Genomic DNA, 56137 nt, shown 5'->3' on the forward strand with positions numbered 1-56137 from the left:
TCTTCCTCGGCGTCATCAGCGAGATCTACAACAGCCGCTGGCAGGGCGCGCCCTTCCAGGCGGTGCTCGGCACCATGGCGGTCGCGGGCGCGACCCTGCTGGTCTACAAGGCCGGCTGGATCCGCGTCACCGCCCGCTACGCCCGCATCGGCCTCGCCATCGGCACGGCCTTCGTGGTGGTCATGGCCGTCAACCTGCTCCTGGTCGCCACCGGCGTCGCCGAGCACGGCGGGCTGCGCAGCATGGGCCCCCTGGGCGCGCTCGTCGGCATCGTCGCGATCCTGCTCGGCGCCTTCTACCTGACGCTCGACTTCAAGCAGATCGAGGACGGCATCGCCTACGGCGCCCCGCGCAACGAGTCCTGGCTGGCCGCCTTCGGCCTCACCATGGCCCTGGTGTGGATCTACGTGGAGATGCTCCGGCTGGTGGCGATCTTCACCAACAACGACTAGCGCGAGCGGCGCATGCGCCGGTCGTGAGCAAGGGCCCCGGGGTTTCCGCCCCGGGGCCCTCTGCCGTCTAGAGCAGCTTGCGCGCTGCCCTCCTCAGGTCGTACTCGTGGACGATCGCCTTCGCGTGGCCGTACGCGAGGTCGTACTCGTGCCGGAGCCAGCTGACCTTCTCCTCGAAGCGGAACAGGGCGGGGCCTTCTTCTACGGCGCGCAGCCAGTCGGAGACTTCACGACCGGTGCAGTGGGGGATGCGGGCGAGCAGATTGCGGTGGGTCTCCTCGGAGAAGAGTTGGGACATCGGCGCCTCCGAACGCAAAGGGGATGTAAGCCGGTCCTTCACGTCACCGTGCCTGAGCGTTCGCGTATTGGCAACAGTGCGGCACGTTACGCTCGGCGGGTGGTTGATACGACGCCCTTGACCCGAGCAGTGGATCATTTCGCCGACCGGTTGCGGGCCGCTCCGCAGAGCCGGCTGCAACGCGGCGCCGCCGGTGAGGCCTTGGCCGTGGCGAGGGAGCTCTCCCGGCGGGCTCAGTTGCTGGAAGAGCCTGCTGCGGAGCCTCGGGAGATGCCGGACGCGGGGATGTTCGCGGCGGCTGACCAGCTTCTCGTCGCCGCGCATGACTTGGCGCTGGTGCTGCGGAGCGACGACGAAGTCGCGGAAGCGGTGCGGGTGGTCGAGGAGGCGCGGGAGAGGGCGGGGGTCTGAGGAGCGCCGGCGGGCGCGGGCCGTTGGTGGTTGCTCGCGCCCACGCGGCGGAGCCCTATACCGGCGCGGCCCCGCCGTCCAGGGGCGCGCTGCCCTCGGCGGTGTCTCAAAGTGAGGCGATGACCCTGTCGGCCAGGATGTAGACCATGTCCTCGCCGCAGGCGAAGGTGAGGGTGTAGGCGCCGGAGACGCCCGAGCCGCCCAGCAGATAGGGGGCCTCGCCCGCGTTCACCGCCGCCGCCAGGCGTGCGGCGGTCTCGCGGTGGCCCGGGGTCATGCACAGTGTGGTGCCGTCGGCGAAGACGTAGACGTCGAGGGTGCCGAGCGGACCCGGGCGGACGTCGGAGAGCTCGACGCGGTCCGCGGCCAGCTGCTCCAGCGTGGCCGCCGTGCGCTCGTGGTCGTTCACCGCCGGCGACTGCACCGGGACGAAGTCGGGGTGCGAGGGGTGGCGTCGGCGGGCCGCGGCCAGCTCCGGGGACTCCCCGGCGAACTCGTCGGTCTCGGTGGTCGGCTCGGAGACCGGCTCCAGGCCCACGAAGTCGGTCTGCCGGGGCAGGAACAGGTCGGCGTCGGGCAGGCCGAGCAGCGGCGGGGTGTCGGCGGCGTCCCGGGCCTCCTGCGCGGCCCAGAAGGCGCGCGCCTCGGCCAGCTCCCGCTCCCGCTCCTCGGCGAGCGCCTCGGCCACGGCAGCGCGTATCTGGTCGGCGTCGGAGCCGCTGCGGGCGTGCGGCAGCAGCGCGCGCATGGCGGCTGACTGGTTCTCCGCGAGCTGGGCCTGCAGCTCACCGAGCTGGCGGCGCAGCTTCAGAACGGTCCGCAGGACGGCGACGCCCACGGCGCCCGTGGCGGCCGTGGTGAGCAGCAGGGCGATCGGCATGGCGCTCACTGACAGACTCCCGGTTCAAAGTCGACCCCCGACTTCCTACATCAGCTTGAAGGGCGGACTATCCAGCTGTCAGTGCGTAACGTCACGAAACGGACAGGACTTTGGATTCACGCCGGGGCTGCACACCGTGCTGACCCGCTCTGACCTGCACCGATGTGTCCGGCGAGCGAGATAGGTCACATCCTGGGGGAGATTGGATCACGGAAAGGCCCAGAACCTTGGAGTCTCCTCGGTTCCGGGCCGGTTCCTGACGCGGGGTGTCCGCTCCGCTGCGGACGGTGCGTCAGCTGAGGCGCTCGATGACCATCGCCATGCCCTGGCCGCCGCCGACGCACATGGTCTCCAGGCCGAACTGCTTGTCGTGCCACTGCAGCGAGTTGATGAGCGTGCCGGTGATCCGGGCGCCCGTCATGCCGAAGGGGTGGCCGACGGCGATGGCGCCGCCGTTGACGTTCAGCCGGTCGAGGTCGATGCCGAGCTCGCGGTACGAGGGGATCACCTGGGCGGCGAAGGCCTCGTTGATCTCGACCAGGTCGATGTCGTCGATGGTCAGGCCGGCGCGGCGCAGCGCCTGCTTGCTCGCCTCGACCGGGCCGAGGCCCATGATCTCGGGGGAGAGGCCGGAGACACCGGTGGACACGATCCGGGCCAGCGGGGTCAGGCCCAGCTCCCGGGCCTTGGTGTCGGACATGATGACGACGGCCGCGGCGCCGTCGTTGAGCGGGCAGCAGTTGCCGGCGGTGACGAGCCCGTCCGGGCGGAAGACCGGCTTCAGGCCGGCGACGCCCTCCAGGGTGACGCCGGGGCGGGGGCCGTCGTCCTTGCTGACGACCGTGCCGTCGGGAAGCGTGACCGGGGTGATCTCGCGCTCCCAGAAGCCGTTCTTGATGGCCTGCTCGGCGAGATTCTGCGAGCGGACGCCGAACTCGTCCATCTCCTGGCGGGTGATGCCCTTGGCGCGGGCCAGGTTCTCGGCGGTCTGGCCCATCGCGATGTACGGGTCGGGCAGCAGGCCGTCCTCGCGCGGGTCGTGCCAGGTCGTGCCCTCCTGCTGGGCGACGGCCTCGGTACGGGCCTCGGCCTCGGCGAACAGCGGGTTGTGCGTGTCCGGCAGGCCGTCGGAGCTGCCCTTGACGTAACGGGAGACCGTCTCGACACCGGCCGAGATGAAGACGTCGCCCTCGCCGGCCTTGATGGCGTGCAGGGCCATGCGGGAGGTCTGCAGGGAGGAGGAGCAGTAGCGGGTGATCGTGCAGCCCGGCAGGTGGTCCATGCCCATCTGCACGGCGACGATCCGGCCGAGGTTGTGGCCCTGCTCGCCGCCGGGGAGGCCGCAGCCGAGCATCAGGTCGTCGATGTCCCTGGGGTCCAGCTCGGGGATCTTGGCGAGCGCGGCCTGGATGATCGTGGCGGTCAGGTCGTCGGGACGCAGGTCCTTCAGGGAGCCCTTGCCTGCGCGGCCGATGGGGGAGCGGGCGGTCGAGACGATGACGGCTTCGGGCATCACGGGCTCCAGGTGAACGAGGTAGGTCGAGCGAGGGCCGGTTGGGAAGTTACCGCTCCGTATGGTCCAGGTCACCGGTATCGCGGTGTGACACTGACCGCAATTTACTAAGCGCTTGCTTGCCTGTGCCCGGCCGTCACACCGACGGCCTTGCCGGCTCCGCCTCGGGTACCCGCCGGCGGCGGCGGCGTTTCAGCAGCGCCCACGGTCCGCGCGGGCCCGTGGGCATGGCGGCGGTCACCTCGGTGCCCGCCTCCGACGCCGCCTCGGCGGCAGCGCGGGCGACCGGCAGGAACCCCTCGCGCCGCGACACGTCCGGCCGTTCCTCCTCCGCCGGCCACAGACCCAGCGCCGCGCACACCGTGGGCAGCACGGCCATGGCGGCGGTCGCGTACCCCTCGGCCGACGGGTGGTAGTTGTCGGGGCCGAACAGCTCCCGCGGATTCGCCTCGAACTCGGGGCCGAGCAGGTCGCCCAGGGACACCGTCCGGCCCCCCTGCTCCACCACCCCGATCGTCTGCGCCGCCGCCAGCTGCCGGGAGGCCCGCCGGGCCAGCCAGCGCAGCGGCTGCTGCACCGGCTCGATGGTGCCGAGGTCGGGACACGTGCCGACCACCACCTCCGCACCGGCCGTCCGCAGCCGTCGTACCGCCGTCGACAGGTGCCGTACCGAACGGGTCGGCGGCATCCGGTGCGTCACGTCGTTCGCGCCGATCATGATCACGCAGATGTCCGGGACGGGGGACGAGGAGGACAGGACCAGGGCGACCTGGCGGTCCAGGTCGTCGGACTGGGCGCCCGGCAGGGCCACGTTGCGGAGCTCGACCGGGCGTTCCGCCACCGCCGCGAGCCCCGAGGCCAGCAGCGCGCCCGGTGTCTGGCCCGACCGGTGCACGCCCTGCCCGGCCGCCGTGGAGTCACCGAGCATGGTCAGGCGGAGAGGCGGTTCTCCGGGGACGTCGTACGCGTGGCCGTACACACCGTCGGCCACCGGGACCCGGCCGCCGCCGCCGTTGCCCACATGGCGCCGCGCCAGACGGACCTCCGCCAGCAGCAGACCGACGGCGGCCGCGCCGATCAGCCCGGCCCCGCCACCGCCGTACGCCGCTCCGGCCGCGATGCGGCGGGCCACTCTCGCCCTCGACATGCTCGTCATGCGTCGCCGCCACCTCCTCATAGCCGTACATCCACTCCTTGCCCCGTACTGACCGTGTGTCAATCTCAACGGGGAGTGAACGACCGCCACGGCCACACAGCTGGCCTTAGGCTGGCGACACCACTACGAACACTTCTTTTGCAGCGACCGGAGACAACGGTGCGATTCCACGACTCGATGATCAGCCTCGTCGGCGATACCCCGCTGGTGCGGCTCAACAACGTGACCAAGGGCATCCAGGCCACCGTCCTGGCCAAGGTGGAGTACTTCAACCCGGGCGGCTCCGTGAAGGACCGCATCGCCCTGCGCATGATCGAGGCCGCCGAGGAGAGCGGGGAACTGAAGCCGGGCGGCACGATCGTCGAGCCGACCAGTGGCAACACCGGTGTGGGGCTGGCGATCGTCGCCCAGCAGAAGGGCTACAAGTGCATCTTCGTCTGCCCTGACAAGGTCTCCACCGACAAGATCAACGTGCTGCGCGCGTACGGCGCCGAAGTGGTCGTCTGCCCGACCGCCGTGGCGCCCGAGCACCCGGACTCCTACTACAACGTCTCCGACCGGCTCGTCCGGGAGACCCCGGGTGCCTGGAAGCCGGACCAGTACTCCAACCCCAACAACCCGCTCTCGCACTACCACTCGACCGGCCCCGAGCTGTGGGAGCAGACCGAGGGGAAGATCACCCACTTCGTGGCGGGCGTCGGCACCGGCGGCACCATCTCCGGCACCGGCCGCTATCTGAAGGATGCCAGCGACGGCAGGGTCCAGGTCATCGGCGCCGACCCCGAGGGCTCGGTGTACTCCGGCGGCTCCGGGCGGCCGTACCTGATCGAGGGCGTCGGTGAGGACTTCTGGCCGACCGCCTACGACCGCACCGTCGCCGACGAGATCGTCGCCGTGTCCGACAAGGACGCCTTCCAGATGACCCGCCGCCTCGCCAAGGAGGAGGGCCTGCTCGTCGGCGGCTCCTGCGGCATGGCCGTCGTCGCCGCCCTGCGGGTCGCCGAGCGGCTCGGCCCGGACGACGTCGTGGTCGTCCTGCTGCCGGACAGCGGCCGCGGGTACCTGTCGAAGATCTTCAACGACGAGTGGATGGCCGACTACGGCTTCCTGGAGGACGAGGGCCCGAGCGCCCGCGTCGCCGACGTCCTGAACGACAAGGCGGGCGGCATCATCCCCTCCCTCGTGCACATGCACCCGGAGGAGACCGTCGGCCAGGCCATCGAGGTGCTGCGTGAGTACGGCGTCTCGCAGATGCCGGTCGTCAAGCCGGGCGCCGGTCACCCGGACGTGATGGCCGCCGAGGTCGTCGGGTCGGTCGTGGAGCGGGAGTTGCTGGACGCGCTCTTCAGCAAGCGCGCCTCCCTCGACGACCCGCTGGAGAAGCACATGTCCGCCCCGCTGCCCCAGGTCGGCTCCGGTGAGCCGGTCGGCGACCTGATGTCCGTGCTCGGCTCGGCCGACGCGGCGATCGTCCTGGTCGAGGGCAAGCCGACCGGCGTGGTCAGCCGGCAGGATCTGCTGGCCTTCCTGGCCAAGGGCGGCAACAAGTAGCCGACCCGGGTAAGGGCCAGGGGTTCGCGGAAGCGGTACAAGCGTGTCATGTGCGCGCAGCACCCGCTTAACACGCGTCCGGCACAGTCGTGGGTGTCGGCAGGGAGGGAGCGGCTCCCCTCCCCGGCCGGCACCGAACGGCGCCAGGGACCTCCGGAGCGGCTCCCGGACCTCCATGGACGCCACGGACGCGGAGCCCGGCCCTGACCCGGCCCGTGTCCCTCGCGGGGACCGCCGTCGTCCCGCCCCCCGGCAACGGGGGTGCGGCGGTCCCCGCGCAACCTCTTCCCGCGGGGCTCAGCGCGCCGTACCGGATTCCCGACTGCCCGGCAGAGCGAGGCGCTCCGCCGTCTTCGAGGACCGGTCAGTCCCCGGACGAGGTGTGCCGCCGCCCGGTGAACAGCTCCGGGTTGGTGCGCACCGCCTGGGCGACGTTGACGCCGACGATGCCGGCCCAGGTGGCCAGCGTCCCGGCCGTCCCCGCGATGCCGCCGCCGACGGCGGTCAGCGGGATCGCCAGGACCAGCGAGATGACGGCGAACCCGAACCGCTCCGGCCAGGTGTCGGCGGCCTTCGGGCGCCGCGCGCCGCGCGTGCTCTCCATCCGCTGCTCGGCCAGGTGCCGCCGCACCCGGCGGTCCACCGCGTCGTCGATCCGCTGCTCGACCTTCTCCAGGAAGGAGTCGACCAGCGCGGAGTCGTAGTCGGCGCCCAGGTCCGTGCGGGCCCGGACGGTGGCGTCGAGTTCCTTGCGCAGGTCCGCGTCCTTCTTCAGGCTCGCGTCCGGCGAGTCCAGTGTGCTCATGGGCCCGAGCCTACGGAGCGATCACTCCCGCCGCACTGGGGACAACCCCCCTCTTCGCGCCGGGCCGCGGGCCCCTTGCCTGGCTGTATAGGGTCATGCAGAGTTCTTGGTGGCTGAATAGGTTTCGGTGGTCGCAGGGCAGGATCGGATCTGGAGGGGAAGCGCGTCATGAGCGTGGACAGGATTACCGGTGTGGCCTCCGGCGACATGGCTTCCGAGGGCGCGACCGACAGCCCCGCCAACCGCCTGCAGGCGCTCTTCGAAGGGCACCGGCTCACCCCGACCCAGCGCCGGATCGCGCACAGCATGGTGCGGCGGGCCGCCGACGTGCCCTTCCTGTCCAGCGTGGAGCTGGCCGAACTGGCCGGGGTCAGCCAGCCGTCGGTGACCCGGTTCGCCGTCGCGCTCGGCTTCGACGGCTATCCGGCGCTGCGCAAGCACCTGCGTGAGGTCGTCCCGGCCGAACCGGCCGCCGAGGGGGGCTCCTTCAACGAGTACCAGCAGGCCGTCGAGGCCGAGATCGAGAATCTGAGGCACCTGGCCGCCCTGCTCGCCGACCCCCGCCCGGTGCAGAAGGCCGGCCGGATCCTGGCCGCCTCGCGTCCGCTGCCGGTGCTCGGCCTGCGCGCCGCCGCCTCCCAGGCGTACGGCTTCGCCTACTTCGCCGCCAAGGTGCACCCGGACGTCCGGCTGCTCAACGAGGGCGGCACGATGATCCAGGACCGCATCGACGCGGCCGTCCGCGCCGGCGCCTCCGCACTGCTGTGCTTCGCGCTGCCCCGGCACCCGCGGGAGGTCGTCGACACCCTCGCCTACGCCAGGGACGCGGGCCTGACGACCGTCACGGTCGCCGACTCCGCGTTCGCCCCGGTCGCCAAGCACTCCGATCTGCTGCTGCCCGCCGCCGTCGGCACCGGGCTCGCCTTCGACACCGCGTGCGCGCCGATGCTGCTCGGGCGGGTGCTGCTGGAGGCCGTCTGCGACGACCTGCCCGAGGCGCAGGCCCGGCTGGAGGAGTTCGACGCGAAGGCGGCGGCCCGGGGTCTGTTCGTGGAGTGACCGGCCGCCTTCCGCGTGTGTTCTCAGATTCGTCTCACGTTCTGCCACTAGGTTCCCCACGAGCTTTGTTCGCGGACACGTGACACGGGAGGCTGACGTGGCGCGCGGAGGACAGGGGCTGGCCCGGGTGGCCGTCGTCGTACGGGCGGGGGCCGCACCGCTGTGGTGGTCGGGGGTGTTCGCCGCCGGGATCGGTGTGCTGCCGCAGGGGGTGACCGGGCGCAGGACCGGGGTGCTCGCCGGGGCCGTGCTGTTCCTGGCGGGCGCGGCCGTCATGGCGCTGGTACGACGCCGGCGGTACGGCGCCCTCGCGCGCGGTGCGGCCCGCGCGGGCAAGTACGACGTGCTGCAGGACCGCGCGGTGACCGTGCGCAACTGGCGCCGGGGGCACCGCTGGTGGCTGCTGTCGGCCTGGGCCGCCGCGCTCGGCTCCGCCCTCGCCGTGCCCGCGGCCGGCGGCATGCTGCTGGCCGGGCTCGGCACCGGGCTGTGGCTCAAGGCCGCCTGGATCGGGCGGCGGGAGCGGGACGCGGAGACGCTGCTGTGGGTCCGGGTCGACTGGCTCGACCGGCGCGGCGGAGGCCCGGCGGGCAAGGCCGTGAAGGGGCTGCGCGGTACGGGCATCGCGGCCGGCGACGCGGCCCCGGGCGGGGCCCGCCGCCGTACCGCGGCCCTCGTCTGACTAGACCTCCAGCTCCTCCTCGATCCTCTTCAGCTGGTGCCGGGCCATCGCCAGGTTGGCCCGGGAGGAGTCGAGGACCAGGTAGAGGAACAGGCCGTTGCCGCCGCGGCTCTTGAGCAGGCGGATCAGGTGGTACTGGTCCGTCAGCGTGATCAGGACGTCCTCGATCTCGGCCTTGAGGCCCAGCATCTCCATGGTGCGCATCTTGGCGCGGATCACGTCGGTGTTGCCCGCCGCGGCCACGTTCAGGTCGAAGGTCTTGCTGCCGCCCATCGTGCCCAGCGCCATCCCGCTGGTGTAGTCGACGAGCGCGACGCCGGTGGCGCCCTCGATGGAGGTGAGGGCTTCCTTCAGCGCGGTCTCGGTGTTGGCCATGGTGGTCCTTTCGGAGCGGTCGGGTGGTTCGGGTGTCTCAGCCGTCGGTCGCGGTGCGCGCGTCGGCGCTCGGGGCGGGGGGCGTGCGGGGCGTGCGGACAGGGGGCGGGGGTGCGGTGCCGACGGCGCCCAGGGGCCGCGCGGGCCGGCGGGCCTCCCGGGCGGCGGCCTCGGCGGCGTCCAGCAGCTCCCCGATGCGGGCGCCGGACCGCCGGCCCTCCAGGTGCAGCCGGCCCACGTTGACCCGGCCTTCGGCGAGCAGGGTCAGTACGGCGGTGCGGCCGGCCGCATAGCTGGCGATGTAGCCGCGCTCGCCGCGCACCAGCAGTTCCCGGAAGCCGCCGTTGCCGGTGGCGTCGCTGATCCGCACGGCGACGCCGAGCGCGGCGGCGGTGAGCGCGGACAGGCCCTCCGGGTCGATCCCGGGAGTGTCGTGGGCGACGACGAGTCCGTCGACGCCTGCCGCCAGGGCGCCGGTGAGCTGCGGCACCCGGGTGCGCAGCCGGTGCAGCTCGTCCAGGACGGCCCGGAGGTCCTCCTCGGACACCATCAGCTCTCTCCTCTCGGCGGGGCGGTGCCGTTCAAAGCGCCTCCAGCGCATCCCTGAGCCTCTTCAGCAGCGCGATGTCGGGGTCGGTGACCGGGGGTGGGGGCGGCGGGGCGGGTTCCGTGGCGGCGGGTGCCAGTGGGGCGATCTGCCCGGCCGCCGCGAGCCGGCGTACGTCGACCAGCGTGTGGAAGGCCTGCCGGCCCAGGTTCCGGGCGATCGCGGTGGCCGTGCGGATACCGTCCACCCGATCCAGGACCGCCCGCTGCCGGGGGGTGACGGGCGCGGTGGCGGCCGGATGGGCGGGGTCCGCGCGGATCAGCGGGGCGCTGTCGGCGGCCGGGTCCGGCCACAGCCGGTGCAGCATCAGGCGCCGGCGCAGGGTCTCGCGTTCCAGGGCGACGACCGGGACCGAGGGCAGCGGGCCGACGCGGGGCGCGTTGTCGTAGCGGAAGCGTCCCGGGGTGCTGCTCGGGGCCAGGGTGAAGTACCCGGCGTCGTACAGCGCGTCCAGATGGCACAGCTCCAGCGCGCCGGCCGGTAACGCCCCGGACTCCAGGAGGAGTTCGGCGGCCCGCAGCGGGCCGCCGGTCCGGGCGGCGGCCCGCTGCCAGGCGGCGGCCGCGAGGGTGCCGTGGGCCGTGAGGAGCACGTCGATACCGGGGGCGAGCGGGCTCACGGCGTGCACCACCCGGCCCTCGGCGAGGTACAGGGTGCCGTGCTCGCGCTCCAGGACGCCGGTGGCCCGCTCCTCGGCGAGCCGGGTCAGCATCGGTGACAGTGCCCGGGTGGCCGACCTGTCCCGCACGGGCAGCGGCGGCGGAGGTGTCTGCACCACGGTCATCCCAGCACCAGCCGGTCCGCCATCTCGCCGAGCCGGATCCGGGCCAGCGCGAGATTGCCCTCCTCGCGGCCGAGCCACAGGTGCAGGAAGACGCTGCTGTCGAAGGACGTGTCCACGAACCGCAGCAGGTGATAGCTGTCGTGACTGCTGACGATCACGTCCTCGACGGGCGGGTGGCCGTCCGCGTGAGCCGCGAAGGCGCCGTGCTCGGCGGCCATCCGGGCCAGTTCGGCGGCCTCGGCGGCGGTCGTCTCGTGATCGCCGCCAGGGGCCTCCCCGACCGTGCCGAGCGCCAGTCCGCTCGTCCAGTCCACCAGTGCCGCTCCCCGTGCACCGGGTAACCGCATCGCTTCCAGCAGGCACTCGTCGATTCCGGGCACCGTGGGTTCCCCTCCCGCCTGGGCCTCCGGCTGAGTGACAGTGACACTACGCACCGTGCGCGCGAAGGGGGGAGTCTTTGGCATTTTCCAGTGGAACGTGCATCCGGCGTACTAGTGTGGGTCAGCTGACCCGGAGGGCGGTGAGCGCCGACGCATGCGCCCCGCCGGACTCCGCCACCACCTCGGCGACCGTCTGCGGCTCCCGCACGGTGGCGAAGGCGACCCCGCCCGAACCGTCCGGTGCGAATCCGTAGATGCCGGGCCGGGCAAGCGAGTTGTAGGCGTAGTGGTGGGCGAAGTAGTACGCGCCCGTGTCCAGCGCCGCCGCGTAGTCGCCCTGCTCCAGCAGGGGCAGCGCGCGGCCCTCCGCCAGCAGGTCGCCCGAGAAGCAGGCCGGCCCGGCCACGTCCTGCACCACCTCCGGCCCCGGCTTCGGCCGCCCCTTGGCGTCGTAGGCGCCGATCCTCAGCGGCCACGCCCCCGGCGCGTACACGGTCCGCGTCGCCACCTGCACGCCCGCGTGCGTCACCGCGATCCGCCGCCCGCCCGCGCTCTTGGCGTACTCCACCCGGGCCACCACCGTGCCGTGCTTGGCCAGCAGCGACCGCCCGAACTCGGTCACCAGCCCGTACCGCCCGTCGAACAGCCCCGGCACCTGACCGGCCAGCAGCCGGGCGTACTCCGCGTACGACGGTGCCGTCGCCTCGGCCGCGAAGTTCACCGGCAGCCCGCCGCCGATGTCCAGCGTGTCGACCTGCCGCCGCCCCGCCCGCTCGTTGATCTCCTCCGCGAGCGCGTACGCCTCCGCCGCACCCCGCGCCAGCAGCGCCAGCGGGATGCCCTGCGAGCCGGTGTGCGCGTGCAGCCGGGTCAGCCACGGCCGGTCCAGGTACGCCCGCACGACCCACTCGCGCGCCCCCTCGTCGCGCAGCGCCACCCCGAACTTCGAGGTCTCGGTCGCCGTCGAGGTCGCCCCGATCGTGCCGCCGCCGACCTGCGGGTTCACCCGGATGCCGAGCGGGGACCGGCTGGGCGCGGAGCCGACCAGGGCGTCCAGGCGGTCCAGCTCCTGCGGATTGTCGGCGTTCACCGCGATACCCAGCGCCAGCGCCTCGCGCAGCTCCGCCGGGGTCTTGGCGGGCGAGTCCAGCACGGTCCGGCCGGCCGGCACCCCGGCCGCGCGGGCCAGCGCCAGCTCGCCCGGGCTGGCCACCTCGGCGCCGATGCCCGCCTCGTGCAGCAGCCGCAGCACCGGCACCAGCGGGGTCGCCTTCACCGCGAAGGCGTGCAGCACCGGCGTCCCGGGCGGCAGGACCGCGCCGAACGCGGCCCGCAGGGCCGCCGCCGACTCCCGGATCCCGGTCACGTCCAGCAGCCCCACCACGGCGGCGTCCGGCCCCAGCAGCCCCTGCTCCACGGCGGCCCGCACCGCCTCGTCCCGCCGGGCGGCGCGCTCCCGCGCCTCGGGGGCCTCCGTCTCGATGTCCCGCTCCACGGCCTCTCCCTCATGTCCTCTCGTGTGCTCCGGTGTCCCCTCGTGTCCCCTGATGTCCGTCCCGCGTACATCCAGCCAAACACCGACGGCGCGCGGACGGGTGCGGCCCGATGTATTGACTAGTTCTATTCAGGCGGACAGGATGTGAATAGACGCAGTAACAGGAGGAGGCAGACGATGTCGGGACCCCGCCCCGTACGAGCACCGCGCGGCACGGAACTCAGCGCCCTGGGATGGCAGCAGGAGGCCGCCCTGCGCATGCTGCAGAACAACCTCGACCCCGAGGTCGCCGAGCACCCCGACAAGCTCGTCGTCTACGGCGGCACCGGCAAGGCCGCCCGGGACTGGCGCTCCTTCGACGCCATGGTGCGCACCCTGAGGACCCTCAAGCAGGACGAGACCATGCTGGTCCAGTCCGGCCGCCCGGTCGGCGTCATGCAGACCCACGAGTGGGCCCCGCGTGTCCTCATCGCCAACTCCAACCTGGTCGGCGACTGGGCCAACTGGGAGGAGTTCCGCCGTCTGGAGGCCCTCGGCCTGACCATGTACGGCCAGATGACCGCCGGCTCCTGGATCTACATCGGCACCCAGGGCATCCTGCAGGGCACCTACGAGACCTTCGCCGCCGTCGCCGCGAAGAAGTTCAACGGCACCCTCGCGGGCACCATCACCCTCACCGCCGGCCTCGGCGGCATGGGCGGCGCCCAGCCCCTCGCCGTCACGATGAACGACGGCGTCGCGATCTGTATCGACTGCGACCCGCGCGCCATCGAGCGCCGCATCGAGCACCGTTACCTGGACGTCAGGGCCGACTCCCTCGACCACGCCCTCCAGCTGGCCACCGAGGCCCGCGACCAGCGGAGGCCGCTGTCCATCGGCGTCCTCGGCAACGCGGCCGAACTGGTCCCGCAGCTGCTCGCGATGAACGCCCCCATCGACATCGTCACCGACCAGACCTCCGCCCACGACCCGCTGGCCTACCTGCCGGTGGGCGTGGCCTTCGAGGACATGGCCGACGCCGCCGCGAAGGACCCGGCCGGCTTCACCACGCGCGCCCGCGAGTCCATGGCCAGGCACGTCGAGGCCATGGTCGGCTTCATGGACGCCGGCGCCGAGGTGTTCGACTACGGCAACTCCATCCGTGGTGAGGCCCAACTGGCCGGATACGACCGGGCGTTCGCCTTCCCCGGCTTCGTGCCGGCCTACATCCGCCCGCTCTTCTGCGAGGGCAAGGGCCCCTTCCGCTGGGCCGCCCTGTCCGGCGACCCCGCCGACATCGCCAAGACCGACAAGGCGATCCTGGAGCTGTTCCCGGAGAACGAGTCCCTGGCCCGCTGGATCAAGATGGCCGGCGAGCGCGTCCACTTCCAGGGTCTGCCCGCGCGTATCTGCTGGCTCGGCTACGGCGAGCGCGACAAGGCCGGTGAGCGCTTCAACGACATGGTGGCCTCCGGTGAGCTGGCGGCTCCGCTGGCGATCGGCCGCGACCACCTGGACTGCGGGTCGGTGGCCTCGCCGTACCGCGAGACCGAGGCGATGCTCGACGGGTCCGACGCGATCGCCGACTGGCCGCTGCTGAACGCGATGGTCAACGTGGCTTCCGGTGCGTCGTGGGTGTCCCTCCACCACGGTGGCGGCGTCGGGATGGGACGGTCCATCCACGCCGGTCAGGTGACCGTGGCCGACGGCACGAAGCTGGGTGGCGAGAAGATCCGGCGCGTTCTCACCAACGACCCGGGTATGGGCGTCATCCGGCATGTGGACGCGGGGTACGACATCGCGGAGTCGGTTGCGCAGGAGCGGGGGGTTCGGGTGCCGATGCGTGAGGGTGACGGCGCGTGACCCAGGACCAGGTCGGGCACAGCGGCAACTCTCCGGTGGGGGCTGAGGCCCCGTCGCCGGGTACGGGTCCGGCTGTGCCCACCGGCCCCCAGTCTCGGCTTCGCTCGACCGGGGGGACCCCCATCGCCCCGCGGAACGACTGCCCACAGCCTGTACGGCCTGCCCCGAGCGCCCCCTCCTTCCACGAGATGTGGCGCGAGCTGCTCCCCGTCGGGCGGCACCCCGACTCCGGCGGCTACCGCCGCTATGCCTGGACCGGGGCCGACGCCGACTGCCGGGCCTGGTTCGAGCAGCAGGCCGAACACCGCGGGCTGGCCTACGAAGTCGACCGGAACGGCAACCAGTGGGCCTGGCTCGGTGACCCCGCTGCCGGGGACGCCGTCGTCACCGGGTCCCACCTGGACTCCGTGCCCGACGGGGGTGCCTTCGACGGTCCGCTCGGCGTGGTGTCCTCCTTCGCGGCTCTCGACGAACTGCGCGGCAGGGGAGTGCGGTTCACCAGGCCCCTCGCCATCGTCAACTTCGGGGACGAGGAAGGGGCCCGGTTCGGGCTCGCCTGTGTCGGCTCCCGGCTCACCGCCGGGCAGCTGACCGTCGAGCAGGCCCACCGGCTCACCGACGGCGACGGGATCACGCTCCCGCAGGCGATGGAGGCCGCCGGGTACGACCCCGAGGGCATCGGGGCCGACCCCGAGCGGCTGGCCCGGATCGGCGCCTTCGTCGAGCTGCACGTCGAGCAGGGGCGGGCCCTGGACCTGTCCGGGGACCGGGTGGGCGTCGCCAGCGCCATCTGGCCGCACGGCCGCTGGCGGTTCGACTTCCGGGGCGAGGCCAACCACGCCGGCACCACCCGGCTGGTCGACCGGCGCGACCCGATGCTGTCCTACGCCGAGACCGTGCTCGCCGCCCGCCGCGAGGCCGAACTCGCCGGTGCCGTCGCCACCTTCGGGAAGATCGCGGTGGAGCCCAACGGGGTGAACGCGATTCCCTCCCTGGTGCGCGGGTGGCTCGACTCCCGCGCCGCCGACCAGGAGACCCTGGACACGGTGGTCGGGGCAGTGGAGAAGGCCGCACGCGAGTACGCCGACGCCCACGGCATCGACCTGGACATCGTGCGCGAGTCCTTCACGCCGGTCGTGGAGTTCGATCACGCGCTGCGCGACGAACTCGGCCGCCTCCTCGGCAAGGACACCGGCCTGAAGGTGCCCGTCCTGGGGACCGGCGCGGGACACGACGCCGGAATCCTCTCCGGGAGCATTCCCACCGCCATGCTGTTCGTGCGCAACCCCACCGGTGTCTCGCACTCCCCGGCCGAGTTCGCCGCCGAGGACGACTGCGTGGCCGGGGTGCACGCGCTCGCCGACGTACTGGAAGGGCTGGCCTGCAGGTGACCGAGCGGACCTACTGGTTGGAGCACGCCTGGCTCGGCACGAACGTCGAGCCGGGGGTCGTGATAGAGGTGGCGGACGGCCGGATCGGCGCCGTCCGCACCGGCGTCCCCGTCCCGCCGCCCGGTGCCGAGGTGCTGCGCGGGCTCACCCTTCCGGGGCTCGCCAACGCCCACAGCCACGCCTTCCACCGGGCGCTGCGCGGCACCGTCCAGGTCGGCTCCGGAACCTTCTGGACCTGGCGTGAGGTGATGTACTCCGTCGCCGGCCGGCTGACGCCGGACACCTACCACGCCCTGGCGCGCGCGGTGTACGCCGAGATGGCCCTGGCCGGCGTCACCGTCGTCGGCGAGTTCCACTACGTGCACCACGCGCCCGGCGGCACCCCCTACGCCGACCCGAACGCCATGGGCGAGGCGCTGATGGACGCCGCCGCCGAGGCCGGCATCCGGATCACCCTCCTCGACACCTGTTACCTGTCGGCCGGCTTCGGTGAGGCCCCCAACGACCACCAGCTGCGCTTCTCCGACGGCAGCGCGGAGGCCTGGGCCGAACGCTGTGCAGTTCTCAAGGAGCGGGATCACGCGCGGATCGGGGCGGCGATCCACTCCGTACGGGCCGTGCCCGCCGGGCAGTTGGCGACCGTCGCCGGGTGGGCCGAGGAGCGGCGGGCGCCGCTGCATGTGCACCTGTCGGAGCAGACGGCCGAGAACGACGCCTGCCTCGCCGCGCACGGCTGCACGCCCACCCGGCTGCTCGCCGACCACGGTGTCCTCGGCGCGCGCACCACCGGTGTGCACAACACCCACCTCACCGACGAGGACATCGCCCTGCTCGGCGGCTCCCGCACCGGCACCTGCATGTGCCCGACGACCGAGCGGGACCTCGCCGACGGCATCGGCCCGGCCGTCGCCCTGCAGCGGGCCGGCTCACCGCTCTCCCTCGGCTCCGACAGCCACGCCGTCATCGACCTGCTCGAAGAGGCGCGCGCGATGGAACTGGACGAGCGGCTGCGCACCCGCACCCGGGGCCACTGGACCGCCGCCGCCCTGCTGCGGGCCGCCACCGCCGACGGTCACGCCGCCCTCGGCTGGGACGAGGCCGGCACCCTGGAGACCGGCGCCCTCGCCGACTTCACCACGATCGCCCTCGACTCGGTCAGGACAGCGGGCCCGCTGCCCCGGCTGGGCGCGGAGACGGCCGTCTTCGCGGCGACGGCAGCGGACGTACGGCATACGGTCGTGGGCGGCCGGCAGGTCGTACGCGACGGGGCGCACACCCTCGTACCCGATGTGCCGCAAGCTCTCGCGCGGGCGGTCGAAGCCCTCCGCGCCTGACGACCACCCACGAGGACACCATGAGCAGCAGCACCGTCATCACCAACATCGCCACGCTGGTCACCAACGACCCCTCCCTCGGTGACGGCTCCCCCCTCGGCCTGATCCAGGACGCGGCCGTCGTCATCGACGGCGACCGCGTCGCGTGGACCGGTGAATCCAGCAAAGCACCCGCCACTGACAATCGGGTCGACGCGGGCGGCCGGGCGGTGCTGCCGGGCTTCGTGGACTCCCACTCGCACCTGGTCTTCGCCGGAGACCGCACCCAGGAGTTCAACGCCCGCATGTCCGGCCGTTCCTACACGGCGGGCGGCATCCGCACCACGGTCGCCGCCACCCGCGCCGCGACGGACGCGGAACTGGAGGCCAACCTCACCCGTTACCTCGACGAGGCCCTCCGCCAGGGCACCACCACCTTCGAGACCAAGTCGGGCTACGGCCTCACGGTCGAGGACGAGTCCCGCGCGCTGCGGATCGCCGCACAGCACACCGACGAGGTGACCTACCTCGGCGCGCACATCGTCTCCCCGGACTACGCCGGTGACCCGGCCGCCTATGTCGCCCTGGTCACCGGCGAGATGCTGGACGCGTGCGCGCCGCACGCCCGCTGGATCGACGTCTTCTGCGAGAAGGGCGCCTTCGACGGCGACCAGGCCCGCGCGATCCTCACCGCCGGCAAGGCGAAGGGCCTGCACCCGCGCATCCACGCCAACCAGCTCTCCTACGGCCCCGGTGTCCAGCTCGCCGTCGAGCTGGACGCGGCCAGCGCCGACCACTGCACGCACCTCACGGACGCGGACGTGGACGCCCTGGCGAACGGCGGCACGGTGGCCACGCTCCTGCCCGGCGCCGAGTTCTCCACCCGCGCCGAGTGGCCCGACGCCCGCCGGCTGCTGGACGCGGGCGTCACCGTCGCCCTGTCCACGGACTGCAACCCGGGCTCGTCCTTCACCTCCTCCGTGCCCTTCTGCATCGCCCTGGCCGTCCGCGACATGCGGATGACCCCGGACGAAGCGGTCTGGTCGGCCACGGCGGGCGGCGCGGCGGCCCTGCGCCGCACCGACATCGGCCGCCTCACCCCCGGCGCCCGCGCGGACCTGACCCTCCTGGACGCCCCCAGCCACGTCCACCTCGCCTACCGCCCGGGCGTGCCGCTGGTGACCGGGGTGTGGCGGCGCGGGGTGCGGGTGGTGTGACGGGCGGTCCGCCGGTCACCTCGCCCCGGCCCGCCACCGCTGGCCGCCGCTGTCGTCCAGCGGCCGCAGGGCCACCCCGTGCCGGCCGTCCGGGGTCACCGCCGTCTCGATGGCGATGTCCGGGCGGATCGTGCCGTCGGCGTCGATGGTGAAGCGCAGGTTGTCGCCGTTGTCGCTGTAGACCGCGTCGCACTCCCAGATGCCGACGCCCCGGTCGACCGAGCCCCGGCTGTCCAGGCAGAAGCGGTCGTCGGCTGCCGAGCGGAGCACGCCCAGGTAGGGGTCGAAGCGCCAGCGCTGGGTGCCGGCGGAGGAACAGGGGGCCGTGATGACGTCGTTGCCCTCGGACAGGTCGCCGTAGCGGATGTCCAGGCAGCGGCCCGTCGCCAGGTTCACCACCTGGGTGAAGGAGGTGCCGGGGGGTGCGAAGGACGGCGTCGGCCGGGGGGCGGTGGTGTGCCGCGGGGGTGTGGCCGTCGGGCGGGCCGGACTCCGTGCCGCGGAAGGGGACGTGGACGGGGACGCCGACGGCCGGGGCGACGGGGATGCCGAGGGGGACTTCGTCGGGGAGGCCGTCGGGGACGGAGTGACGGAGACCGTCGCCGTCACCGTCACCGGGGGAGGCTCGGGCGTCGCGGCCGTCGGCTGTGCGTCGTCGCCGTGCGCCGGGCTGAGCAGGAGCACCAGCAGCGGAGTCAGGGCCACGCCCAGCGCCGCCGAGGCCAGCAGGACGCGCCGCCGGGGCGGCCAGGCCGCCCGTACGGCAGGCGGTTCGGGGACGGCCGGCGACTCCTCGGCGCGGATGCGGGCGCGCAGGTACGCCGTTCCGTTCCACGGCAGCAGCCCCTCCGCCAGGGTCTGCCGGGGCGCGTCCCGCAGGTCCCGCAGCTCCTCGAACGCGGCCGTGCAGTGCGGGCAGCGGGCCATGTGGGCGTCCAGGTCGGTGCTGCGGCGCGGCCCGTCCGGCCGTACCGCCTCCTCGATCAGCCGCCGGAAGTCGGCGCAGCGCGGATCGTCGGAGGCGGCGAGGCGCCCGCGCAGGCAGGCCTGGTCGAGCGCCGTGAGGGCCTGCGGGGTGCCGTAGGCCACATCGGCGCGGCTCAGCCCGAGCAGGGCGGCGGTCCGCTCCTGCGGCTCCTCCTCCAGCACGGCGTACCAGATCAGGCCCTGGGTGCGGGACGGCAGCGACTGGAACGCGGGCAGCAGGGACGGGGTGGGGCCGTCGGGGAGGCCGGAGGTGTTCAGGACCAGCAGCAGTCCGGGGTCGAGGCCGGTGGCGCGCTCGTCGCGGGCCCACACGGCCGCCAGCCCGGCGGTCAGCAGCAGGAGCCGGTGGCGCAGCGGGACGGCCGGCTCGACCCCTCGGGCCGCCTCGCGGACCACTGTGGTGACGGCCTCGGCCGCCAGCCGGCGGGCGGCGGACTCGCTCGCGGCGCACAGCCGGGCGTAGGCCAGTACCGCCGGGTGGTGCCGGCGGCGCAGTTCCTGCAGCGCGGGGTACGCCGTCGCGGCGGGAGAGCGCAGCAGCCCGGTCAGCCGGGCGTCGGGTATGTCCTCGTATTCCCCGCCCTCCTCGGTCCCGCCCGTCCCGGCCCCTTCCCCCTGCGCCATCGTTCTGCCTCCTCGCACCACCGGGCGGCCGCGCCGTTGCGGCCCCGGCCGGGCCGACCAGCCGGTATGGGGGGCCATAGTGGCCGAGGGGGACGGCGGGGAAAAGAGGTTTCCGCGGGTAACCGCATAACGGTTGGGACGCGGGCCGGAGTTGGGCCGGAACGGCGGCGGGATCCGGGAATGGCCGCACGGACCGTGGATACCCGCGCACCCGGCGAGATGGGTCGCGGCACGCAGGGGAGCGGCCCGGCACCGACGGCCGGGCCGCTCCCCGTGGTGTCACCGCGGCGGCGGTCCGCCGGTCACTCCTCCAGCGTCAGCCCCTTGCGCAGCCGCACCAGCGTGCGCGACAGCAGCCGGGAGACGTGCATCTGGGAGATGCCGAGCTCCTCGCCGATCTCCGACTGGGTCATGTTCGCCACGAAACGCAGGGAGAGGATCTTCCGGTCCCGTTGCGGGAGTTCGGCGATCAGCGGCTTGAGGGACTCGATGAACTCGATCCCCTCCAGACCGTGGTCCTCGTACCCGATGCGGTCCGCGAGCGCGCCCTCGGTCTCGTCCTCCTCGGGCTGGGCGTCCAGCGAGGAGGCGGTGTAGGCGTTCGAGGCGGCCATGCCCTCGACGACCTCCTCCCGGGAGATGCCGAGCTTCTCGGCCAGTTCCGCGACCGTCGGCGCGCGGTCCAGCCGCTGGGCGAGCTCGTCCCCGGCCTTGGCCAGGTCCAGGCGCAGCTCCTGCAGTCTGCGCGGCACGCGCACGGACCACGAGGTGTCGCGGAAGAAACGCTTGATCTCGCCGATGATGGTCGGCATCGCGAAGGTGGGGAACTCCACTCCGCGGGCGAGCTCGAAACGGTCGATCGCCTTGATCAGGCCGATGGTGCCGACCTGGATGATGTCCTCCATCGGCTCGCTGCGGGAGCGGAAGCGGGAGGCGGCGAACTTGACGAGCGCGAGGTTCAGCTCGACGAGGGTGTTGCGGACGTACGAGTACTCGTGCGTCCCTTCCTCCAGCGACTCCAGGCGCTCGAAGAGGGTCTTGGACAGGGCCCGCGCGTCGACCGGGCCGATCTCGTCGTACGGGGGGATCTCCGGGAGTCCCTCGAAGGCGTCGAGGGCGTCGATGGGATGATCCAGTTGTTCCGGTGGGGGTGTCGACGTCGCGATCGGGGTATGCGATGCGTCGAGCCGGGGTGACATGGTGTCCTCCATCGTTCTCGGCATATGGCTGCCGAAGCCGTGCGTGCACTGCGGTGTGCGGCGCCTCCAAAGCCGGCGTGTAGCGGTAGGTGTCCTTACTAGCCCTACCCGCTTCACCGAGACGATCGCAAGTGCGTTCTGTTCGTGTATGTCCGGTTCTGTGAAGTTCTTCGGGTGCCGGAGTGTGCAGGGAAGGCGTAATGTTCGAGAGCAGTCAGCGTCCACGACCTCGGGAGAGAGACGGCATGGACCACGGGACGGTCGGCAGCGCACAGTCGGGCCGGCTTCTGGTGGAGGTGCGGGAAGAGGGCTCCAGCGCCGTTGTGACACCGGCGGGAGAACTCGACCACCACACCGCCGATCTTTTGCGTGAGCCCCTCGACGACCTTCTGGCCAAGGGCTTCTCACGCCTCGTCGTGGACTGCTCGCGCCTGGAGTTCTGCGACTCCACGGGCCTGAACGTCCTGCTCGGCGCCCGGCTGAAGGCGGAGGCCGCCGGCGGCGGGGTCCATCTGGCCGGCATGCAGCCGGTGGTCGCCCGGGTGTTCGAGATCACCGGTGCCGAGGCGGTCTTCACCGTCCACGACTCCGTGGCGGCGGCCCTGGTCGACGGCGCCGACTGAGCCCGCCGCCCCCGCCCTCCCGTGTGCCGCCGGCCCCAGGCGTTGCGTTCGTCACGCCGAAGACGGGGGTGTCGGGCCGGATCGGCCGGGCAGGAGAGGGCAGGAGGAGCGGGAGACCCCCGACGACCGCCGGCCCCCCGGACCGCCCCGGGACCGGCGAAACGACTGGACGGGACGTACGTGCGACGGACGGGTGAGCAGCACACCCCGCGGGCGGCGGGCGGACGCCGGGCGGATGACCTACGGACCGGCCGGCACCGACCGGTGCCGGCCTTTTGAATCGTGAACTGGTGAATCGGTGAGGTGAAGCGCTGATGAGCACCACCCGGCCTTACTCGCCGGGCGACCGCGGCCCGGAGCCCAGCGGCGCTTCCGGGGCGTCCGAGAACGGCGCGCCGACCGCAGGCGTGCCCACGGGGGCAGCCGCACCGTCCGGAGCCGCCGGCGGCACTCAGGGCACCGGCGGACCGCAGGTCCGCAGACTCGGCCTGCGCGGCGCGAGCGGGGTCGTCCCGCTCGCCCGCGACTTCGCCCGCCAGGCGCTGTACGCCTGGGGCTGGCTGCCCGCCGCCGGCGCCGACCAGCGGGCCGCCGCCGAGGACGTGCTGCTCGTCGTCTCCGAGCTGGTCACCAACGCCTGCCTGCACGCGGAGGGGCCCGACGAACTGCTCCTGGCCTGCGACAACAAGGTGATCCGGGTGGAGGTCTCGGACCGCGGCACCGGCCAGCCGGCGCCCCGCACCCCGCACCGCGCCGGCCGCCCCGGCGGCCACGGCATGTTCATCGTGCAGCGGCTGTGCCTGGACTGGGGCGTCGTCCGCGCGGCGGGCCGGCCGGGCAAGACGGTGTGGGCGGAGCTGGGCGCACCGGCGTAGGCCGTCGGGCTCCCGGGCGCAGGCCCTGGGGCACCCGCGTGCAGTGCATCAGGGCCCGTCCGTACGGGGCGCGTGGACATCAGGTTTCCGCCGGGTACGGCACGGCCTGCCCTGGGCGCAACGCGCTGACGGAGACAAGCAGTCCGGGGCCGGCGAGCCGAGCGAGCCGCCACCCGCTGTGAAGGCGGCCTCGCACCCCGGTGTGCATCCCCTCACGGGCGCGGGCCACCCGGCCCGCGGACTGGGCGGCGGCCCCGCGCGAACCGCTGGCCCGCGCCGAGGAGTTGGCCGCCGGCCTGGGCCTGCACCACCGGGTCACCCGGCTCGCCGCCGGGTCGCCCGGCTCGCCACCGGCTCACCCGGCTCGCCACCGGGGACACCGGCGCCGCCCAGGCGAACACGTACGGCGTCGAGGTCTGGCTGGCCGGCCTGGGCGCCTGCGCGGAGGTCGGCTCGGTGTCGAACGCCCGCGACTGCCAGGCCCGGCGCGGCGGCATCCGCTACCGCCCGGCCGCCGGCGGCAGGACGGCCTGCGTGCACACCCCGAACGTCTCGGGCCTGGCCACCGGCCGTCTGGTGCCGGCCCTGCTGGAGCAGCGCCAGCGGCCCGGCGGCGGCGTCGCCGTGCCCGGGGTGCTGCGGCGCCGGGGCCTGCCGGAGGTGCCGCGCAGGCCCTGACCCCGCTGCCCGGCCTCCACTCCAGCCACCCGTCACACATGCCGGATCACCACAACTCCGGCGTGTGCCGCGTCTTCCCTCCTCGCGACGCCGGGCGTACCTTGACGGCCGAATCTGATACGCCGTCAGGAAGTGTCGCCGCAAAGGATTGGGGTGGACCGATCGTGTCGTACCCGAAACGCACCGCCGCGCTCGCGTCCGCCGCGGCCCTGGCCGGCTCGGCGGTACTGCTGTCCGCGCCGGCCGCCCACGCCGACGTGGTCGACGTCAACTACCGCTGTCAGACCCCGATCGGCGTCAAGAGCGCCGTCTCGCCCATCGACATCAAGGGCGTCAAGAACGGCAGCGGCTACACCCTCACCATGTCCTGGCGGAAGGGCGTCTCCTCCAGCCCCGTCGAGCTGGGCAAGGGCGCGATGACACCGAGCGCGAGCATCCGGCTCGGCGGCGCCGACAGCGGCACACTGCCGGTCAGCGGGCCCCCCAACGCGGCCGCGATCCCCGCCAACACCCCGATCAGGATCAGCGACTTGAGCGGTACGTACACGCCTAAGAGGACCGGCAAGGTCACCTTCACCCCGAGCACGCTCATCATCAAGGCGCTCGGTACGACGACGACCTGCACGCCGGCCAACAGCCCCAAGCCGGGGCTCACGCTGGACGTGACCGCGGCAGGCGGCTCGTCGTCGGCCTCGTCGTCGGCGTCCTCCGGCGGCTCCGCCACCGGCGGAACACTCCCGCAGACCGGCCCCGGGGACTCCGCCATCGCCCTCGGCACGCTCGGCGGCACGGTGCTCCTCGCCGGCACGGCGGGCGTGCTCTGGCTGACCCGGCGGGGGCAGACGGTGCGGCGTTGAGGTGCGGGCCCGCCGGAGCTGCTCCCCGCCCAACCCCGCGAACCGAGGCCCCACTCACCCCGGGGCCACCGCACCCCAGGCCCCGCTGGAGCCGCCCATGCCGTCCGCCGCCCGCGCCCTGACCCGCCGCCCCCGCCCGCCCCGGGCGCGCGCCCTGCTGCCCGCGGCCCTGTGCCTGTGCGCCGCGCTCGGCACTGTGCTGGGCGCCGCGCCAGGCGCCTCGGCCGCCGCGGGCTGGTCCGCCGCGCCCGCGGGCGGCGGACGCCCGTCCTTCTACGCCGAGGGCACGCCCGGGACGGTGCTGCAGGACACGGTGTCCGTCACCAATCCCGGACGGGCGCCGGTCGTCGTACGGCTGTCCGGTACCGGCCTGCGGACCGTCTTCGCCGAGCGGGCCGGGAAGGGGATACGCGTCCCGGCCCGCACCCGCGCCGAGGTGCCCTTCACGGTGAGCGTGCCGGCCGGGGCGGCACCCGGCGACCGCTCCGGTGCCGTCGTCGCACGGGACACCCGGGGGCGTACGGCGACCGTCCCGGTCCGGCTGCGCGTGGGCGGCCCCGCGCTCGCCGCGCTGACCGTCGAGCACCTCTCCGTGCACGCCGACCGCATCACGTACGAGCTGGTCAACCGCGGTACGACCGTCCTCGTGCCGAGGGTCGCCGTGCGGGCCGACGGCGTCCTCGGCCGGGTCCTGGACCGCGCACCCCGCACCCTCCCCGTCCGCCTGCGCCCCGGTGCGCGCCTGAGGCTCGCCGAGCCCTGGCCCGACCGGCCCGCGCTGGACGCCGTCGACGTACGCCTGACGGTGACGGCCCCGGGCGGAGCCCAGGACACGGCGACCGCCACGGCACACTTCGTGCCGTGGCCGCCGCCGTCGATCACCGCCGGCGCCCTGCTGCTGACCACCGGCGCCCTGCTCGCCGCACGCCGGTACCGCCGCCGTACGCCGTCCGGCGCACCGGCCCCCGACGGCCTGCTGTCCGGCCTCCCGGCGCCCGACGGTCCGGCGGGCGTGGCCCCGGCACCGGACCGCCCGGCACCGGACCGCCCGGCACCCGGGACCCCGACGAGCAGGACGGGCGGCGGGGCGGAGGGCGGGGGTGAGGGCGGGCCTTGTGGTGGTGGTGCGTTGACGGAAGGGGCGGTGAAGTGACCGGGAAGGCACGGGCTCTGCGGCTGTCGGCGGTGGCGGTGGCGGTGGTGCTCGCCCTGTTCGTGGTGCCGTTCCCGGGGCGGGCGGCGGCTGCGGCGGGCGGGCCGGTGGTGACGTTGTCCGCGTCACAGGGGGGCGCGGGCGGAGCGGTCACCGTCGAAGGCAGTGGCTGGCGGTCGCACACACTGCTGATGGTGTTGGTGTGTGGACGGGCCACACCGTCCCGGGGTGTCATCGGCGGCACCAACTCCTGCGCCAACGGCGACGGCCGCGCCGTGACCACCGACGCCCGGGGCCGCTTCAGCCGGAGGCTCCCGGTCGCCGAACCGCCCGTACCGTGCCCCTGTGTGGTGCACGTGGCCACCGTCACCGGCGCCGGGGCGCAGGCGGACGCCGTCCTGCGGGTCGCCGGACACCCCGTCGCCCCGCTGCCCGCCGACCAGTCCGGGGGCCGGCTGGCGATCCTCTCCGACACCCGGCTGACCGGGTCGAGCGGACCGCTCACCTGGTTCGGGGCACCACCGAGCCGCACCCTGGTCTTCACCGTCGGCAACACCGGCCCGGGCGTGATCAAGGACCCGGTCTTCCAGGTCGGCTCCGCGCACGGCGTCTTCGCCCCGCAGTGGGACGACCGGCAGTGGCACGGCACCCTGGCGCCCGGCGGACGCGCCGAGGTCAGCCTGCCGGTCGAACTGTCCGCCGGAGCGCACGGCGACTACACGGTGTCCCTGAAGTACGACGGCAAGGTCCTCGCCGAACAGCCGTGGGGCGTGGGCCGCCCCTGGGGCGTGACGCTGTTCTGGATCCTGCTCTGCCTGGTGGTCCCGGCCGCGCTGTTCCGCATCGGCATGGCCGTGGTGGACCGGGTACGGCCGCGCCGGCCGGGCGGTTCCCGGGGCGGCGGCCGCAGGCTGTCCCGGCCCGCCGCCCTGCGGCTGCCGCTGTCGCGCTCCCGCACCCCCGCACCGCCGCCCCCCACGCACGCGGCCCTGCCGTGGTTCACCCCGGACTCCGTCCCGGGCGACCCGGCCGGCCGGCTCTCCGCACCGCACACCGACAGCCCGTCGAGTCCTACGACTCCCACCCCGAAGGGACCCACGTGAGCATCCGAAGGAGAGGAACGGCCGCGGGCACCGCGCTGGCGCTGAGCGGTGCGGGCGTCCTGCTGGGCCTCGCCGCGAGCCCCGCGCAGGCGGCCGAGGTGTCGTACGCCACCCACTGCGTGCCGCCGGCGGGCATCAGCCCCGTCGACGGCACCACGAAGGTCGAGATCACCGCGCCGGCCACGGCGAAGGTCGGTGACACCGTGGACGTCGTGTGGAAGTTCGTCCGGGCCGCGTCCAAGAACCCCGACCTCATCGACCTGCCCGCCAACTCGGTCCAGCCGTCCGGCGTGCTGAAGGCGGCCGGGGCGCAGACCGCCGGCATCGCGATGCAGGGGACGCGTACGAACCCCGCGATCCCCAAGGGCGGCGACATGGTGCTGTCCGACATGAAGGGCAGCCTGAAGCTGACGGCGGCCGGTGCGGTGACGCTGACGCCGGACGCGTACACCGTCAACGCGATGTCGACGGACACCCGCTGCACGCCGAAGGAGACCGTGCGGAAGGCGGCGACGATCCGGGTGACGGGTGGCGGCGGCACGTCGAGCAGTACGCCGACCCGGTCGGCGACCCCGACGCGGTCGAGCACCCCCACCCGTTCGGCGACGCCCACGGCCACCGCGACCGGCGGCAGCGGACAGACCGACTTCACCGGCAGGGAGGTGCAGATCCCCTACGCCTGCAAGACCCCGATCGGCGACAAGAACGCGACCTCGCCGGTGCAGATCAACGCGAGGAGGAACGGCGGGAGCTTCGGCCTCACCGTGCAGTTCAAGAAGTCGGTGATGAACAGCCCCGCCGACATCCCGAAGGACTCCGTGAAGCCGTCCATGGAGGTGGTGCTGGGCGGCGCCGACAAGGGCACCGTGCATGTGGAGGGACCGGCCAACGCCAACCCCGTCAAGTCCGGCGACCCGATCGAGATCCCCGACCTCACCGGCACCTACAAGCCCGGCGCGAGCGGCAGTTCGACGCTGTCCCCGGGCGTCCTGACGATCAAGGCCCTCGGCACGACCACCACGTGCACACCGACCAGGACCGAGGTCTCGCTCACGCTGGACACCAGCCGGCAGCCGGGCGGGGCGGCGGGCGGCACGTCCACCTCCGGCGGTTCGGCGAGCGGCGGCACGGCAGGCACCGGCGGCAGCGGCTCCGGCGGCCTCGCCGAGACCGGCGCGGGCGACCACGGCGCCCTCAAGGCCCTCGGCCTGGTGGCGGGCACGGCGATCCTGCTGGGCGGCGCGGTGTTCACGTTCATGCCGGGACGAAGGACACGCTAGCTCCGGAGGGACGAAGGAGGGCCACCGCGTCCGGAGACGCGGTGGCCCTCTTCAGGGAGCTGTTCCCGGGGACGTCAGTGCACGTCGCCCATCAGCTTGTTGACCTTCTTGCGGTACATCCACACCGCCACACCGGCGAGCACGGCGAGCACCGCCTCCAGGACGACGAAGCCCATCCTGTCGAGGTTGACCCCGCCGACGGCCGGGTTGGACATCAGCGCGGTGATCGAGTCGCCCGCGGTGACGGCGAGGAACCAGACGCCCATCATCTGCGAGGCGTACTTCTTCGGCGCCATCTTCGTCGTCACGGACAGACCCACCGGGGACAGCGTCAGCTCGCCGATGGTCTGCACGAAGTAGATCGCGGCCAGCCACATCGCCGCGGCCTTGTGACCGCCCTCGGCGATCGACAGCGGGGCGAGGAAGACGAAGAAGGACGCACCGATCAGGACCAGACCGGAGGCGAACTTCACGATCGTGCTCGGCTCCTTGCCGCGCCGGTTCAGCCACAGCCACAGCCAGGCGAAGACCGGCGCCAGAGCCATGATCATGACCGGGTTGACCGACTGGTACCAGGAGACCGGGAAGCCCCAGCCGAAGATCGTGTTCCTGGCCGAGCTGCTCGCGAACAGCGACAGGGTGGAACCACCCTGGTCGTAGATCATCCAGAAGACCGCGGCCGCGGCGAAGAACCAGATGTACGCCCGCACCTTCGACTTCTCGGCCGACTCCAGGTCCTTGTCCCGCAGCATCCGGCCGATGACCATGATCGGCACGATCAGGCCGATGACGGTGAGCGGGATCAGCGCCCAGTTCAGGGTGAAGTGGCCGGTGCCGCCGACGACGCCGTAGAAGACGGCCGCGATGGCCAGCCAGATCAGGCCCTTGCGCAGGACAACGGCCTTCTCCTGGGCCGACAGCGGGGTCGGGACCTCGCTGCTCTTCTCGCTCAGGTGGCGGCCGCCCAGCAGGTACTGGGCCAGACCCAGCGCCATGCCGAGCGCGGCCAGCGCGAAGCCCAGGTGCCAGTCGACGTTCTCACCGACGGTGCCGATGACGAACGGCGCGACGAAGGCACCCATGTTGATGCCGATGTAGAAGAGGGTGAAGCCACCGTCCCGGCGCGGGTCCTGCGGGCCGTTGTAGAGGTGGCCGACCATCGTGGAGATGTTGGCCTTCAGCAGACCCGAACCGATGGCGACGAGACCCAGGCCGACGAAGAAGCTGGCGGCCACGGGCAGCGCGAGGCACAGGTGGCCGAGCATGATGATCAGACCCGCGACCGCGACCGTCTTGCGGGGGCCGAGGAAGCGGTCCGCGACCCAGCCGCCGGGCAGGGCGAGCAGGTACACGAGCGACACGTACACCGAGTAGATCGCGGTCGCCGTGCCCGCGTTCAGGTGCAGGCCGCCCGGGGCCACCAGGTACAGCGGGAGCAGGGCCCTCATGCCGTAGTAGGAGAACCGCTCCCACATCTCGGTCATGAAGAGAGTGGCCAGGCCGCGGGGGTGGCCGAAGAAGGTCTTCTCGGCACCGGGGGTGCCCGGACGGACCGAGTCCTTCGTCAGGCTGGACGCCATGGTCGTTCCTTGCTGGTCGGGGCGCGCGCCTGGGGGTCCCCCCGGTTCGGGCGAAGCCGAGAACTGGGAGAGTTGCGCGCCCGTGGGGGTGCGGCCGGCACCGGCGGGGCCGGCCGTCCACCCCCAACGCCCAGGGGGAGTCCGATTCCGGGTCGCGGAAGCGGCGGACGGCGACCACCGGGATCCACGCCCCGACGCGACATTGCGTCCGGAGCCCGGCCAGAGGTCATTCCTTTCAAGGCTGATCTTGATCAGCCCGCACACAAAAGAGACCCTCGGCGACATGTGTCCGCCAAAGGTCCCCGGTGTACTACAGGCGTTCAGGTCACCATACGGCAGGACAGTGCCGGATATGGAAGGACTTGAGACGCGGATCACAGGTGTCGGGGGAACCACAGAACCGGATTCGAAGGTCTCTCCTACGATCGCATCCCCGGACCAATGGTTCGTACCAGCGGCGTACGAAGGTAAGAGTCCGTGGAAGCGATCACACCCCAGCACCGTGGGCGGGCGGTCTACCATCACTCCATGACCCGTGTACTGCTCGCCGAGGACGACGCGTCCATCTCGGAGCCGCTGGCCCGCGCCCTGCGCCGGGAAGGTTACGAGGTCGAGGTGCGCGAGGACGGACCCACCGCGCTCGACGCCGGAATGCAGGGCGGCGTCGATCTGGTCGTACTGGACCTGGGCCTGCCGGGCATGGACGGCCTGGAGGTCGCCCGCCGGCTGCGGGCCGACGGCCACACCGTGCCGATCCTCATCCTGACCGCGCGGGCCGACGAGGTGGACACCGTCGTCGGCCTGGACGCGGGCGCCGACGACTACGTCACCAAGCCCTTCCGGCTCGCCGAACTGCTCGCCCGGGTGCGGGCCCTGCTCCGGCGCGGTGCCGCCGAGCCCCAGCAGCCGCCGGCCACGCACGGGGTGCGGATCGACGTCGAGTCGCACCGGGCGTGGATGGGCGACGAGGAACTGCAGCTCACCGCCAAGGAGTTCGACCTGCTGCGGGTGCTGGTGCGGGACGCCGGCCGGGTCGTCACGCGCGACCAGCTGATGCGCGAGGTCTGGGACACCACCTGGTGGTCGTCCACCAAGACCCTCGACATGCACATCTCCTGGCTGCGCAAGAAGCTCGGCGACGACGCGGCGAACCCGCGCTACATCGCCACCGTACGAGGCGTGGGCTTCCGCTTCGAGAAGAGCTGAGCCCTGCCCGGGGCCCCGCCCCGGGACCCAGCGATCACCTCAGGTAACGGAACATGCGCCGACGTCTCATCCAGTCCACCCTCGCCGTCGTCCTCGTGGTGATCGCCGTCTTCGGCATCTCCCTGGTGATCGTCGAGACCCGGACGATCAGCAACAGCGCCCAGGAGCGGGTGGAGTCCGAGGCGGTGCGGCTGGCCAGCATCGTGGACAGCCGGATCCTCGCCACCGAGAACGTCAACGCGGACGTGCTGCGCAACCCGGTCAGCAAGGACCAGTACGCGGTGATCCGCATGCCCGGCAGGCCGCCGATAGAGATCGGCACCCAGCCGCGGGGCGATGTCATCAGCGCCTCGCAGACGGGCGAGGAGGGCGAGCAGGTCACCGTGCAGGAGCCCCGCTCCGCGGTGACCCGGGAGGTCGGCCGGACCCTGCTGATCATCGCGCTGGTGGCGCTCCTCGCGGTCGTCGCCGCCGTCCTGCTCGCGGTACGGCAGGCCAACCGGCTCGCCTCCCCGCTGACCGACCTCGCCGAGACCGCCGAACGGCTCGGCTCCGGCGACCCGCGCCCGCGGCACAAGCGGTACGGCGTCCCCGAGCTGGACCGCGTCGCCGATGTGCTGGACTCCTCCGCCGAGCGGATCGGGCGCATGCTGACCGCCGAGCGGCGCCTCGCGGCGGACGCCTCCCACCAGCTGCGCACCCCGCTGACCGCGCTGTCCATGCGGCTGGAGGAGATCACCCTCACCGACGACCCGGACACCGTGAAGGAAGAGGCGAACGTCGCCCTCACCCAGGTCGAGCGGCTCACCGACGTGGTCGAGCGGCTGCTGACCAACTCCCGCGACCCGCGCACCGGCTCCGCCGTCACCTTCGACCTGGACGAGGTCATCCAGCAGCAGCTCGCCGAGTGGCGGCCCGCCTACCGCAGCGCCGGCCGGGCCATCGTCAGCTCCGGCAAGCGGCATCTGCAGGCCGTCGGCACGCCGGGAGCGGTCGCCCAGGTGCTGGCCGCGCTGATCGAGAACTCCCTCATGCACGGCGGCGGCACGGTCGCGCTGCGCACCCGGGTCACCGGCAACCAGGCCGTGGTGGAGGTCACCGACGAGGGCCCCGGCGTCCCGGCCGACCTGGGCGCGCGGATCTTCGAGCGGACGATCAGCGGACGGAACTCCACCGGGATCGGCCTGGCCGTCGCCCGCGACCTCGCGGAGGCCGACGGCGGCCGACTGGAGCTGCTCCAGGCCCAGCCGCCGGTGTTCGGCCTGTTCCTGTCCCGCACCCCGCCGGCCCGCAAGCCGGAGGAGGACCGGCCGACGGTGCGCTGACCGGGGTCACGGAACCCGCTGCGACTTCGGCTCCGGCTCGGGGTGGGGCTTCTTCGACTCGGCCACCAGGATCGACTCCGCCTCCTTCGCCGGCTGCACGCGGAACACCCACGTGCGGTACGACCAGAAGCGGAACAGGGTCGCGACGCCGATGCCGACGAACTTGAAGACGTTGCTCTGCAGCGGGCTGTCCCAGCCGAACCCGTAGGTCGCCGCGTACAGCACGCCGTTCTCGATCACCAGGCCGATCGCGCTGAAGAAGAGGAACAGCGTGAGTTCCTTGGTGCGGCCGCCCTTGTCGCGGTCCCGGTACGTCCAGTAACGGAAGCCGACGTAGTTGAACGCGATCGCGACCACCGTCGCGATGATGCTGGCGCGCACCACCGGCAGGTCGGAGACGTGCCGGACGAGGTTGAAGACGCCGAGGTTGACGAAGATGCCCGCAACGCCGACGGTGCCGAACTTGGCCACCTCGCGTACGAGCCGTTGCAGCCCCGAGGAACGAGGTTCCATGGCTGTGCAGCTCCCGTCGGTAGGTTTCGTCAGCCCAGCCATGCTAACCAGGCGGGCTCACCAATGCCTCCGCACCGGGCCACAGCTCGGAAACAGGTCGGAAAGAGGCCGGAAAGCGACCGGTAAGAGAGCGTGAGAGGGACGCGATCCGGCCGCCCCGGCGCGGCCGATACGCTAGAGGGGTGACGTTCCCGGTAGTCGGCATGGTCGGCGGGGGGCAGCTCGCGCGTATGACGCACGAGGCGGGCATCCCGTTGGGCATCAGGTTCAAGCTTCTCAGTGACACCCCTCAGGACTCGGCGGCGCAGGTCGTGAGCGATGTCGTCATCGGCGACTATCGCGACCTGGACACGCTGCGTGAGTTCGCGCGCGGTTGCGATGTGATCACCTTCGATCACGAACACGTACCCACCGAGCACCTTCGGGCCCTGGAGGCGGACGGCATCCCCGTGCGTCCCGGGCCCGACGCGCTGGTGCACGCCCAGGACAAGGGCGTGATGCGCGCGAAGCTCGACGCGATCGGCGTGCCGTGCCCGCGGCACCGGATCGTCGCCGATCCGGAGGACGTGGTCCGGTTCGCGGCCGAAGGGGACGGCTTCCCGGTCGTCCTCAAGACCGTCCGCGGCGGCTACGACGGCAAGGGCGTGTGGGTCGTGGAGACCGCCGAGGAGGCCTCCGACCCGTTCCGGGCCGGCGTCCCGGTCCTCGCCGAGGAGAAGGTCGACTACGTCCGCGAGCTCGCCGCCAACGTCGTACGCTCCCCGCACGGCCAGGCCGTCGCCTACCCGGTGGTGGAGTCGCAGCAGGTCAAGGGCGTCTGCGACACGGTCATCGCGCCCGCCCCGGGCCTGGACGAGTCCCTCGCGCTGCAGGCCGAGCGGATGGCGCTGACCATCGCCAAGGAGCTGGACGTCGTCGGGCACCTCGCCGTCGAGCTGTTCCAGACCCGCGACGGCCGCATCCTCGTCAACGAACTGGCGATGCGCCCGCACAACTCCGGCCACTGGACCCAGGACGGCGCGATCACCTCGCAGTTCGCCAACCACGTCCGCGCCGTCCTCGACCTCCCGCTCGGCGACCCGCGCCCGCGCGCCCCGTGGACGGTCATGGTCAACGTCCTCGGCGGCGACTACCCGGACATGTACTCCGCGTACTTGCACTGCATGGCCCGCGACCCCAAGCTCAAGATCCACATGTACGGCAAGGACGTGAAACCCGGCCGCAAGGTCGGCCACGTCAACACCTACGGCGACGACCTGGACGACGTGCTGGAGCGCGCCCGTCACGCAGCCGGCTACCTGAGAGGCACGATCACCGAATGAGCCCTGTTGTTGGCATCGTCATGGGGTCGGACTCCGACTGGCCGGTCATGGAGGCCGCCGCCAAGGCCCTGGACGAGTTCGAGATCCCCTACGAGGTCGACGTCGTCTCCGCGCACCGCATGCCGCGCGAGATGATCACGTACGGCGAGCAGGCCGCCGACCGCGGCCTGAAGGTGATCATCGCCGGCGCCGGGGGCGCCGCCCACCTGCCGGGCATGCTCGCCTCCGTCACCCCGCTGCCCGTCATCGGCGTGCCCGTGCCGCTGAAGTACCTCGACGGCATGGACTCCCTGCTGTCGATCGTGCAGATGCCGGCCGGCGTGCCCGTCGCGACCGTCTCCGTCGCCGGGGCCCGCAACGCCGGTCTCCTCGCGGCCCGCATGCTCGCCGCGCACGACGAGGACCTGCTGCACAAGATGCGCGACTTCCAGCAGGACCTCAACGACCAGGCCACCGAGAAGGGCAAGCGGCTGCGCTCCAAGGTCGAGGGCCAGGGCCTCTTCGGTTTCGGGAAGTGACGCGGATGACCTCCCTCGACGAGGCCCGCGCGCTGCTGCGTGAGTTCCCGGTCGCCGACGGCCACAACGACCTGCCGTGGGCGCTGCGCAAGAAGGCCGGCTACGACCTGGACGAGCTGGACATCGCCGGCCGCCAGGACGCGCGGCTGCACACCGACCTCCCGCGGCTGCGCGAGGGCGGCGTCGGCGCCCAGTACTGGTCGGTGTACGTGCCCTGCGAGCAGCCGGAGCCGGTGGCGGCGACGCTGGAGCAGATCGACTGCGTACGGCGGCTGCTGGCCCGCCACCCGGCCGAGCTGGCGCCCGCGCTGACCGCCGCCGACATGGAGGCGGCGCGCCGGGACGGCCGTATCGCCTCCCTGATGGGCGCCGAGGGCGGCCACTCCATCGCCAACTCGCTCGGCACCCTGCGCGGCCTGTACGCGCTCGGCGTGCGCTACCTGACGCTCACCCACAACTCCAACGTGGACTGGGCGGACTCCGCGACCGACGAGCCGAAGGCCGGCGGCCTGACCGCCTTCGGCCGCGAGGTCGTCCGCGAGATGAACCGGCTCGGCATGCTGGTCGACCTCTCGCACGTGGCGGCGACGACGATGCGGGACGCGCTGGACGCGACGAGCGCTCCGGTGATCTTCTCCCACTCGTCCTCCCGCGCCGTCTGCGACCACCCGCGCAACATCCCCGACGACGTCCTGGAGCGGCTGCCCGCCAACGGCGGGGTGGCGATGGTGACGTTCGTACCGAAGTTCGTGCTCCAGGCCGCCGTCGACTGGACGGCCGCCGCCGACGAGAACCTGCGCGCTCACGGCTTCCACCACCTCGACACCGGCCCCGAGGCGATGAAGCTGCACCGCGCCTTCGAGGAGCGCACCCCGCGCCCGGTCGCCACGGTGTCCACGGTCGCCGACCACCTGGACCACATGCGCGAGGTGGCCGGCATCGACCACCTGGGCATCGGCGGCGACTACGACGGCACCGCGTTCACCCCGGACGGCCTGAACGACGTCTCCGGCTACCCGAACCTGCTGGCCGAGCTGCTGGACCGCGGCTGGTCCAAGGCCGACCTGGCCAAGCTGACCTGGCAGAACGCGGTGCGGGTGCTGGGCGCGGCGGAGGACGTGGCCCGTGACCTTCAGGCGACCCGGGCGCCGTCCGTCGCCACGATCGAGTCGCTGGACGGCTGAGCGGCGAGGGCGGGGTAGTCGTTGTAGCCCTCCGCCCCGCCCACGTACATGAAGTACCGGTCCCGGACCGGGTTGAGAGGGGCGCCGAGGCGCAGCCGCTCGACCAGGTCCGGGTTGGCGAGGAACGGCCGGCCGAGCGCGACCAGGTCGGCACCGGCCGCCAGCATCTCCCGGGCGGCCCGGGTGACCGCCTCCGTGGAGAGGCCGGTCAGATCCGGGTTGCCGATCAGGACGCCGGGCCAGTCGGCGCGGATCCGCCGGTACCAGCCGGTGGCCGGGTCGGAGCGCACCAGGTGCAGATAGGCGAGGTCCAGCCCCTTCAGCCGGTCCAGGAGCGCCGCGTACAGGCCGTCGGTGTCGTCCTCGCGCACACCGTTGACGCGGCTCGCGGGGGAGATGCGTATGCCCACCCGGTCGGGGCCGATCGCGTCGGCCACCGCCTCGGTCACCTCCGCCGCGAACCGCACCCGCCGCTCGGCCGGGCCGCCGTAGCCGTCCGTACGGCGGTTGGTGTTGCCGGCGAGGAACTGGTGCAGCAGCATCCCGTTGGCCGAGTGCACCTCCACCCCCTCGAAGCCCGCCTCGACGGCCCGGCGGGCGGCGGCGGCGAAGTCCGCGACCGTGGCCCGGATGTCGTCCGCCGTCATCGCGCGCGGGACGGCTGCCTGCCGGTGGCCCCGCGGGGTGAAGATCGTCTCCGGCAGCGGGACGGGCGAGGGCGCCACCGGCGTCAGCCCGGTGGTCGCCGGATGGCTGACCCGGCCGCCGTGCTGCAGCTGCAGGAACATCCGCCCGCCGGCCGCCCGCACCGCGTCGGTGACCTGCCGCCAGCCGGCCGTGTGCCGGTCGGTGTGGATCGCGGTGATGTCCGGATACGTCTGCCCGACCGCGTTCGGCGTCGAACCCTCGGCGATGATCAGCCCGGCGGAGGCGCGCTGGGCGTAGTGAGCGGCCATGAGCGGCGTCGGGGTGCCGTCGGCCGCCGCGCGGTTGCGGGTGAGCGGGGCCATCACCAGGTGGTTCGGAAGGGCGAGCCGGCCGAGCCGGGCCGGGGCCAGGAAGTCCGTGGAGTCCGTTGTCTGCGTCATGCCGGCACGGTAGAACTTGACACTGATGTCAGATTCAAGCCCTGTCCGGGGAGGCGGCGGATGCGGATCGGCGAACTGGCCCGGCGCACCGGGGTGAGCGAGCGGTCGCTGCGCTACTACGAGGCCCAGGGGCTGCTCCGCGCCGAGCGCACCCCCGGCGGCCACCGCGACTACCCCGACGCGGCCGTCGACCGGGTCATCCGCATCCAGGAGCTGTACGCGGCCGGGCTGCACAGCGAGAAGATCCGGCAGCTGCTGCCCTGCATGCGCGACCGGGACGGCGGGCCCTCCGCGATCGCCACCCCGAAGCTGGTCGCCGACCTCACCGCCGAACGCGACCGCATCGACCGCATGATCGCCGACCTGCGGCGCTCCCGCGACACCCTGGACGAGGTCATCCGCACGGCCCGTGACGCCTGAACCAAGAGCCCCGGCCGCTGCCGGCCGGGGCTCTCGGGAAGATCCTGTTACGGCAGGTTGCGCGCCATCACGATCCGCTGGACCTGGTTCGTGCCCTCGTAGATCTGGGTGATCTTGGCGTCGCGCATCATGCGCTCCACCGGGTAGTCGCGGGTGTAGCCGTAGCCGCCGAGGAGCTGGACGGCGTCCGTGGTGACCTCCATCGCCACGTCCGAGGCGAAGCACTTGGCGGCGGCGCCCAGGTAGGTCAGGTCGGCGTCGCCGCGCTCGGAGGCGGCGGCGGCCTGGTAGGTGAGGGCGCGGGCCGCCGAGATCTTCATCGACATGTCGGCGAGCATGAACTGGATGCCCTGGAAGTCGGCGATCGCCTTGCCGAACTGCTTGCGCTCCTGGACGTAGCCCTTGGCGTAGTCGAGTGCGCCCTGGGCGACACCGAGCGCCTGGGCGGCGATGGTGATGCGGGTGTGGTCCAGGGTCTTCATCGCGGTGGCGAAGCCGGTGCCCTCCTCGCCGATCATGCGGTCGGCGGGGATGCGGACGTTGTCGAAGTAGACCTCGCGGGTCGGGGAGCCCTTGATGCCGAGCTTCTTCTCCGGGGCGCCGAAGGACACGCCCGGGTCGGACTTCTCGACGACGAAGGCGGAGATGCCCTTGGAGCGCTTCTCCGGGTCCGTCACGGCCATGACCGTGTAGTACTCCGACACGCCCGCGTTGGTGATCCAGCGCTTGACGCCGTTGAGGATCCAGAAGTCGCCGTCGCGGACCGCCTTGGTCTTCATGCCGGCCGCGTCCGAGCCCGCCTCCGGCTCGGACAGGCAGTACGAGAACATCACGTCGCCCTTGGCCAGGGGGGACAGGTACTTCTTCTTCAGGTCCTCCGAGCCGGAGAGGATCACCGGGAGGGAGCCCAGCTTGTTCACGGCGGGGATGAGGGAGGAGGACACGCAGGCGCGGGCCACCTCCTCGATCACGATGACCGTGGCGAGCGCGTCGGCGCCGGCGCCGCCGTACTCCTCGGGGACGTGCACCGCGTGCAGGTCGTTGGCGACCAGGGCGTCGAGGGCCTCCTGCGGGAAGCGGGCCTCCTCGTCCACCGCCGCGGCGAACGGCGCGATCTTCGCCTCGACCAGGGAACGGACGGCGTCCCGGAGCATGTCGTGCTCCTCGGACGGGCGGTACAGGTCGAAGTCAGCCGATCCGGCCACGGTCTCTCACGCTCCAAAGACGCAGTGATACTGACGCTAATTACCGTTAAGTAACTCAAATTTTAGAGGGCGGCCCGGGGGACGCCTACGTGAGCTTGGCGACAGCGGGGAAATTGCCCGGTGGACGGCCCGACTATGCTCGGCTCCGCATCACCGACGTACCCGATCTGGAGCACATCCATGAGCCTGAAGATCACCGTGATCGGCACCGGCTATCTCGGCGCCACGCACGCCGCGGCCATGGCCGAGCTGGGTTTCGAGGTGCTGGGGCTCGATGTCGTACCTGAGAAGATCGCGATGCTGGAGCGCGGCGAGACCCCGATGTACGAGCCGGGGCTGGAGGAGCTGCTGCGCAAGCACGTCGCGGGCTTCGAGGGCTCCACCGGGCGGCTGCGGTTCACCACCGACTGGGCCGAGGCCGGCGCGTTCGGCGATGTCCACTTCGTCTGCGTGAACACCCCGCAGCGGCACGGGGACTACGCGGCCGACATGTCGTACGTCGACTCCGCGATCTCCTCGCTCGCCCCGCATCTGCACGGCCCGGCCCTGGTCGTCGGCAAGTCGACGGTGCCGGTGGGCTCGGCCGACCGGCTGGCCGGCTACCTCGCCGCGCACGCCCCGGCGGGCGGGGACGCCGAGCTGGCCTGGAACCCGGAGTTCCTGCGCGAGGGCTTCGCCGTGCAGGACACCCTGCACCCGGACCGGATCGTGGTGGGCGTGCGCAGCGAGCGCGCCGAGAAGCTGCTGCGCGAGGTGTACGCCACGCCGGTCGGCGAGGGCACGCCGTTCGTCGTGACCGACTTCCCGACCGCGGAGCTGGTGAAGACGGCCGCGAACTCCTTCCTCGCCACGAAGATCTCCTTCATCAACGCGATGGCGGAGGTGTGCGAGGCCGCGGGCGGTGACGTGGCGAAGCTGGCGGAGGCCATCGGGCACGACGACCGGATCGGGGCGAAGTTCCTGCGTGCCGGGATCGGGTTCGGCGGCGGCTGTCTGCCCAAGGACATCCGGGCGTTCATGGCGCGGGCCGGTGAGCTGGGCGCGGACCAGGCGCTGACCTTCCTGCGCGAGATCGACTCCATCAACATGCGCCGGCGCGGCCAGATGGTGGAGATGACCCGGGAGGCGCTCGGCGGCGGCTCCTTCCTCGGCAAGCGGGTCGCGGTGCTCGGTGCCACGTTCAAGCCCGACTCGGACGACGTCCGTGACTCGCCGGCGCTGAACGTGGCCGGCCAGATCCACCTCCAGGGCGGCCAGGTCACCGTGTACGACCCGAAGGGCATGCAGAACGCCCGCCGGGTCTTCCCCACGCTCGGGTACGCCGACTCGGCGCTGGAGGCGGTCCGGGGCGCCGATGTCGTCCTGCACCTCACCGAGTGGCGGGAGTTCCGCGAGCTGGACCCGGCGGCGCTCGGCGAGGCCGTGGCGGACCGGGTGATCCTGGACGGCCGCAACACGCTCGACCCGGAGGTGTGGCGCCGGGCGGGCTGGACGTACCGGGCGATGGGCCGTCCGACGGCCTGAGGGGATGCGGGCACACGGATGACGCCGGTTCGGCCGAGGCTCAGTCGGCCGAACCGGCGTCTTTCCGCATTCTGCACCACGTCGCCGTGTCTCACGCACCCTTCGCCCGGTAGCGCCGCATCTTCGCCCGCGCCCCGCACACCTGCATCGAGCACCAGCGGCCGCGTCCGGCCGGGCTGCGGTCGTAGTACGCCCAGTGGCAGGTCTCGGCCTCGCAGGCCTTCAGCCGCATCCAGGTGCCCTCCGTGAGCGCCTCGGCGACGGCGGCGGCGACCCGGGAGAGCAGCGGGCCGTCCGGGGCGGGAGCGAGCGCCGCCGAGCCGTCCCGCTCGTCGACGGCGACGTACAGGGGGGCGCGGGACAGCAGCTCGCCGAGCGGGGTCACCGCGCGGTGCGGCCGGTGCCCGGCGTGCGCGAGCAGTACGGCCCGCAGGGACTCCCGCAGCTCCCGTGCCTCCTCCAGCCCGTCCTCGGCGATCCCGAAGCGGCCCCGGCCCTCCTCGGTGTCCAGCGCGTCCGCGCCGCTTTCCAGGTCCAGCGTGTTGACCAGGGACTCGACCAGCGCCAGCGCTCCGGGGGCGGCCGATCTCTCATTCATGCTTGCGACGTTACCCCCGATGCGGGAGCATGCAGTAACCGTTACCGGTTGACGACCGTCAGGGGTAACGCCTTAGGTGACGCAAGGAGGTAGTCATGGCTCTCGCCAAGCTCGGTGTCGTCGTCCTGGACTGTCCCGATCCCCGTGCGCTGGCCCGCTTCTACGCCGCGGTGCTGGGCGGCACGGTGGAGGCGGACTCCGACGACAGCGGCGAGTGGGTGGACCTGAAGGTGCCCGGCGGGCCGGCGCTGGCCTTCCAGGAGGCGCCGGGGTACGTGCCGCCGGAGTGGCCCGCGGCGGACGGCTCGCAGCAGTTCCATCTGGACCTGGTCGTGGAGGACCTGGACGCGGCCGAGAAGGGGGTGCTGGAGCTGGGGGCGCGGCCGCTGGACGCCGACGACCGCGAGCGGACCTTCCGTGTGTACGCCGACCCGGCGGGGCACCCGTTCTGCCTGTGCGCCTGCTGAGCCGTCCCGAAGGAGGACTGATGGCGTCCGTCGCCCGATTCCGTTCCGTCGTGCTCGACTGTCCCGATCCGCACGCCCTGGCCGCCTTCTACGCGGCGGTGGCCGGGGGCACCCCGCAGGCCGAGGACGACGACTGGGTCGTGCTGAAGGTCCCGGACGGGCCACGGCTGGCCTTCCAGCGGTCCGAGGGGTACACCCCGCCGGAGTGGCCGCGCGCGGACCGCAACGGCCAGCAGTTCCACCTCGACTTCGACGCGGGGAGGACCTGGGCGGAGGTCGACGCGGCCCATGAGCGGGTGCTCGCGCTGGGCGCCCGGCCGCTGGATCTGGAGGACCGGGAGAAGAAGGACTTCCAGGTGTACACCGATCCGGCCGGGCATCCGTTCTGCCTGTGCCGGATCGCTCACCCGTGATCCACCTGCCGACCGGTCGGTCACATGCGGGGCTTGCGGCGGGGACGTAGGACGGAAGCACACGGGACCCGCCCGGGTCCCCGCCTCCGAGGAGGAGCCATGACCCAGTCCCAGATGATGCCTGCCCTCACGCAGCAGATGCAGGAGTGCATCGAGGCGTGCATGAACTGCCACAGCATGTGCGAGGAGACCATGAGCTCGTGCATGCAGAAGGGCGGCCAGCAGCAGATGCAGGTCATGCGCGCGCTGATGGACTGTTCCGAGACGACCCGCATGTGCGCCGACATGATGATGCGCCGCTCGCCCATGTCCCCCGACATGTGCATGCTCTGCGCGAAGGTGTGCGACATGTGCGCCGAGGCGTGTATGTCCATGCCCGACGACCAGCAGATGATGCGCTGCGCGGAGGCGTGTCGCCGCTGCGCGGACACCTGTCGGGCGATGGCGGGCGCCAAGATGTGACACCCGCCGCAGGGGCCGCGGCTCCCCTGGGAGCCGCGGCCCCTCACCGGGTCACCAGGTGAAGCCCTTCTGGACCTCCATGCAGGCGCCCTTCTGGTCGCCGGGGAGCACGGCCGCCGACGTGGGTGCCTTCGTCGGCTGGGCGGGTGCCTTGTACCCGGTGCCGGTGCGCCAGTCGGCGCCCACGAGCAGCGTGACGCCCGAGACGTCGGTCGACTTCCGCACCTGCTTCAGCGGTACCCCGAGCGCCTGGGCCACCGCCTGGGCGTCGCCTTCCAGGTCGGCGCTGGGATACAGGACGGTGGTCCTGGCCTGCGAGGCCGGTGTGGCGTCCGCCGTGGCCCGGGCGAACCCCTTGCCCTGCAGGACCTGGACGACCGCGAGCGCCCGCTGCTGGGCCGGGGCCTGGCCGTCCGCTCCGGTGCCGTTGCGGACCTGCACCGCGATCCTGCCGTCCGGGTCGGCGGGGGTCTTCGCCTTCTCCTCGGCCTTCTTCTTCACGCCGCGTCCGTCCAGCGGGCTGTCGTCGCGGACCATGGAGAGGAGCTGGTCGGCGTCCTCGGGCGCGGGCACGAGCCGGTCGTGGTCCTGCGACCACTGCACGGTCGGCAGCGTCGTCATCGTGATGCGCTCGGTGGGGACCCGCTTGAACTCCTCGGACAGGTCGTACAGCTTCTTGATCGTCCCCAGGCCCTCGTCGACCTCGAGGGCCTTCGTCGCGGTCTCCGCCAGGTCGCGCATCGCGCCGGGGTTGTCCAGCGTCGCCTTCTCGCGCAGCTGGCGCACCATCGCGTTCATGTACATGTGCTGGGCGTGGGTCCGGCCGAGGTCGGTGCCGTCCTCGAAGCCGTAGCGGGTGCGCAGCCACTGCAGGGCCTGCTCGCCCTTGACGTACGTGGTGCCCTTCTTCAGCTTCAGTCCCGAGCCGTGGCCGTCGTGGGTGTGCGACCAGACGTTCTGCTTGACGCAGACCGGGACGCCTCCGATGGCGTCCGCCATGTCGACCACGCCGGAGAAGTCGACCATCATGAAGTGGTCGATGTGGATGTTGGTCAGCTTCTGCCAGGTGGCGACCGTGCAGCCGGGGCCGCCGCGGGCCAGCGACTCGTTCGCCATGGCGAGGGAGAGCGCCGGGTACGTGTGGCCGCTGTGCGGGTCGGTGCACCTGGGGATCGGGATCTCCGTGTCACGGGGCAGGCTGACCACGGACATGTTGGTGCGGTCGGCGGACACGTGCACCAGCATCTGCACGTCCGCGAGCCCCGCGCGGCCCACCTCCTTCCTGGCCCCGCCGAGCGCCAGGTCCTTCGCGCTGTTGCGGCTGTCCGAGCCGATCAGCAGGACGTTCAGCGGTGTCTGGCCGGCGGCGTTCGGGGTCGCCTTCGGCACATCGGAGTCGCCCAGGTTCAGCTTGTCCTTCTGGATGTTGGCGTTGAGGTGCTCGTAGTAGAGGTAGGCCGCGCCGGCGGTGCCGAGTATCACGACCGCCAGGGTCAACGCCGACCAGCGCAGTATCCGGCGCTTGGGCTTCGGTGATCCGGGCTCCGGACGGCGTCTGCGTCCGCCGCCGCGCCCGTGGCCGCTCCGCCCGCCCTCCGCCTCGCTCTCCGCACCGGGTTCGCCGGCGTGCCGAGCCCGCGGCACCGCCCCTTCCTGGTCCACGCTGCTGTGTGCCATCTCCTGCCTTCCCGCCCTCGGCACCCTTACACCGCGGCTTCGTCGCGCGCCCACCGTCCTCCGGAGGTGTACGGCGCCCCTGTCGTTGTCTGCCGGCCGTGCCCCGGTCGCCGGGCACCGGCCGAAGCGCGGGGCCGGACCGGCCCGCGCCGTGGCGCTGCGTTCAGTTAGACGCAGGAGGAAGCCCGGACGTCACAAGGCGCCGGTGACTTCGTCGAGGGGTACGGACGCACCCTCGCTGTCCTGACGAGGCTTCAGCGTCCTTACGGGCAGCGCCCGTTGCGCCGGTACGGTCCCCGGCGGCGTCGTGGGGGGCGCCCCGCACGGCGGGTGCGCCGCGGCACCCGGTGCTCCGCCGGGGCGATCTCGTCCCCCACCCACGGCCCCCCAAAGACCCTCAGCGCGGTCGGTCGAACGGTGCGCGAGGTCACGGCCGTTCCGCACCGGATCGCACACACTGTCCGCACAGTTCAGCGCCTGGGCGCAGCGATGACAAACCCCACGCCGAGGACAGCCGTCCGACTAGTCCGGTATGCGATGAATGGACGGCATGCTTTGGCCCATGCTTTACCCGGCCACTGCCCCGGCGGGCCCTAGTTGCCGGTGACCGTCACCTTCTCGTCGTTGTTCAGCTCGTTCACGAGCGTCTTCACCTTCGCCTTGTCCCAGACGAGGTTGCCGCCGACGGAACCGGAGATCGGCATGTTCAGGGAGGTGCCGTCACCGCCCTGGACGCCCTTCATCGCCCAGAACATCGAGGCCAGGTCCCACAGGGACATGTCCTTGTCGACGATCAGGGAGTCCAGGCCCGCGCCCATGACCGGGTAGAACGTGAAGGGGTTGAGCACCGTGGACGGCGTGGCCACCTGGTGGGCCAGCGCCGACAGGAACTTCTGCTGGTTCTTGGTGCGCTGCAGGTCGGAGGCGGCGAAGGCGTGCCGGGTGCGGACGAAGGCGAGGGCCTGCTGGCCGTTCAGGGTCTGGTTGCCGGCCTTGAAGTCGGCGCCGGACCACTTGTCCTTGAAGCCCTTGTCGATATTGATCTCGACGCCGCCCACCGCGTCCACGATGTTGGCGAAGCCCTGGAAGCCGATCTCCACATAGTGGTCGATGTGCAGCCCGGTGTTGGCCTCGATCGTGCGGACCAGCAGGGTCGGGCCGTCCTCGGCGTAGGTCGCGTTGAGCTTCTCCTGCCGGCCCGTGGCCGGGTAGGTCTTGCCGGACGTCCCCTTGAACGACGGGACGGTCACGTTCGAGTCGCGCGGCAGCGAGACCAGCGTGTCGCCGTTGTCGCCGACGTGCAGGATCATCATCGAGTCGGTGCGCTTGCCCTCGGCGCCGCCCGTGTGCAGCTTCTTCTCGTCCGCCTTGGACATGCCCTCACGGCTGTCCGAGCCGACGATCAGGTAGTTCGTGCCGGAGCCCGAGGCGGGCCGGTCGATGACCGTGGCCAGGTCGACCTCGCGGCGCAGCTTGGAGTCGGCCCAGAAGTAGGTCCCGACCGAGGTGACGACCAGCACGGTCCCCAGCGTGATCGCGGTCCACTTGATCCGGCGGCGCCAGTTCGGCGCGGGGCGCGGGGCGCGGACCGGCGCGTCCGCCGTACCGCCCGGGCCGCGGCCGCCGGGGGTGCCGTAGACCTGGCCGGTGTTGTAACCGCTGTCGTAACCGGCGCCCTCGTCGTATCCCCGGCCGTCCACGTACGACGGCTGCTGCGGGACACCGGCCCCGTACGGCGGCGCCGACGGGCCGGGATCGCCGTACGAGCGCTGCCCCGGGGGCACCCCCGGGCCGCGCCGCACCTGACGCATCACGCGGGCACCCTCCGGCTGCGCGCCGCCACTGCCGCGTCCGTACCGCGGGCCGCGGTTGTCGTCGGACCATCCCTCGGGCCAGTCATTCATGCGCCCCAGTGTGCAGGGCGCCGCGGTGTGCCGTACAAGGGCTGTCGGAAAATAACAGCGCCGCTGTTGCGAAGCTGACACAAATTCCGCGAATGTCGCCTCGGCATAAGGTGGAGGGCATGACAGACCAGGTCACGGACGCGAATCCGGACATCGAACCGGACATCCCCGGCAAGCCGACCTCCGCCTCGCGCACCACTCTCAGCCACATCATGACCCACAGCGACACCAACCTGCTGGGGACGGTGCACGGCGGTGTGATCATGAAGCTGGTCGACGACGCCGCGGGCGCCGTGGCCGGCCGGCACTCCGGCGGCCCCGCCGTCACCGCGTCCATGGACGAGATGGCCTTCCTGGAGCCGGTCCGCGTCGGCGACCTGGTCCATGTGAAGGCGCAGGTCAACTGGACCGGCCGGACCTCCATGGAGGTCGGCGTGCGCGTCCTCGCCGAGCGCTGGAACGAGTCGGCCCCGCCCACCCAGGTCGGTTCCGCCTATCTGGTCTTCGCCGCCGTCGACGCCGACGGCAAGCCGCGCCGGGTGCCGCAGGTGCTCCCGGAGACCGACCGTGACCGCCGCCGCTACCAGGAGGCCCAGATCCGCCGCACCCACCGCCTGGCCCGCCGCCGCGCGATCCGCGAGCTGCGGGAGAGGCGTGCCGCCGAAGGCTACGAGGACTGAGGGGCCCTGGGGCTCAGCACACCACCTCGTTGCCGCGCACCACGTTCTGCTGCGGCTGCTGCGGGTCGTCGAAGCGGACCTTGCGCACGTCCTTGAAGTCGGCCCCGGCGGTCACCTTCAGCAGCGGCCCCTGACCTGGTACGGGGCTCAGCCCGGCGCCGGGCAGGGCGGTGGCCAGGGAGCGGGCGGAGCGGTCCCAGCGGGGGTCGTAGGAGATGACCGTGCGCGGCACGTGGGCGGGGGCGTCCACCGGCTGGTGGGTCGTGGCGAAGCCGGTCGCCGCGAGCGCCGCGTCGACCCGTTTCGCCAGGCCGGCCGTGCCGGTGCCGTTCGCCACAAGGACCCGGATCTGCCGCGGGTCCACCTCCACCGGCGCAGCCGACGGGCCGTGCTGCGGGCGGCCCGCGCTGAGCGGCTTGTCGTCGCGCAGGGACGCGAAGAGCCGGGCCGTCCTGGCCTCGTCCCACTTCAGGGTCGAGCCGATGCCCTTGACCTGGTAGTCCAGCTGCGCGATGGGCACGGTGGTGAACTCGGAGGAGGACGGGGAGAAGTTCCGCATGGCCCGGCCGAGGTCGAGCAGCTCGTCGGTGCCGAAGCCCACGTCGGCGCGGACCGAGCCGAGCACCGCCCGGGTCACGTCCCTGAACCGCATCGGGTTCAGCAGCACCCCCGAGGAGGTGGCCCGGTCGATCAGCTCGGCCAGGAACTGCTGCTGCCGCTTCATCCGGCCCAGGTCGCTCGCCCCGTCGATGTGCCGGGCCCGCACGTACTGCAGGGCCTGGCCGCCCATGAGGGTGTGCGTGCCGGGGGCGAGGTCGAGGCCGGTGTAGGAGTCCTTCAGCGGTGTCGTCGTGCACACCGGCACCCCGCCGAGGACGTCCACGGTCTTCATGAAGCTGGCGAAGTCGACCTCCAGATAGTGGTCGATCTTCACATGGGTCATGTTCTCCACCGTGCGGACGGTCAGCTGGGGGCCGCCCTCGGCGTAGGCCGCGTTCAGCCTGATCGGGTGCGGTCCGTGCGGCAGTCCGGTGGCCGGGTCGGTGTGCGCGGGCACCTCGGCGTACGAGTCGCGGGGCAGGCTCACCACGGTGGCCCGGTCCCGGTTCTCCGAGATGTGCACGATCATCATCGTGTCCGTGCAGTGGCAGGGCGCCCCGCCCAGCCGGTACGCCCGCCGTTCCTGCTCGGTGATCCGGTCCCGGCCGTCGGTGCCGACCAGCAGGACGTTCGTGCCATGGCCCGCGCGCGGCCGGTTCTTCATGTCCTTGAAGGCGTCGACCCGGGCGATGCCCGCGTCCAGGCTGCTCATCACCGCGTGCCCGATCCCGGCGGAGGCGAGCACCACGACCGACAGCGTGGTCACCGCCCGCATGGCCCAGCGGGGCCGGGGCCGGGGCGGCCGGACGGGCCGCACGGGCCGCTCGGGCGGGCGCGGCACACGGCGGGACGGCTGCGGTCGGCGCTGCGGACGCACAGGGGACCGAGGCGGGCTGGCCAAGGGGGACACCTCCGGACGAGGCCGTACGTGGGATCCGTGAGCACCGTAGGCCGATACGATCTCCAGCCCGGTCCGCCGCCCCTGCGGCGCGCACCGGTGTCCCCCGTTCGCGGTAACGTGAGGCCCCTATGAACGCCAAGCCCGACGTGCAGCTCCCCGCTGTGTCCGTGATCATGCCCGTCCTCAACGAGGAGCGGCACCTGCGCGCGGCCGTCCAGGCGATCCTCGCCCAGGAGTACGCCGGCGAGATGGAGGTCGTCGTCGCCCTCGGTCCGTCCACGGACCGCACGGACGAGATCGCGGCCCAGCTCGTGGCCGAGGACGCGCGCGTGCACACCGTCCCGAACCCGACCGGCCGCACCCCCGCCGCGCTGAACGCGGCGATCAAGGCCTCCCGGCATCCGATCGTGGTGCGCGTAGACGGCCACGGCATGCTCTCGCCGGACTACATCGCCACCGCCGTGCGGCTCCTGGAGGAGACCGGCGCGCAGAACGTCGGCGGCATCATGCACGCCGAGGGCGAGAACGACTGGGAGCGCGCGGTCGCCGCCGCGATGACCTCGAAGATAGGTGTCGGCAACGCCGCCTTCCACACCGGCGGCGAGGCGGCCCCCGCGGAGACCGTCTACCTCGGTGTCTTCCGCCGCGAGGCCCTGGAACAGCAGGGCGGGTACAACGAGGAGTTCATCCGCGCCCAGGACTGGGAGCTGAACTTCCGCATCCGTGAGGCGGGCGGCCTGATCTGGTTCTCGCCCGAGCTGAAGGTGTCGTACCGGCCGCGGCCGAGCGTGCGCGCCCTCGCCAGGCAGTACAAGGACTACGGCCGCTGGCGGCACGTCGTCGCCCGCTACCACTCCGGCTCCATCAACCTGCGCTACCTCGCCCCGCCGGCGGCGGTGTGCGCGATCGCCGCCGGGCTCGTGGCCGGTGCGGCGCTCACCCCGTGGGGCCTCGTCGTCCCCGGCGGCTATCTGGCGGCGATCGTCGCGGGCTCGGTCCCGGCGGGCAGGGGGCTGCCCCTGAAGGCCCGGCTGCAGATTCCGGTGGCCCTGGCCACCATGCACATGTCGTGGGGCTGGGGCTTCCTGACCAGCCCGAAGTCGCTGGCCAGGAAGGTCATCGCGGCACGGCGACCGGCGGTGCCCGCCGCGCACTGAGCGGCTGCGGAGTCCCGGGCCCTTCGGGGAGGCCCGGGACTACGGCATCGCCCGCTCCCCGCTCAACTGGCGCACTGGACCTTGTCCGCCGTCGACTTGTCGACCGACGGTGCCTTCGACGGGCCGGTGAGGGAGACCCCCGCGCCCTTGAAGTCCTTGCCCAGGGTCAGTGTCATCGCCGGCAGGCCCTGGGAGTTGGTCACGCTCCTGCCGGGCTTGAGGGCGGAACCGGGCAGGCCCATGAGGTGGGCCAGCTCCCTCGCCTGAGCGGCCTGGCCGGGCGCGTACTCAAGGGTGGTCCGGTCCAACGGCGCCGGCGCGTTGCCCGCGTTCTCGGACTTGAGCACGCCCTCCTTGGTCTGCAGCCAGGCCAGGGTCTCCTGCGCACTGCCGGCGTCGGCACCGCCGTTGAGGATCCGCACCCGCACGTCGGAGGGCGCGGACCGGCTGCCCTTCAGGCGCGCGGCCTCCGCGTCCTTCTCCGCCTTCTGCTTCTTCTTCACCTCGGTGAAGGAGACGTCGTTCTTGATCGCGTCGAAGACCTGCGGAGCGGTGGTCTGGTTGACGATGACCGTCTTGTGGACGACGCCGTCGGCCGGGTTGTCGATCACGGGCACGGTCACGAACGAGATGTTCTTCACCGGTACCTTCTTCAGCTCCAGCGCGATGTCCTTGAGCGTGCTCACGTGGCCGATGCCCTTGTCGACGGTCAGCGCCTTCGTGGCGGCCTCGGCGAGGTCGATCAGCTTGCTCGGGTCGGTCAGCGTGTCGCCGGAGGACATCTTGCGCATCAGCGAGGCCATGAACTGCTGCTGCACCTTGATGCGGTCCAGGTCGCCCTGGTTGCCCCAGCTGTGCCGGGTCCGGACGAAGGCCAGCGCCTGCTCGCCCTCGATCTTGTGCTGGCCGGCGGGCAGGTTCAGGTGGGAGTCCTTGTCGTTCACCGCGTGGGCGAGGCACACGTCCACCCCGCCGACCGCCGTGGTCAGCGTCTTCACCGCGTTGAAGTCGACCATCATGAAGTGGTCCGGCATGATCCCGGTGACCTGCTGCACGGTGCGCATGGTGCAGCCGGGGTCGCGGCCGTCCTGGCCCAGGCTGGTGTTGAACCGCACGTTCTCCGTGCCGGGGATGACCTTGGTCGAGTCGTCCGGCTGCTTCGTCGGGCAGTCCGGCACGTTCACGATCAGGTCGCGCGGGATGCTGAGCGCGGTCGCGTTCGTCCGGTCCTTGGAGACGTGCAGCAGGATGTTGGTGTCGGCGTGCCCGACGCTGCCCTTGTCGCCGTAGCCCTCGTTGCCCTTGCCGGTGCGCTTGTCGGTGCCGATGATCAGGATGTTGAAGGCGTCGTCCTTGCTGAAGCCGTCCTTGGCCGCGCTGCCGACGTCCGTCGTGGTGACGTTGCCCTCAAGGTGCTTGAGATACAGGTAGCCGGCGGTGCCGACGGCGACCAGCACGAACGCCGTGCCGCCGGCGGTCCACGCCAGCACCTTCTTCGCCTTGGACTTCTTCTTCACCGGCCGCCGGGCCGCCCGCCGCCCCTGCGGCGTCTCCGGCTCGCCGCCCCGGCGCCGGGCCGAGCGCGGCGCCGGCACCTCGGCGCCGCGCGCCTGCCGTGCCTCGCGGGTCGCCCCGGACGCCGCGTCCTCACGGCGGCGCGACCCGCGCGCGTTGTCACCGGGAGCGGGTCTGCGAGGGCTGGGGACCGACGACTGCGGTGCGGAAGGACCCAGTCGCAGTTCGTATTCGCCGGTGTTCGGATTGAGCACCCACTGATCTGCGGGGTCGATGTTGTCCGCCCGCCCACGGCCTTGCGCGTCCACGGTTGTCCGAATCCTCCGTCGGGGCCACGCGGCGCCTTCCCCCCAAAGGCGCTCGGGTCTCGGTGAAACAGTGCACGACCCCAGGACGGACCTCGCGGTCAGGTGCACCGGGTCGCTCACCCTATCCGCCCAGTTCAGCGTCGGGCGACGCCGGTGACAAATTCCACGTTCCTACAACTGGGCAATCCGGCGCATTTCCTGGGATGGAAGTTCGGTGTCTTGATGTGCGCACTACTCGCAGCTGTGTTCGGCGGCGGTGTTCCCGCGGAACGTGGGCGCGGGCGAGGGGTCGCTCCCGCCGTCCGCCCCCGGCGCGTCCCGGGGCGCCGTCCGGGCCACCGCCACGGGCTGGTCGGTCCGCAACCGCGCGAACAGCCGCTCGGCTTCCGGCTCCACGAGCTGGTCACGGTTGGCGTCGTAGACGTACGACTCCCTCGGTACGGTCAGGAACTGCACCCGTTCGGTGGGGATGTCGCGCAGCCCGCGCACCAACTGGTACAAGCCGCGCAGACTGGCCAGTTCCGGATCGGTGGTCAGCGAGGAGGTCGCCGCGTCCAGCACCGGATACAGCTTCACCGGGTTCAGCAGGACGTCGTTGCTCTGCACCTTGTCGACCAGGGCGCCGAGGAACCGCTGCTGGCGTTCCATCCGCTCGGTGTCGCTGCCGCCGCCGAGCGACTTGCGGGCCCGCACGTACCCGAGCGCCTGCTCGCCGTCGAGCACGACCTTCCCCGCCGGCAGCTTCAGCCGGGCCGCCTTGTCGTCGATGGGCTCCTTCAGGCAGACCTGCACCCCGTCGACGGCGTCCACCATCTCCTTGAAGCCGCTGAAGTCCACGACCACGTGATGGTCGATCCGAATGTCCGTCAGCTTCTCGACCGTCCGGATCGTGCAGGCCGAACCGCCCACCTGGAAGGCGTGGTTGAACATCGCGAACACCGGGAGGCTGCGGCTGCCGTCCGCCTGCCGGCAGCCGGGGATGTCCACCATCAGATCCCTCGGCAGCGACACGGCGGTGGCGCTGTGCCGGTCGGCGGCCAGATGCAGCAGGATCGTCGTGTCCGACCGCTCGCCGCCCAGATCCCGCCCGTACGCGGAGTTCCCGCTCCCGGCCCGCGTGTCGGACCCGATCAGCAGGATGTTCTGCGCCCCCCGCACCAGCGCGGTGGGCCGCTCCCGCTCGTACCGGGCCAGTTCGCGGGCGGCCGCCTCGTCCGGGGTGATGTTCGCGCTGAGCTTGGCGTAGACGGCCCAGCCGGTCCCCGCGGCGGCCGCGACGAGCAGGGCCAGCCCGCACCCCGCCCCCCTCGCCCACCGCCGCCGACCGGTACCGGAAACCCTGCGAGCGGAGTCGGTCACGGCCGGGGCACCCCCTCATGGCGTACGGGCGTCGTGTCCTGCTCTGTCGTGTCCTGCTCTTCCTACGACGATGGCGGGGAAGGGGGAGGGAGGCGCCCTGTGCTGCTCCGATCGGGGGACGGCAGTGCCGCTGGGGGCGCGGGGCTGCATCGATGTGCGGCTCCGCCGCGCGGGCGCGGGCAACCGCCACGGCGCCGCACCCGCCGTACGGCCGAAGCGCCCCCTCTCAACGGCGCACGGCGGTCACCCGCTCACTCTCGACCCGCTTGGCGAGCGCCTCCTCGTCCAGCCGCTCCAGATGCCGGCACAGCACCACGGACCCCCCGACGGCCAACGGCGCGTACAACCCGGCGCTGACCCCCTCCCACGTGTCGTACGGCAGCCCCGACAGCAACCTCGACCCGGGCCCCGTCAGGCCGAGTGACGGCGCGTCCGCGAGCGCCCGCTCGACAACCTCGGCCCCGCTGAGCTCGGCCCCCGCGACAATCAGCGCAGCACCCTCCGCGTCGACCGGGGCGAACGGCGCGAACCGGTCGCCCTGCCCCGGCACTTCCACGGCGTAGTCGACGAACCCCTCGGGAGGCTGGGGGAACCGCCCGCCCAGCGGCCGCAGCGCGAGCGCCACCCGCTCCCCGCGGCAGGCCCGCGCCGCGTCCAGGGCGTCCGGACCGCTGACGACGACATCCGCGACCGCCGGGTCCCCGCCGAGGTCCGCGACCGCGCCCACCGCCGAGCAGGCCAGCAGCCACACCGCCGTCTGCCAGTGCGCGGGCAGCAGCAGCGCGACCCGGTCACCGGGCCCGGCGGAGAGGTCGCCCTGGAGGAGGTTCGCGGTCTTGGCCACCCAATTGGCGAAGGTGGCCACGGACAGTTCGACGCGTTCGCCCGTGGCATCGTCGTAGAAGGTCACCAGCGGGCGGCCGGGGTCCGCGGCGAGCGCGGAAGCCAGCAGGTCGGCAGGGGTGCGATCGGTGGCGTTCACCCGGGAAAGGGTACGCGCGGGCGGACACGTGCCGCGTGCGACGGGGGCACCGGTTCGGCGGAACGGCTGCCGACGGGCCGTCAGTTCACCGTTGGACAGATTCGTATGACTATGTCCAGGATCATCACCATGCGTGGATTCCTGACTTCGTCCATCGGCGCACCGTCCGCCGGCGCACCGTCGCTCGCCGTCTGCTCGATCGGCGTGCCCTGTGCCGCGGCCCTCGCCCTCGCGCTGGCCCCGCCCGCGTCCGCCGCGCCCGCTGCCGCCGCCCCGGGCGCCGCCGATGCCGCGGTCCCCGGAAGCACCCGCTCGCTGCCGCTCGTCCCGCTCTCCGGCGAGCGCGTCCTCGGCACCGCCCCGGAGCAGGGGGTGTACCGGCCCGAAGGCGAGCACTTCTCCCTGGTCGGGGTCGTCTGGCGGGACCCGGGCAGCGAACTGCGCGGCCGGGTCCAGGTGCGCACCCGGTCGGCCGCGACGGGGGAGTGGTCCGGCTGGCAGGACCTCGACACGCACAACGACGACCACGGCGCCGACCCGGGCACGGCGGAACGGGACGCCCGGCGGGTGCGCGGGGCGACCGCACCGCTGTGGGTGGGCGAGGCGGACGGCGTGGACGTACGGGTCCGCGCCGACCCCACGGGCGCGGGGGGCGGCCGTACGGATGCGCGGGGCGACCGCACCGGCGAGCCGCGGCCGCCGCTGCCGTCGGGGCTGCGCCTGGAACTGGTCGACCCCGGCGACGAGGCGCCGCCCGCGGGCGCGCCGGCCGACCCGCCGCACACCGGCCTGGACACGGCCGCGGCGCGGGAGGCCTCGGCCGCCAACACCGACGTCACCCGCTTCGGCGCGCTGCAGATCCCGGAGCTGGGCCGGCGGGCCACCGAACGCGAACTCACCCGCCTGCGGGGGCCGGTGCGGGGCAAGCCGCACATCGGGCCCCGTCCGCGGATCGTCACGCGCCGCGGCTGGGGCGCGGACGAGTCACTGCGCCAACGCGGGTTCGTCTACGCCAAGAAGGTCAAGGCGGCCTTCGTGCACCACACGGCCTCGGGCAACAAGTACGCCTGCTCCCAGGCCCCCTCCGTCATCCGCAGTATCTACCGCTACCACGTCACGAGCATGGGCTGGCGGGACATGGGCTACAACTTCCTCGTCGACAAGTGCGGAACCATCTACGAGGGCCGGGCCGGCGGCGCGGCGAAGGCGGTACTCGGCGCGCACACCGCGGGCTTCAACTCCGACACCATGGGCATCGGCGTGATCGGCACCTACGGCTCGGCGAAGCCGTCGAAGGCCGCGGTGACGGCCGTCGCCCGGCTCACCGCGTGGAAACTCGGGCTCTACGGGGTCAATCCGCGTGGCAAGACATATCTCACGTCGGCCGGTGGCAACCTGTACCCCAAAGGTAAGAAGGTACGACTGAACGTGATCTCCGGTCATCGCGACGGATACGCCACCGAGTGCCCCGGCAAGCGGCTGTATGCCAAGCTCGGCAAGGCGCGTTCCAGCGCGGCGCACTACCAGGGGCGCTGACGCGGCGGGGGAACACGTTCGGCGCCGTCTCGGGGGGCCCGCCGGTCTCACACCGTTCTCACACCGATCTCGGGGGAAAACGCGTGGTGGTCAAGGGCGTCGCCGCTACGGTCTGCGTACACTGACCGGCCGAAACGAGTAGAACGAGCAGTTCGGCCGGTCCCGGCAGGAAGCAGAGACGACAGGTGACAGAAGCGATCCTCCTGGTCGGCGGCAAAGGCACTCGGCTGCGTCCGCTGACGGTGCACACGCCCAAGCCCATGGTCCCGGCCGCCGGGGTGCCGTTCCTCACGCACCAGCTGGCGCGCGCCAAGGCGGCGGGCGTGGACCACATCGTCCTCGCCACCAGCTATCTGGCCGAGGTCTTCGAGCCGTACTTCGGCGACGGCTCCGCGCTCGGTCTGCACATCGAGTACGTGACCGAGGAGGAACCCCTCGGCACGGGCGGCGCCATCCGCAACGTCGCCTCCCGCCTGCACTCCGGCCCCGACGACCCGGTGCTGATCTTCAACGGCGACATCCTGACCGGCCTGGACATCAAGGCGCTGGTGGACACGCACCAGTCGACGTCCGCCGACGTCTCCCTGCACCTGACGAAGGTGACGGACCCGAGGGCCTACGGCCTGGTCCCCACGGACTCCTCCGGCCGGGTGCTGGCCTTCCTGGAGAAGCCGCAGACGCCGGAGGAGATCGTCACCGACCAGATCAACGCGGGAGCGTACGTCTTCCGCCGCTCGGTCATCGACACGATCCCGCTGGGCCGCCCCGTCTCGGTGGAGCGCGAGACGTTCCCCGGCCTCCTCTCGGCGGGCGCCCACCTCCAGGGCATGGTCGACTCCACGTACTGGCTGGACCTCGGCACCCCGGCGGCCTTCGTCCGCGGCTCGGCCGACCTGGTCCTGGGCCGCGCGCCCTCCCCGGCGGTCCCCGGCCGCTGCGGCGACCGCCTGGTCCTGCCCACGGCCACGGTGGCGCCGGACGCGAAGCTGACCGGCGGCACGGTGGTCGGCGAAGGCGCGTTCGTCGCCGAGGGCGCCCGGGTCTTCGGCTCCACCATCCTCCCCGGCGCCGTCATCGAACCCGGCGCGGTCATCACCGACTCCCTCATCGGCTCCCGGGCCCGGGTGGGCGAACGCACGGTCCTCACCGGCACGGTCATCGGCGACGGCGCGGTCATCGGCCCCGACAACGAGCTCCGCGAGGGAGTACGCGTCTGGTGCGACGCCCGCATCCCGGCGGGGGCGGTGCGCTTCTCCTCCGACCAGTAGGGGTTGCCCGGGACGCCGAAGGCGGGCGCGTGCTACGCGCTGCCGCCGCGGGCGGGTCGTGCCGCTGGCGCGGCACGGGCGGGCGCTGGGGGTGCCCCCTCCGCGGGAGGCACCCCGCATGCGCGGGCAGGCGAACCCGCCCCGCCCAGCCTCAGTACCGAGCGCCCGCAACGCTCTTACAGCAGCCCGATGTCCACCCGTGGCATCTTCGGCGCCCTGCGCGCGGGCACGCTCCCGCTCAGCAGGATCAACCGAACCGCCCGGTGCCGCTGCCCGGCATACGGCTCCAGCAAGCGCAGCATCCCCGCGTCGTCGGCATCCCGGTCCCCCGCCAGCGCCCACCCCACGATCCCCGGCAGATGCAGGTCCCCGACCGTCACCGCGTCCGCCGCCCCATGGCTGCGCTGCACCACCTCCGCCGACGTCCACGGCCCCACCCCCGGCACGACCTCCAACCGCGCCTGCGCCTCGGCCGCCGGCATCCCCACCGCCTGCTCCAGCCGCGCGGCGACCCGCACGGCCCGCAGAATCGTGGACGCCCGCTTGTCGTCGACCCCGGCCCGGTGCCACTCCCAGGAGGGAATCAGCGCCCAGGTCCGCGGCGCCGGCATCACGAACATCGGCCGTTCCCCGGCGCCCGCGGGGCCCGGCGCGCGCTCCCCGAAGCGCCGCACCAGCAACCGCCACGCCCGGTAGGCCTCGTCCGTCGTGACCTTCTGCTCCAGCACCGACGGGATCAGGGACTCCAGCACCAGTCCCGTCCGCGTCAGCCGCAGCCCCGGCCGCCGGTGCCGCGCCAGCGCCACCACCCGGTGCCGGGGCACGAACGCCTCCG

Annotated in this window: 54 protein-coding genes (2 of these 54 only partly in view); 30 read left to right on the plus strand and 24 right to left on the minus strand. The window is 72.5% G+C overall.

The features are described 5' to 3' along the window. A protein-coding gene (locus ABT171_RS26060; RefSeq protein ID WP_351247779.1) for a Bax inhibitor-1/YccA family protein crosses the window boundary here: on the plus strand, window positions 1–452 show its 3' portion. The gene continues 409 nt to the left of window position 1, outside the view; the window shows 452 of its 861 coding nt (coding positions 410–861); its start codon lies beyond the left edge, outside the window; it ends in the stop codon at window positions 450–452. 67 nt (window positions 453–519) lie between these two features. Here ABT171_RS26060 and ABT171_RS26065 read toward each other — a convergent pair whose 3' ends face one another. Further along, entirely contained in the window at window positions 520–750 is a 231-nt protein-coding gene (locus ABT171_RS26065; RefSeq protein WP_351247781.1) for a DUF4287 domain-containing protein, read from the minus strand. Between the two features lie 99 nt (window positions 751–849). Here ABT171_RS26065 and ABT171_RS26070 point away from each other — a divergent pair, with 99 nt between their 5' ends. Next, the gene (locus tag ABT171_RS26070; protein WP_351247782.1) at window positions 850–1161 is read left to right on the plus strand and encodes a hypothetical protein; all 312 of its coding nucleotides are present in this window, start codon (window positions 850–852) and stop codon (window positions 1159–1161) included. A gap of 106 nt (window positions 1162–1267) precedes the next feature. On the opposite strand, the gene ABT171_RS26075 is transcribed toward ABT171_RS26070, so the two are convergent. From ABT171_RS26075 to ABT171_RS26085, 3 genes are all read right to left on the minus strand, one after another. Beyond that, window positions 1268–2050: a hypothetical protein gene (locus ABT171_RS26075; RefSeq protein WP_351247784.1), complete on the minus strand. Its 783-nt coding sequence runs from the start codon at window positions 2048–2050 to the stop codon at window positions 1268–1270. 283 nt (window positions 2051–2333) lie between these two features. Next, window positions 2334–3554: an acetyl-CoA C-acetyltransferase gene (locus tag ABT171_RS26080; protein WP_351247786.1), complete on the minus strand. Its 1221-nt coding sequence runs from the start codon at window positions 3552–3554 to the stop codon at window positions 2334–2336. Between the two features lie 136 nt (window positions 3555–3690). Beyond that, window positions 3691–4710 carry an SGNH/GDSL hydrolase family protein gene (locus ABT171_RS26085; RefSeq protein WP_351247788.1) on the minus strand — a complete coding sequence of 340 codons (1020 nt, stop codon included), beginning with the start codon at window positions 4708–4710 and terminating at the stop codon, window positions 3691–3693. Window positions 4711–4869: 159 nt separating this feature from the next. Here ABT171_RS26085 and ABT171_RS26090 point away from each other — a divergent pair, with 159 nt between their 5' ends. Continuing rightward, window positions 4870–6261 carry a cystathionine beta-synthase gene (locus tag ABT171_RS26090; protein WP_351247790.1) on the plus strand — a complete coding sequence of 464 codons (1392 nt, stop codon included), beginning with the start codon at window positions 4870–4872 and terminating at the stop codon, window positions 6259–6261. Between the two features lie 364 nt (window positions 6262–6625). Here the strand turns inward: ABT171_RS26090 and ABT171_RS26095 are convergent, their stop codons facing one another. Next, window positions 6626–7066, minus strand: a complete 441-nt coding sequence (locus ABT171_RS26095) for a hypothetical protein (protein WP_351247792.1) — start codon at window positions 7064–7066, stop codon at window positions 6626–6628. A 168-nt stretch (window positions 7067–7234) separates the two neighbouring features. Here ABT171_RS26095 and ABT171_RS26100 point away from each other — a divergent pair, with 168 nt between their 5' ends. Together ABT171_RS26100 and ABT171_RS26105 are read left to right on the plus strand one after the other, a co-directional pair. Beyond that, a complete protein-coding gene (locus tag ABT171_RS26100; RefSeq protein WP_351247794.1) occupies window positions 7235–8125 on the plus strand; it encodes a MurR/RpiR family transcriptional regulator in 891 nt (296 codons plus the stop codon). A gap of 97 nt (window positions 8126–8222) precedes the next feature. After that, complete coding sequence (locus ABT171_RS26105; RefSeq protein ID WP_351247796.1) at window positions 8223–8807, plus strand: hypothetical protein; 585 nt, start codon at window positions 8223–8225, stop codon at window positions 8805–8807. Here the strand turns inward: ABT171_RS26105 and ABT171_RS26110 are convergent, their stop codons facing one another. From ABT171_RS26110 to ABT171_RS26130, 5 genes are all read right to left on the minus strand, one after another. After that, window positions 8808–9182 (minus strand): roadblock/LC7 domain-containing protein, encoded by a 375-nt coding sequence (locus ABT171_RS26110; RefSeq protein WP_351247798.1) that lies wholly within the window; start codon window positions 9180–9182, stop codon window positions 8808–8810. It abuts the gene before it with no gap. A 37-nt stretch (window positions 9183–9219) separates the two neighbouring features. Then, window positions 9220–9732, minus strand: coding sequence for a roadblock/LC7 domain-containing protein (locus ABT171_RS26115; RefSeq protein WP_351247800.1), 513 nt, complete (start codon window positions 9730–9732; stop codon window positions 9220–9222). Window positions 9733–9763: 31 nt separating this feature from the next. Further along, entirely contained in the window at window positions 9764–10573 is an 810-nt protein-coding gene (locus ABT171_RS26120; protein WP_351247802.1) for a transcriptional regulator, read from the minus strand. After that, the gene (locus ABT171_RS26125; RefSeq protein ID WP_351247804.1) at window positions 10570–10953 is read right to left on the minus strand and encodes a hypothetical protein; all 384 of its coding nucleotides are present in this window, start codon (window positions 10951–10953) and stop codon (window positions 10570–10572) included. The genes ABT171_RS26120 and ABT171_RS26125 overlap by 4 nt, the downstream gene beginning before the upstream one ends. A gap of 121 nt (window positions 10954–11074) precedes the next feature. Beyond that, entirely contained in the window at window positions 11075–12448 is a 1374-nt protein-coding gene (locus ABT171_RS26130; protein ID WP_351247805.1) for a type III PLP-dependent enzyme domain-containing protein, read from the minus strand. Between the two features lie 177 nt (window positions 12449–12625). Here ABT171_RS26130 and hutU point away from each other — a divergent pair, with 177 nt between their 5' ends. From hutU to hutI, 4 genes are all read left to right on the plus strand, one after another. After that, a complete protein-coding gene (gene hutU / locus ABT171_RS26135; protein WP_351247807.1) occupies window positions 12626–14290 on the plus strand; it encodes a urocanate hydratase in 1665 nt (554 codons plus the stop codon). A 188-nt stretch (window positions 14291–14478) separates the two neighbouring features. Further along, complete coding sequence (locus ABT171_RS26140) at window positions 14479–15681, plus strand: allantoate amidohydrolase (protein WP_351247809.1); 1203 nt, start codon at window positions 14479–14481, stop codon at window positions 15679–15681. Further along, on the plus strand, window positions 15678–17015 hold the full coding sequence (locus tag ABT171_RS26145) for a formimidoylglutamate deiminase (protein ID WP_503076583.1): 1338 nt from the start codon (window positions 15678–15680) through the stop codon (window positions 17013–17015). Before ABT171_RS26140 ends, ABT171_RS26145 begins: the two co-directional genes overlap by 4 nt. Before the next feature lie 20 nt (window positions 17016–17035). Continuing rightward, complete coding sequence (gene hutI, locus ABT171_RS26150; protein ID WP_351247811.1) at window positions 17036–18211, plus strand: imidazolonepropionase; 1176 nt, start codon at window positions 17036–17038, stop codon at window positions 18209–18211. A gap of 15 nt (window positions 18212–18226) precedes the next feature. Here hutI and ABT171_RS26155 read toward each other — a convergent pair whose 3' ends face one another. Together ABT171_RS26155 and ABT171_RS26160 are read right to left on the minus strand one after the other, a co-directional pair. Beyond that, window positions 18227–19822: an RICIN domain-containing protein gene (locus ABT171_RS26155; protein WP_351247813.1), complete on the minus strand. Its 1596-nt coding sequence runs from the start codon at window positions 19820–19822 to the stop codon at window positions 18227–18229. Window positions 19823–20124: 302 nt separating this feature from the next. After that, window positions 20125–21021 carry an RNA polymerase sigma factor SigF gene (locus ABT171_RS26160; RefSeq protein ID WP_351247917.1) on the minus strand — a complete coding sequence of 299 codons (897 nt, stop codon included), beginning with the start codon at window positions 21019–21021 and terminating at the stop codon, window positions 20125–20127. A gap of 245 nt (window positions 21022–21266) precedes the next feature. On the opposite strand from ABT171_RS26160, the gene ABT171_RS26165 reads away from it, so the two are divergent. The 7 genes from ABT171_RS26165 (at window position 21267) to ABT171_RS26195 (ending at window position 27590) form a co-directional block, all read left to right on the plus strand. Continuing rightward, window positions 21267–21644, plus strand: coding sequence for an STAS domain-containing protein (locus tag ABT171_RS26165; RefSeq protein WP_351247815.1), 378 nt, complete (start codon window positions 21267–21269; stop codon window positions 21642–21644). Between the two features lie 314 nt (window positions 21645–21958). After that, window positions 21959–22519 (plus strand): ATP-binding protein, encoded by a 561-nt coding sequence (locus tag ABT171_RS26170; RefSeq protein WP_351247817.1) that lies wholly within the window; start codon window positions 21959–21961, stop codon window positions 22517–22519. Between the two features lie 456 nt (window positions 22520–22975). Continuing rightward, complete coding sequence (locus ABT171_RS26175) at window positions 22976–23197, plus strand: hypothetical protein (RefSeq protein ID WP_351247819.1); 222 nt, start codon at window positions 22976–22978, stop codon at window positions 23195–23197. Window positions 23198–23361: 164 nt separating this feature from the next. Continuing rightward, on the plus strand, window positions 23362–24054 hold the full coding sequence (locus ABT171_RS26180; protein WP_351247820.1) for an LPXTG cell wall anchor domain-containing protein: 693 nt from the start codon (window positions 23362–23364) through the stop codon (window positions 24052–24054). Window positions 24055–24151: 97 nt separating this feature from the next. Next, window positions 24152–25207, plus strand: coding sequence for a hypothetical protein (locus ABT171_RS26185; RefSeq protein ID WP_351247822.1), 1056 nt, complete (start codon window positions 24152–24154; stop codon window positions 25205–25207). Continuing rightward, entirely contained in the window at window positions 25204–26310 is a 1107-nt protein-coding gene (locus ABT171_RS26190) for a hypothetical protein (protein WP_351247824.1), read from the plus strand. The genes ABT171_RS26185 and ABT171_RS26190 overlap by 4 nt, the downstream gene beginning before the upstream one ends. Further along, complete coding sequence (locus ABT171_RS26195) at window positions 26307–27590, plus strand: hypothetical protein (protein WP_503076584.1); 1284 nt, start codon at window positions 26307–26309, stop codon at window positions 27588–27590. Before ABT171_RS26190 ends, ABT171_RS26195 begins: the two co-directional genes overlap by 4 nt. Before the next feature lie 74 nt (window positions 27591–27664). Here the strand turns inward: ABT171_RS26195 and ABT171_RS26200 are convergent, their stop codons facing one another. Then, entirely contained in the window at window positions 27665–29170 is a 1506-nt protein-coding gene (locus ABT171_RS26200) for a peptide MFS transporter (RefSeq protein ID WP_351247826.1), read from the minus strand. A 528-nt stretch (window positions 29171–29698) separates the two neighbouring features. Between ABT171_RS26200 and ABT171_RS26205 the strand changes: the two genes are divergently transcribed. Both ABT171_RS26205 and ABT171_RS26210 read left to right on the plus strand, forming a co-directional pair. After that, the gene (locus ABT171_RS26205; RefSeq protein WP_020940464.1) at window positions 29699–30376 is read left to right on the plus strand and encodes a response regulator transcription factor; all 678 of its coding nucleotides are present in this window, start codon (window positions 29699–29701) and stop codon (window positions 30374–30376) included. A 53-nt stretch (window positions 30377–30429) separates the two neighbouring features. After that, window positions 30430–31701 carry a sensor histidine kinase gene (locus tag ABT171_RS26210; RefSeq protein WP_351247829.1) on the plus strand — a complete coding sequence of 424 codons (1272 nt, stop codon included), beginning with the start codon at window positions 30430–30432 and terminating at the stop codon, window positions 31699–31701. Between the two features lie 6 nt (window positions 31702–31707). Here the strand turns inward: ABT171_RS26210 and ABT171_RS26215 are convergent, their stop codons facing one another. Next, window positions 31708–32214, minus strand: a complete 507-nt coding sequence (locus tag ABT171_RS26215) for a GtrA family protein (protein ID WP_351247831.1) — start codon at window positions 32212–32214, stop codon at window positions 31708–31710. 182 nt (window positions 32215–32396) lie between these two features. Here ABT171_RS26215 and ABT171_RS26220 point away from each other — a divergent pair, with 182 nt between their 5' ends. Genes ABT171_RS26220 through ABT171_RS26230 form a run of 3 tightly spaced genes read left to right on the plus strand, consistent with a single transcriptional unit; the run spans window position 32397 to window position 35238 of the window. Then, window positions 32397–33536, plus strand: a complete 1140-nt coding sequence (locus tag ABT171_RS26220; RefSeq protein WP_351247833.1) for a 5-(carboxyamino)imidazole ribonucleotide synthase — start codon at window positions 32397–32399, stop codon at window positions 33534–33536. After that, window positions 33533–34054 carry a 5-(carboxyamino)imidazole ribonucleotide mutase gene (gene purE / locus ABT171_RS26225; RefSeq protein ID WP_351247835.1) on the plus strand — a complete coding sequence of 174 codons (522 nt, stop codon included), beginning with the start codon at window positions 33533–33535 and terminating at the stop codon, window positions 34052–34054. The genes ABT171_RS26220 and purE overlap by 4 nt, the downstream gene beginning before the upstream one ends. Window positions 34055–34059: 5 nt before the next feature. Next, complete coding sequence (locus ABT171_RS26230) at window positions 34060–35238, plus strand: dipeptidase (RefSeq protein ID WP_351247837.1); 1179 nt, start codon at window positions 34060–34062, stop codon at window positions 35236–35238. On the opposite strand, the gene ABT171_RS26235 is transcribed toward ABT171_RS26230, so the two are convergent. After that, entirely contained in the window at window positions 35187–36326 is a 1140-nt protein-coding gene (locus tag ABT171_RS26235; RefSeq protein WP_351247839.1) for an alkene reductase, read from the minus strand. The two genes, ABT171_RS26230 and ABT171_RS26235, sit on opposite strands and share 52 nt — an antisense overlap. A 60-nt stretch (window positions 36327–36386) precedes the next feature. Between ABT171_RS26235 and ABT171_RS26240 the strand changes: the two genes are divergently transcribed. Further along, window positions 36387–36746 (plus strand): MerR family transcriptional regulator, encoded by a 360-nt coding sequence (locus ABT171_RS26240; protein ID WP_351247841.1) that lies wholly within the window; start codon window positions 36387–36389, stop codon window positions 36744–36746. A 47-nt stretch (window positions 36747–36793) separates the two neighbouring features. Here the strand turns inward: ABT171_RS26240 and ABT171_RS26245 are convergent, their stop codons facing one another. Further along, window positions 36794–37951: an acyl-CoA dehydrogenase family protein gene (locus ABT171_RS26245; RefSeq protein WP_351247843.1), complete on the minus strand. Its 1158-nt coding sequence runs from the start codon at window positions 37949–37951 to the stop codon at window positions 36794–36796. 180 nt (window positions 37952–38131) lie between these two features. Between ABT171_RS26245 and ABT171_RS26250 the strand changes: the two genes are divergently transcribed. Further along, entirely contained in the window at window positions 38132–39475 is a 1344-nt protein-coding gene (locus ABT171_RS26250; RefSeq protein ID WP_351247845.1) for a UDP-glucose dehydrogenase family protein, read from the plus strand. A gap of 91 nt (window positions 39476–39566) precedes the next feature. Here ABT171_RS26250 and ABT171_RS26255 read toward each other — a convergent pair whose 3' ends face one another. After that, a complete protein-coding gene (locus ABT171_RS26255; RefSeq protein WP_351247847.1) occupies window positions 39567–40073 on the minus strand; it encodes a CGNR zinc finger domain-containing protein in 507 nt (168 codons plus the stop codon). Between the two features lie 95 nt (window positions 40074–40168). Between ABT171_RS26255 and ABT171_RS26260 the strand changes: the two genes are divergently transcribed. The 3 genes from ABT171_RS26260 to ABT171_RS26270 all read left to right on the plus strand — a co-directional run bounded on the left by ABT171_RS26260 (window position 40169) and on the right by ABT171_RS26270 (window position 41415). Next, window positions 40169–40540, plus strand: a complete 372-nt coding sequence (locus tag ABT171_RS26260) for a VOC family protein (protein ID WP_351247849.1) — start codon at window positions 40169–40171, stop codon at window positions 40538–40540. Between the two features lie 20 nt (window positions 40541–40560). Further along, window positions 40561–40953: a VOC family protein gene (locus ABT171_RS26265; protein WP_351247851.1), complete on the plus strand. Its 393-nt coding sequence runs from the start codon at window positions 40561–40563 to the stop codon at window positions 40951–40953. 99 nt (window positions 40954–41052) lie between these two features. Further along, window positions 41053–41415 (plus strand): four-helix bundle copper-binding protein, encoded by a 363-nt coding sequence (locus ABT171_RS26270; protein ID WP_351247853.1) that lies wholly within the window; start codon window positions 41053–41055, stop codon window positions 41413–41415. A 51-nt stretch (window positions 41416–41466) separates the two neighbouring features. Here ABT171_RS26270 and ABT171_RS26275 read toward each other — a convergent pair whose 3' ends face one another. Beyond that, window positions 41467–43092 carry an LCP family protein gene (locus ABT171_RS26275; protein ID WP_351247855.1) on the minus strand — a complete coding sequence of 542 codons (1626 nt, stop codon included), beginning with the start codon at window positions 43090–43092 and terminating at the stop codon, window positions 41467–41469. A gap of 593 nt (window positions 43093–43685) precedes the next feature. Continuing rightward, a complete protein-coding gene (locus tag ABT171_RS26280; RefSeq protein ID WP_351247857.1) occupies window positions 43686–44996 on the minus strand; it encodes an LCP family protein in 1311 nt (436 codons plus the stop codon). Window positions 44997–45088: 92 nt separating this feature from the next. Between ABT171_RS26280 and ABT171_RS26285 the strand changes: the two genes are divergently transcribed. Further along, the gene (locus tag ABT171_RS26285; protein WP_503076585.1) at window positions 45089–45676 is read left to right on the plus strand and encodes an acyl-CoA thioesterase; all 588 of its coding nucleotides are present in this window, start codon (window positions 45089–45091) and stop codon (window positions 45674–45676) included. Between the two features lie 13 nt (window positions 45677–45689). On the opposite strand, the gene ABT171_RS26290 is transcribed toward ABT171_RS26285, so the two are convergent. Continuing rightward, window positions 45690–47177, minus strand: a complete 1488-nt coding sequence (locus tag ABT171_RS26290) for an LCP family protein (protein ID WP_503076586.1) — start codon at window positions 47175–47177, stop codon at window positions 45690–45692. A gap of 128 nt (window positions 47178–47305) precedes the next feature. On the opposite strand from ABT171_RS26290, the gene ABT171_RS26295 reads away from it, so the two are divergent. Beyond that, window positions 47306–48334, plus strand: coding sequence for a glycosyltransferase family 2 protein (locus ABT171_RS26295; protein WP_351247863.1), 1029 nt, complete (start codon window positions 47306–47308; stop codon window positions 48332–48334). A gap of 62 nt (window positions 48335–48396) precedes the next feature. On the opposite strand, the gene ABT171_RS26300 is transcribed toward ABT171_RS26295, so the two are convergent. The 3 genes from ABT171_RS26300 to ABT171_RS26310 form a co-directional block, all read right to left on the minus strand. After that, window positions 48397–50157, minus strand: a complete 1761-nt coding sequence (locus tag ABT171_RS26300) for an LCP family protein (protein WP_351247865.1) — start codon at window positions 50155–50157, stop codon at window positions 48397–48399. 231 nt (window positions 50158–50388) lie between these two features. Beyond that, entirely contained in the window at window positions 50389–51516 is a 1128-nt protein-coding gene (locus ABT171_RS26305) for an LCP family protein (RefSeq protein ID WP_351247867.1), read from the minus strand. 226 nt (window positions 51517–51742) lie between these two features. Further along, entirely contained in the window at window positions 51743–52498 is a 756-nt protein-coding gene (locus tag ABT171_RS26310; protein ID WP_351247869.1) for a TIGR03089 family protein, read from the minus strand. Between the two features lie 129 nt (window positions 52499–52627). Between ABT171_RS26310 and ABT171_RS26315 the strand changes: the two genes are divergently transcribed. Together ABT171_RS26315 and manB are read left to right on the plus strand one after the other, a co-directional pair. Next, window positions 52628–54034 (plus strand): peptidoglycan recognition protein family protein, encoded by a 1407-nt coding sequence (locus ABT171_RS26315; RefSeq protein WP_503076587.1) that lies wholly within the window; start codon window positions 52628–52630, stop codon window positions 54032–54034. Between the two features lie 185 nt (window positions 54035–54219). Beyond that, a complete protein-coding gene (manB, locus tag ABT171_RS26320; protein ID WP_351247871.1) occupies window positions 54220–55302 on the plus strand; it encodes a mannose-1-phosphate guanylyltransferase in 1083 nt (360 codons plus the stop codon). Between the two features lie 176 nt (window positions 55303–55478). Here the strand turns inward: manB and ABT171_RS26325 are convergent, their stop codons facing one another. Next, on the minus strand, window positions 55479–56137 hold the 3' portion of the coding sequence (locus tag ABT171_RS26325) for a DNA-3-methyladenine glycosylase family protein (RefSeq protein WP_351247873.1). 364 nt of this gene lie beyond the right edge of the window; 659 of the gene's 1023 nt are visible here — the last part of the coding sequence; its start codon lies beyond the right edge, outside the window; it ends in the stop codon at window positions 55479–55481.

Origin of the sequence: Streptomyces sp. NPDC001851 (assembly GCF_040297165.1) — a bacterium.
Classification (GTDB): Bacteria; Actinomycetota; Actinomycetes; order Streptomycetales; family Streptomycetaceae; genus Streptomyces.

Excerpts from the sequence above, each read along its gene's own strand:
- hutU (WP_351247807.1), top strand. The coding sequence starts at position 12,626 with ATGTCGGGACCCCGCCCCGTACGAGCACCGCGCGGCACGGAACTCAGC.
- ABT171_RS26155 (WP_351247813.1), bottom strand. The coding sequence starts at position 19,822 with ATGGCGCAGGGGGAAGGGGCCGGGACGGGCGGGACCGAGGAGGGCGGG.
- ABT171_RS26210 (WP_351247829.1), top strand. The coding sequence starts at position 30,430 with ATGCGCCGACGTCTCATCCAGTCCACCCTCGCCGTCGTCCTCGTGGTG.
- ABT171_RS26085 (WP_351247788.1), bottom strand. The coding sequence starts at position 4,710 with ATGACGAGCATGTCGAGGGCGAGAGTGGCCCGCCGCATCGCGGCCGGA.
- ABT171_RS26215 (WP_351247831.1), bottom strand. The coding sequence starts at position 32,214 with ATGGAACCTCGTTCCTCGGGGCTGCAACGGCTCGTACGCGAGGTGGCC.
- hutI (WP_351247811.1), top strand. The coding sequence starts at position 17,036 with ATGAGCAGCAGCACCGTCATCACCAACATCGCCACGCTGGTCACCAAC.
- ABT171_RS26100 (WP_351247794.1), top strand. The coding sequence starts at position 7,235 with ATGAGCGTGGACAGGATTACCGGTGTGGCCTCCGGCGACATGGCTTCC.
- ABT171_RS26120 (WP_351247802.1), bottom strand. The coding sequence starts at position 10,573 with ATGACCGTGGTGCAGACACCTCCGCCGCCGCTGCCCGTGCGGGACAGG.
- ABT171_RS26095 (WP_351247792.1), bottom strand. The coding sequence starts at position 7,066 with ATGAGCACACTGGACTCGCCGGACGCGAGCCTGAAGAAGGACGCGGAC.
- ABT171_RS26250 (WP_351247845.1), top strand. The coding sequence starts at position 38,132 with ATGAGCCTGAAGATCACCGTGATCGGCACCGGCTATCTCGGCGCCACG.
- ABT171_RS26115 (WP_351247800.1), bottom strand. The coding sequence starts at position 9,732 with ATGGTGTCCGAGGAGGACCTCCGGGCCGTCCTGGACGAGCTGCACCGG.
- ABT171_RS26260 (WP_351247849.1), top strand. The coding sequence starts at position 40,169 with ATGGCTCTCGCCAAGCTCGGTGTCGTCGTCCTGGACTGTCCCGATCCC.
- ABT171_RS26165 (WP_351247815.1), top strand. The coding sequence starts at position 21,267 with ATGGACCACGGGACGGTCGGCAGCGCACAGTCGGGCCGGCTTCTGGTG.
- ABT171_RS26160 (WP_351247917.1), bottom strand. The coding sequence starts at position 21,021 with ATGTCACCCCGGCTCGACGCATCGCATACCCCGATCGCGACGTCGACA.
- ABT171_RS26065 (WP_351247781.1), bottom strand. The coding sequence starts at position 750 with ATGTCCCAACTCTTCTCCGAGGAGACCCACCGCAATCTGCTCGCCCGC.
- purE (WP_351247835.1), top strand. The coding sequence starts at position 33,533 with ATGAGCCCTGTTGTTGGCATCGTCATGGGGTCGGACTCCGACTGGCCG.
- ABT171_RS26240 (WP_351247841.1), top strand. The coding sequence starts at position 36,387 with ATGCGGATCGGCGAACTGGCCCGGCGCACCGGGGTGAGCGAGCGGTCG.
- ABT171_RS26265 (WP_351247851.1), top strand. The coding sequence starts at position 40,561 with ATGGCGTCCGTCGCCCGATTCCGTTCCGTCGTGCTCGACTGTCCCGAT.
- ABT171_RS26185 (WP_351247822.1), top strand. The coding sequence starts at position 24,152 with ATGCCGTCCGCCGCCCGCGCCCTGACCCGCCGCCCCCGCCCGCCCCGG.
- ABT171_RS26170 (WP_351247817.1), top strand. The coding sequence starts at position 21,959 with ATGAGCACCACCCGGCCTTACTCGCCGGGCGACCGCGGCCCGGAGCCC.
- ABT171_RS26315 (WP_503076587.1), top strand. The coding sequence starts at position 52,628 with ATGCGTGGATTCCTGACTTCGTCCATCGGCGCACCGTCCGCCGGCGCA.
- ABT171_RS26205 (WP_020940464.1), top strand. The coding sequence starts at position 29,699 with ATGACCCGTGTACTGCTCGCCGAGGACGACGCGTCCATCTCGGAGCCG.
- ABT171_RS26200 (WP_351247826.1), bottom strand. The coding sequence starts at position 29,170 with ATGGCGTCCAGCCTGACGAAGGACTCGGTCCGTCCGGGCACCCCCGGT.
- ABT171_RS26285 (WP_503076585.1), top strand. The coding sequence starts at position 45,089 with ATGTCGCCTCGGCATAAGGTGGAGGGCATGACAGACCAGGTCACGGAC.
- ABT171_RS26295 (WP_351247863.1), top strand. The coding sequence starts at position 47,306 with ATGAACGCCAAGCCCGACGTGCAGCTCCCCGCTGTGTCCGTGATCATG.
- ABT171_RS26280 (WP_351247857.1), bottom strand. The coding sequence starts at position 44,996 with ATGAATGACTGGCCCGAGGGATGGTCCGACGACAACCGCGGCCCGCGG.
- ABT171_RS26110 (WP_351247798.1), bottom strand. The coding sequence starts at position 9,182 with ATGGCCAACACCGAGACCGCGCTGAAGGAAGCCCTCACCTCCATCGAG.
- ABT171_RS26230 (WP_351247837.1), top strand. The coding sequence starts at position 34,060 with ATGACCTCCCTCGACGAGGCCCGCGCGCTGCTGCGTGAGTTCCCGGTC.
- ABT171_RS26270 (WP_351247853.1), top strand. The coding sequence starts at position 41,053 with ATGACCCAGTCCCAGATGATGCCTGCCCTCACGCAGCAGATGCAGGAG.
- ABT171_RS26235 (WP_351247839.1), bottom strand. The coding sequence starts at position 36,326 with ATGACGCAGACAACGGACTCCACGGACTTCCTGGCCCCGGCCCGGCTC.
- ABT171_RS26140 (WP_351247809.1), top strand. The coding sequence starts at position 14,479 with ATGTGGCGCGAGCTGCTCCCCGTCGGGCGGCACCCCGACTCCGGCGGC.
- ABT171_RS26275 (WP_351247855.1), bottom strand. The coding sequence starts at position 43,092 with ATGGCACACAGCAGCGTGGACCAGGAAGGGGCGGTGCCGCGGGCTCGG.
- ABT171_RS26255 (WP_351247847.1), bottom strand. The coding sequence starts at position 40,073 with ATGAATGAGAGATCGGCCGCCCCCGGAGCGCTGGCGCTGGTCGAGTCC.
- ABT171_RS26080 (WP_351247786.1), bottom strand. The coding sequence starts at position 3,554 with ATGCCCGAAGCCGTCATCGTCTCGACCGCCCGCTCCCCCATCGGCCGC.